Origin of the sequence: Streptomyces sp. CT34, from assembly GCF_000805335.1 — a bacterium.
Lineage (GTDB): Bacteria > Actinomycetota > Actinomycetes > Streptomycetales > Streptomycetaceae > Streptomyces.
Map to the genome: position 1 here is coordinate 6,266,442 of NZ_KN708638.1, position 46,060 is coordinate 6,312,501.

Below are 46,060 nucleotides of genomic sequence, written 5' to 3' on the forward strand. Positions count from 1 at the left end.
GGCCTGCCGCGACGGCGACATCGCCGGCTTGCTGGCGGTCCTGGACCCCGACGCGGTACGCCGGGCGGACCGTGCCGCGCTGCCCGCGGGCGTCCCCGCCGAGGTCCGCGGGGCGGCGGCCGTGGTGGAGCAGACCGCGGTCCTCGGCAAGCGGGCGCGGTGCGCGGCGCCGGCGCTGGTGAACGGTGCCGTGGGAGCCGTCGTGGCGCCGGGCGGCCGGCTGCGGATCGTGCTCACCTTCACCATCGGGGCAACCGCCGACGGCCCCCGGATCACCGGGTACGAGGTGATCGCCGACCCGGCACGGCTGCGCGGGCTCGACCTGGCCGTCCTCGACGCGTAGGGCGGGGCCGGCCGAGGTCCTGCCCACGGGCCGGCCGGGCCGGGCCGCGGCGCCCCGTACGGTCAGCGCGCGACCGTACCGCCGCGGGCGCGGGCGATCAGCACCTGCTGCTGGGCCAGCAGCACGATGCCGAAGTACAGCAGGACGGTGACGGTGCCGAGCCCGGCCGCGACCGTGGTGTCGATCAGGAAGTGCTGCCCGAGGCCGGCGATCCACAGTGCCGCGGTGGCCAGGTTGCCCTGCCGCATCACCGTGCCGCCCTTCAGGGACAGCCGCACGGTGAACGCGCGCACCGTGGCGAGCAGTACACCGACCACGAGGCTCGCGGCGAGCATCCCGGCGTCGCGGCCGGACAGCGGACGGGAGGTGAGGTACGCGGCGGTCTCGACGGCGCCGATGACGACCAGGACCAGGCCGATCGGCGACTTCTCCCGCAGCGGGCGCTCGGTGAGCTGACGGGACAGCAGCCATACCAGCACGGCGGCGGTGATGACGAGGTTGGCGTTGGTGGTGTGGTCCATGACCCCTGGGCCTTCTCTGCGAGGTGGGTGTGCGCGGGCTGCGCCGCGTGCCTTCCACGGTGCGGCCAAGCGCGGGCGGAGGGATCAGCCGCCGGGGTGGAGAAAGGGGTGGAGATCGCGCCGGCCGGGTGCGGGACCGGCGGGTCGTGCCGCCATCATGGACCGGTGCGGAACGAGGGGACACGGGAGATACAGGGGACGCCGGGGGCGCAGGGGATACGGCCGATACGGCGGCTGCGGCCCGGCCGGTTCCGGGACGGCCTGGACGCGTCCCGGCTGCGCCGGATCGCCCTGAACGCGCTGGCCATCGCCGTCGCGGTCGTCCTGCCGCGGGACACCCCTCAACTGCCGGTCGTCACCGTGCTGTTCCACGCGCTGATCGTGCTGTGGGCGGTGACCACGGTGATCCGGCACCTGCTGGCGCCGCCCTGGCCGGGCGCGGTGTGGAGCGTACTGCTGGTCGGCGGCGCGGTCTGCGCCGGTATGAGCCCGCAGCCGTCCGGCCCGGCGTTCGTGGCGGCGGCGGGCCTGTTCCTGCTGACCTCGGCCGTCGAGAACGGCGTCCGGTGGATCGCCGCCGCCACCGCGGCCGGGATCGCCGGCTTCGCGCTGGCCCACGCCGCCGCCGGCGGGAACCCGGAGGCGGCCGTCCCGTCGCTGATCTCGGCCGTCACGGGCGGCGGCTTCGGCCTCCTGGCCCGGCTGAACGGCCTCGACCGCCGTACCGAGCGCAGCGCGGCCGAGCGGCGCGCGGAGAAGGCGGTGCTGGAGGAGCGCGCCAGGATCGCCCGGGACATCCATGACGTGCTGGCCCATTCGCTCGGCGGCCTGGTGCTCCAACTCGACGCGCTGGAGGCGGTCTCGGCGGCGCGCGGCGCGGACGAGGAGGTGCTCGTCCGGGTGCGCGGGGCGCGGGAGATGGCGGCGGACGGCCTGGTGGCGGCGAAGCGCGCGGTCGATGCGCTGCGCCGGCTGCCCGCCGGCATCGACGCCGCGCTCGGCGAGATCGTCGCCGGTGCCCGTGCGCTCGGCATGACCGTGGACGTCGAGCTGCGCGGCGAACCGGGCCGGGTGCCCGCGCCGGTCGCCGAGGTCGCCGCGTCCGTCACCGTCGAGGCGCTGACCAACGCCCGCAAGCACGCGCCGGGTGCGCCGGTCGCGGTGACGCTGGAGACCGGCCGGGACGCCGTGCTGCTCCGGGTCGCCAACCCGCTCGCGGCGCCGGGCGGCCCGGCGGTGCCGCTGCCCTCGGGCGGGCACGGTGTGGCCGGCATGCGGGAGCGGGCGCAGATCGTCGGTGGCACACTCGACGCGGGTGGGAAGGACGGGGTGTGGACGGTGGAATGCCGGGTTCCGTATGAGTGACGGCAGTGGCCCGGGCTGCGGCAGGGGCCCGAGTGGTGGCGGCGGTCGGAGTGGCGGCGGTCCGAGCGACGGCAGCGGTCGTGGTGACCGTGACCGCGGTGGCCGAAGTGACCGGCCGGTGCGGGTGGTTGTCGCCGACGACCAGGCCGCGGTGCGCGACGGCCTGGTGACCATCCTCGACCACGAGCCGGAGATCGAGGTGGTGGGGACCGCCGCGGACGGCGCCGAGGCCGTCGAGCTGACCCGGTGCCTGACCCCGGACGTGGTGCTGATGGACCTCCGGATGCCCGGGGTCGACGGCGTCGCGGCGACCCGTGCCATCACCGCGCCCGGCCCGGGCCCCTCGGTACTGGTGCTGACCACCTACGCGGACGACGAGTCGGTGGTCCGGGCGCTCCAGGCGGGCGCGGCCGGCTATCTCACCAAGAGCGCGGGGCGCGCCCAGATCGTCTCCGCGATCACCGCGACCGCCGACGGGCACCGCACCTTCGCCCCGGAGGTCGCCTCGGTGATGGTGCGCGGCCTGACCCACCGGACGGCGCTGGAGCGGATCGCGGCGGCGCACGCGCTGACCGTCCAGGAGACCCGGGTCCTCCAGCTGCTCACCGAACGGCGGAGCAACCGGGCCATCGCGGAGGAGCTGTTCGTCTCGGTCGCCACCGTGAAGACGCACATCAACAACCTCTTCGGCAAGCTCCGGGTCGGCAACCGGACGCAGGCGGCGGAGCTGGTCGAGCGGGTGCGCGGCGAGCGGGCGTGAGGCGCCGCCGGTGCGGACCGCCGTGCCGGGCCACCCGCGCGGAAGAGCGTGCCGGATCACGCGGGCAGGGCATGACCCCGCGGCGGCGATGTACTAGAGTTATCTCGACATCGAGATATCTGGCGAGAGGCGTACCGCTGCCGCGCTAGTTAGGGGTGCCTAACTAAGGCATACCTTAGCGGATCGGCCAGGACCTGTGACGGCAGGATGCGGTGGTACGCGCGAATTCATGCATGAAGGAGACTGTCGTGTCGGCGAACAGCTTCGACGCCCGCAGCACCCTGCAGGTGGGCGACGAGTCGTACGAGATCTTCCGGCTGGACAAGGTCGAGGGCGCAGCCCGCCTCCCGTACAGCCTGAAGGTGCTGCTGGAGAACCTGCTCCGCACCGAGGACGGCGCGAACATCACCGCCGACCACATCCGCGCGCTCGGCAACTGGGACTCCCAGGCGCAGCCGAGCCAGGAGATCCAGTTCACGCCGGCCCGCGTGATCATGCAGGACTTCACCGGTGTGCCGTGCGTCGTGGACCTCGCGACCATGCGTGAGGCCGTCAAGGAGCTGGGCGGCGACCCGGCGAAGATCAACCCGCTGGCGCCGGCCGAGCTGGTCATCGACCACTCCGTCATCGCCGACAAGTTCGGCACCAACGACGCGTTCAAGGAGAACGTGGAGCTGGAGTACGGGCGCAACAAGGAGCGCTACCAGTTCCTGCGCTGGGGCCAGACCGCCTTCGACGAGTTCAAGGTCGTCCCGCCGGGCACCGGCATCGTCCACCAGGTCAACATCGAGCACCTGGCGCGCACGGTCATGGTCCGAGGCGGCCAGGCCTACCCGGACACCCTCGTCGGCACCGACTCGCACACCACCATGGTCAACGGCCTCGGTGTGCTGGGCTGGGGCGTCGGCGGCATCGAGGCCGAGGCCGCGATGCTCGGCCAGCCGGTCTCCATGCTCATCCCGCGCGTCGTCGGCTTCAAGCTGACCGGTGAGCTGAAGCCGGGCACCACCGCCACCGACCTGGTGCTGACCATCACCGAGATGCTCCGCAAGCACGGTGTCGTCGGCAAGTTCGTGGAGTTCTACGGCGAGGGCGTCGCCGCCACCTCGCTGGCCAACCGCGCCACCATCGGCAACATGTCGCCGGAGTTCGGCTCCACCGCCGCCATCTTCCCGATCGACGGCGAGACCCTCAACTACCTGCGCCTGACCGGCCGCAGCGACCAGCAGGTCGCGCTGGTCGAGGCGTACGCCAAGGAGCAGGGCCTCTGGCTCGACCCGGCCGCCGAGCCGGACTTCTCCGAGAAGCTGGAGCTGGACCTCGCGACGGTCGTCCCGTCGATCGCCGGCCCGAAGCGCCCGCAGGACCGCATCGTCCTCGCCGAGGCCGCCACCCGGTTCGAGCGCGACGTCCTCAACTACGTCTCCACCGCGGACGAGGCGGGCGAGGAGTCCTTCCCGGCCTCCGACGCCCCGGCCAGCGTCAACGGCGTCCCGGCGCGGCCGACCACGGTCACCGCCCCCGACGGCTCGACCTACGAGATCGACCACGGTGCGGTGACGGTCGCGGCCATCACCTCCTGCACCAACACCTCCAACCCCTACGTCATGGTCGCCGCCGCGCTGGTCGCGAAGAAGGCCGTGGAGAAGGGCCTGACCCGCAAGCCGTGGGTCAAGACCACCCTGGCGCCCGGCTCCAAGGTCGTCACCGACTACTTCGACAAGGCGGGCCTGACCCCGTACCTGGACAAGGTCGGCTTCAACCTCGTCGGCTACGGCTGCACCACCTGCATCGGCAACTCCGGCCCGCTGCCGGAGGAGGTCTCCAAGGCCGTCAACGAGCACGACCTGGCGGTGACCTCGGTCCTGTCCGGCAACCGCAACTTCGAGGGCCGGATCAACCCCGACGTCAAGATGAACTACCTGGCGTCCCCGCCGCTGGTCGTCGCGTACGCCCTCGCCGGCTCCATGAAGGTGGACATCACCCGCGAGGCGCTGGGCACCGACACCGAGGGCAACCCGGTGTACCTCAAGGACATCTGGCCCTCCGAGGCCGAGGTCAACGACGTCGTGGCCAACGCCATCGGCGAGGACATGTTCAACAAGTCCTACAGCGACGTCTTCGCGGGCGACGCCCAGTGGCAGGCGCTGCCGATCCCGACCGGCAACACCTTCGAGTGGGACGCGGAGTCCACCTACGTCCGCAAGCCCCCGTACTTCGAGGGCATGCAGATGGAGCCGGCGCCGGTCGAGGACATCGCCGGTGCGCGGGTCCTGGCCAAGCTGGGCGACTCGGTCACCACCGACCACATCTCCCCGGCCGGTGCGATCAAGGCCGACACCCCGGCCGGCACGTACCTCACCGAGCACGGTGTCCAGCGCCGCGACTTCAACTCCTACGGCTCGCGCCGCGGCAACCACGAGGTCATGATCCGCGGCACCTTCGCCAACATCCGCCTGCGCAACCAGATCGCGCCGGGCACCGAGGGCGGCTTCACCCGCGACTTCACGAAGGACGGCGCTCCGGTGTCGTTCATCTACGACGCGTCGCAGAACTACCAGGCCGCCGGCATCCCGCTGGTCGTCCTGGCCGGCAAGGAGTACGGCTCCGGCTCGTCCCGCGACTGGGCCGCCAAGGGCACCGCGCTGCTCGGCGTCAAGGCAGTCATCGCCGAGTCCTACGAGCGCATCCACCGCTCGAACCTCATCGGCATGGGCGTCCTGCCGCTCCAGTTCCCGGAGGGCGCCTCGGCGGAGTCCCTCGGCCTGACCGGTGAGGAGACCTTCTCCTTCACCGGCGTGACCGAGCTGAACAACGGCAGCACGCCGCGCACGGTCAAGGTCACCACCGACACGGGCGTCGAGTTCGACGCGGTGGTCCGCATCGACACCCCCGGTGAGGCGGACTACTACCGCAACGGCGGCATCATGCAGTACGTGCTGCGGAGCCTGATCCGCAAGTAATCCGCGACGCGGCGGCGGCCGGGCCGCACCGCAGCGGTCAGGGCCGCACTCCCCGGAAGGGGGGTGCGGCCCCCGGCTTTCCGTGGCCCGGGACCCTCTCCCGGTCCGTTCCCGGCCGCCAACTACCCTTGCGGCGGCGCGAGCAGCTCGATTTCCGCCAGGTCCGCCCGGTGCGAGGAGACGAGGCGGTAGTGCCGGTAGGAGCCCGGCGCGGCGATCGAGAAGACCCGGGTCTGGCGGTCCCAGGCGAACGACTCGCCGGTCCGCCGGTCCAGTTCCGTCCAGGTCGTGCCGTCCGGTGACCCCTCCAGCACCCAGTCGCCGGGCGCCCGCGCACGGTCCGCCGAGGTGAGCGTGTACTGCACGGCCCGGACCGGCCGCGCCACCGGCAGCTCCACCGACGTGAACTCCTGTGACGTGGCCGAGGAGTTGTCGAAGAGCGGGCCCGAGGGGATCGTCACGTCCCGCGGCGGCGCCGGCACCCGGTCATCCCGGGTGATCGAGGCGGGCCCGGCGTCCGGACCGGTGGCCCAGCGGGAGGGGCGGGGGCCCATGGCGAAGTCCAGGGTGCCGCCGCGGGCCAGCAGCGCATGCGGCAGCGCGGTGGAGTCCCACGGCTTCCCGTTGACCCTCAGGCCCTGGACGTAGACGTTCCGGGCGCTGTTGCGGGGGGCGTTGACGGTCAGGTCGCGGCCGTTCTCCAGGTGGACGGTGGCCTTGGTGAAGAGCGGGGAGCCCACCGCGTACTCGCCCTGCCCCATCACCAGCGGATAGAAGCCGAGGGAACTGAAGACGTACCACGCGGACATCTCGCCGTTGTCCTCGTCGCCCGGATATCCCTGGCCGATCTCGCTGCCGAGATAGAGCCGGCCGAGCACCTCCCGGACCTTCTGCTGGGTCTTGTAGGGCTGCCCGGCCGCGTCGTAGAGATAGGCGATGTGGTGGGCGGGCTCGTTGCTGTGCCCGTACATGCCCATCCGGACGTCGCGGGCCTCGGTCATCTCGTGGATGACCTCGCCGTACGAGCCGGCGAACCGCCTTTCCGCGGTCTCCGGGGTGGCGAAGTACGCGTCCAGCTTCCTCGCCAGACCGGCCCGGCCGCCGTAGAGGTTGGCCAGCCCCCGGGTGTCCTGCGGTGCGGCGAAGGCGTAGGTCCAGGCGTTGGTCTCGGTGTAGTCGTAGCCCCAGACGCGCGGGTCGAACTTCTCCGGGGGCAGCCGCCAGTCGCCCTGCGCGTCCTTGCCCTGGAAGAAGCCGATCCGGCGGTCGAAGAGGTTGACGTAGTTGCGGGCCCGGCCCAGGAAGTAGTCGGACTCCTCCTTGTAGCGGAGGTTGTGGGTCTTCGCGTAGAGCGCCTGTCCCATCCGGGCGATGCCGAAGTCGTTGAGACAGTCCTCCAGCGCCCAGGACGCGCCCTCGCGGGTGTCGGTGCTGGTGTAGCCGAGGAACGGCGCGGTGGTCATGCCCTTGCGGCCGACGCCGGAGAACGGCGGGGCGACGGTGGCGTTCTTGACGGCCGCGTCGTAGGCCGCGGCGGCGTCGAACTTCACGCCCTTGACATAGGCGTCGGCGAAGGCGACATCGGAACTGGTGCCGGTCATCAGATCCGCATAGCCCGGTGACGACCAGCGCGAGATCCAGCCGCCGTCCTTGTACTGCCGGACGAAGCCGTCGGCCATCTTCCCGGCCCGGCCCGGGGTGAGCAGCGCGTAGGCGGGCCAGTTGGTGCGGTAGGTGTCCCAGAAGCCGTTGTTGACGTACACCGCACCGTCGACGATCTTCGAGCCGGTGCGGGTGGGGGTGTCCGGGCCGGCCGGCGGGGAGAACGGACTGGCGTAGCGGACCCGCGAACCGACCTGCTCCGAACCGGAGTTGGGGTAGAGGTAGAGCCGGTAGAGGCTGGAGTAGAGGGTGGTCAGCTGGTCGCGGGTGGCGCCCTGGACCTCGATGCGGCCGAGGAGGGAGTCCCACTGCGCCTGCGCACGGTCCCGGACGGCGGCGAACGTGGCGCCGGCGGGGATCTCCCGGGCGAGGTTCGCCTTCGCCTGGTCGACGCCGAGCAGCGAGGTGGCGATCCGCATCGTCACGGTGCGGTCCGCGCCGGGCGCGAAGCGGAGGTAGCCGGTGACGTCCTTGCCGCCGCCCCCGGCGAGCCGGCCGCCACCGGTCACCGGCCTGTCGAAGACGCCGTAGACGAACAGCCGGCCGGCGCCGATCGACAGCCCGCTCTTGACGTCCGAGTAGCCGCTGACGACACCGTGCGCGAGGTCCAGCTTCAGGCCGCCCTTGTCGTTGATGTTGTCGAAGATCAGGCCGGCGTGGTCGCCGGGGAAGGTGAAGCGCATCATCGCGGCGTGGTCGGCCGGGGCGATCTCCGCTTTCAGGCCGTTGTCGAAGGTCACGCCGTAGTAGTGCGGGCGGGCCGTCTCGTTGGCGTGGTGGAAGGGCAGCGCCCGGCCGGTGCGCGAGGCGTCCGGGGTCCCGGCGGCCACGGTCGGCATCACCTGGAAGGTCTGCCGGTCGCCCATCCAGGGGCTCGGCTCGTGGCTGGCGCTGAACGCCTGGAGGGTGGGCAGGTTGTCGGCGTTGTTCTTCCGCGCGTATTCGTAGAGCCAGTCGGCGGAGCCCGCGTTGGTCACCGGGGTCCAGAAGTTGAAGCCGTTGGGGACGGCGGTGGCCGGGAAGGTGTTGCCGCGCGAGAAGCTGCCGCTGGAGAGCGTGCCGCGGGTGGTGACGGCGTAGTCGGAGAGGTGCGCGAGCGGCTTCTCCGGGGCCTTGGGGCCGATGGTGATGTCGTCGACCCAGCCGCGGAAGGCCGGCGCGGTGCGCGGCGCGGTGGGCGCGTCGTAGGCGAGCAGGATCCGCGCGATGGTCTTGCCGGCGGCGACCGCGCCGATCCGCGACTCCCGGTTGTTCCACTGGTTGACGTAGAGCGTCCTGGCCGCGGCCTGGCCCTGCGGGGTCAGCGGTGCCCCGTACTGGTCGACGGGGTGCAGCTGGCTCAGATACGTCCCGTCGGTGAAGGCCAGATCGACGGCGACATGGGTCGCGGGGTAGTCCGGATCGGTGGTGGACATCTCCGGGAAGACCTTGTACGAGAGCGAAGTCGCCGCGGTGACCGGGGTGTTGACCCGGAAGATCTTGTTGTACGCGTACCCGCGGCCGGCGGCGGTGTGGGTGCCGGCGTACCGCAGCGCATGGCCGCCGGTGAAGCCGGCGTGCGCCTTGGCGGTGGGGGAGCCGGCCGGGCCGGTGTCGGTGCGGGTGCTCATACCGGGCGCCCCGGGGGTGTCCTCCGGGCTGACGCCGGAGGTCTTCGGCCTGCCGTCGGGGCCGGTCTCGACGGTGTCGGTCCAGTCCGGCTGCGGCTGGCCCGGTTCGAAGGAGGAGCTGAACTCCGTTGACCCCGGGGGTGGTTGAGACGGCGCCGCCTGCGCCGCGCCGGTCGCGCACGGTGCGCCGAGCAGGAGCAGGGCCGCCGCCGCGAGGGCGACGGGGCGGGCGATCCCCCGCGGTGGACTGTGCCGGTGTCTGTGCCGCACGCGAGCCCTCTCAACGAGATTGACATCGTTGTCAGTTGCGTATTGCAGAGATAAGTAAGGTGCGCGGGGACTTGTGGTGTCAAGGGTGCCGGGGTGATCCGCGGGTGCCCGTGTCGCGGAGAACGACGCGGCCGGTGCGCGCATACCGGTGAGGTCTCAACTAGGGAAAGAAGCCCGGCCGAAACGGTGTCCGATCTTGCCCCTTCGGCCGGAAGTGGACTATACCTATCGGCGTCCGAGCGGCCCTGCGACGAGAGGCCGTGGACGCCGGGGGAAACGGGGGGAAAGGGCGGACCGGAGGAATTCCCCGCATATCCCCAGTGAGCCCGGTGCACATCCCGTACCACTCAGCTTCATCTGACCTGCGGTGCCGGGGTGGCTCCGGTACACCGCCTGAGTCCTGAAGAAGGCGAGGACTTGAGCATGGGATCCACCTCTGAAGTCAACCGTCGCGATCTGGTCAAGCGGGCCGCGGCCCTGGGAATTCTCGCCGTACCGGCCATGGGCGCACTGTCGTCCTGTGCCACCGGCGGCGGTGGCGGCTCGGACGACGGTACCAAGAACAAGGGCGCCACCTCGGCAAGGAATCCCCTCGGCGTGAAGAACGGGGCACCGCTGGAGGCGTTCATCTTCAAGGGCGGACTCGGCGACCAGTACGCGAAGGACGCCGAGGCCGATTACCAGAAGGCGTACGGCAGCACCGTCAAGCACACCGGCACCCAGCAGGTCGGCCCCAAGCTCCAGCCGCGCTTCGCCGGCGGCAATCCGCCGGATCTGATCGACAACTCCGGGGCCGACCACCTCGATATGAACAAGCTGTCCGCACAAGGGCAGTTGCAGGATCTCACGCCGCTGCTCGACGCCCCGTCGATGGACGACCCGAAGAAGAAGGTCCGGGACACGCTCTACCCCAGCACCATCGAAAAGGGCAAGCACAAGGACACCTTCGACGTCTTCTACTACGCCTTCACGGTCTACGGCACCTGGTACTCCCGCAAACTGCTGAAGGACAAGGGCTGGACCTATCCCGCGTCCTTCGATGACATGATCAAGCTCTGCGCCGAGATCAAGAAGGCGGGGATCGCGCCCTGGACGTATCCGGGGAAGTACCCCTACTACGTCCACTTCAACATCTTCGCCCAGATAGCCAAGATCGGCGGACTCGACAAGTGGATCGCCATCGACAACCTGGAGCCGCATGCCTGGACCTCGAACGACGCGGTCAAGCAGGTCATCGGGCACTACGAGGAACTCGCCGCCAAGGGCTTTTTCCTGGAGGGCAGCCAGGGCCTGACGCACATTCAGGCGCAGACCGCCTGGACCCGCGGCAAGGCGGCCTTCATCCCGAACGGCTCATGGGTGGAGAACGAGGCCGCGCCGACCACCCCGGCCGACTTCGGTATGGCCGTCGGCCCGCTCTTCGACGGCGGCGGCGGCGACAAGATGCCGCACGGCACGCTGCGTGCCGAGCCCAGTGAGCCGTTCATCGTGGCCAAGGGCGGCAAGAACCCCATCGGCGGCATGGAACTGCTGAGAATCATGCTGTCCAGGAAGCACGCGCAGAATTTCGCCACCAAGGTCAAGTCGCTGACCTCCGTCCAGGGCGCGACCGACGGAATGCAGCTCTCCCCGGGCCTTTCCTCCGCGGCGAAGGCCGTCAAGGAGGGCGGAAAGAACCTGCTGATGATCCAGCTTCAGGAGTGGTACCCGAAGCTGACCGACGAGAAGCTGGGCGGGCTCACGAGCCAGCTGTTGACCGGCGACCTGAAGGCCGCCGACTGGATCAAGAAGGCCCAGCAGTACGCGGACGAGACCGCCCGGGACAGCTCCGTCACCAAGTTCCACCGCGGCGCCTGACCAGGGAACCGACCACGTACCACCGCTGACGAGGGAGGGCCGGGGAGCGCCATGCGACACGGCAAGTACCGATTCATCGTGGGGTTCCTGGCCCTGCCTCTGCTGCTCTACGGGGTATTTGTGATCTCCCCGTTCGTCCAGGCGTTCCAGATATCGACGACGGAGTGGAGCGGACTGCGCGGTACCGCGAAGAGCGTCGGGCTGGACAACTACACCAAGCTGCTGCGCAGCGACGAATTCTGGAACGCGCTCCGGCACAACGTCGTCATGCTGGTGCTGGTGCCGATCGCGACGCTGACGCTGGGGCTGTTCTTCGCCTTCATGCTGAACGTCGGCGGCAGAGCCCGCCGCGGGGCGGTCGTCACCGGCGTCCGCGGGGCGTCGTTCTACAAATTCGTCTACTTCTTCCCGCAGGTCATCTCGATCACCATCATCTCGGTGATCTGGTTCAACATCTACAATCCGGATCCGCACGACGGCATGCTCAACTCGCTGCTGGGCGCGGTCGGTCTGCACTCCCTCCAGAGTTCCTGGCTGGGGGCCGGCAGCATCGCACTGGCCTGCATCATGGTGGTGATGGTCTGGGCGAATGTCGGCTTCTACGTCGTACTGTTCTCCGCCGCCATGGCCACCATTCCGCGGGAGATCTACGAAGCCGCGCTGCTGGACGGCGCCAACCGCTTCCACACCTTCTTCCGGATCACCCTGCCGCTGCTGTGGGACACCGTGCAGACCGGCTGGGTCTATATGGGCATCATCGCGATGGACGCCTTCGCGCTGGTGCAGATCATGTCGGTCAACATGGGCGGTCCGGACGGCGCGACGGATGTCGTACCGCTCCGGCTGTACCAAACCGCCTTCCGCGACAGTCAGTTCGGCTATGCGGCGGCGATGGGTGTGGCCATGCTCGTCGTGACGCTGTTGTTCGCCGTCCTCACGATGCGTTTCGCGCGCCGTGACCGGATCGAGTTCTAGGGGCAGGGCGCATGGCGACGGAAACCAACACGGCACAAGAGCGTCCGGTGGCCGGCGGTCGGCGACCCCGTGGCCGGAATGGCGCCCGGACCGGGCGCCGTAGCTCCGAGGGCGGCACGCTCAATGTCTTCTCGCACGGCATCCTGTTCGTCTGGGCGCTGATGGTGGGCATGCCGCTGCTGTGGGTGCTCTGGAGTTCCTTCAAGAGCAGCGGTGCCATTCTCACCACCCCCTGGTCGCTCCCGGGAAAGCTGCACTTCGAGAACTGGGTCAACGCCTGGGACAAGGCGAACATCGGTAAGATGTTCCTCAACACCCTTATCGTGGTGGGCGGTTCGGTCACCGGCACGATGGTGCTCGGTTCCATGGCCGGCTATGTCCTGGCGCGTTTTCAGTTCCCCGGGAACCGGATCATCTACTACCTCTTCGTCGCCGGTATGTCCTTCCCGGTCTTCATGCTGGTCATCCCGCTGTTCTTCGTGATGCGGGACTTTCCCGGGATCCCGCTGCTGGCGACGTACCAGGGCCTGATCGCCGTCTATATCGCCTACTCGCTGCCGTTCACCGTCTTCTTCATGACGTCGTTCTTCCGCACCCTGCCGACCTCCGTGGCGGAGGCGGCGATGATCGACGGTGCCTCGCACGCCCGGACGTTCTTCCAGGTCATGCTCCCGATGGCCAAACCCGGTCTGATCAGTATCGGGATCTTCAACTTCCTCGGGCAGTGGAACCAGTATCTGCTGCCGATGGTCCTCAACCAGGACGAGGGCAAATACGTGCTGACCCAGGGCCTCGCCAATATCGCGCTCCAGCAGGGCTACGAGGGCGACTGGGGCGGTCTGATGGCCGGCATGATGATCGCGATGCTGCCGGTGCTCCTCGTCTACTTCATCTTCCAGCGCCAGGTGCAGGCCGGTCTGACGGCGGGGGCGCTCAAGTAGCCCTCCGGCAGGGCGGGGCGCCCGCATCCCACGGCGCATGTTTCGCGCCACACCGGGCGGTTCCGCGGCGGCGGGGCCGCCCGTGCGGTACCGGCGCGGTGGCGCTCCTGTCCCGTTGATCACTCAGGGCTCAACGCCTTGACGAGACTTCCCCGTCGGCGTTCTGCTTAGAGTTCACATGTTGAAATCGGAAGCCGCCCCCCGATGGTGTGGGCGCGGCCGGCGGGCAGTCGTCGCACTGCCCGCCCCAGGCGGGAGTGGATGAGTCGATGGAGACTCCGGGGTCGCAGTCCTCGCTGCACCGGGCCAATCTGGAGCGGGTGGTGCGCGCGGTGCGCATGGCGGGCTCGCTCACGCAGGCGGAGATCGCCCGGTCCACGGGGCTGTCGGCGGCCACCGTCTCGAACATCGTTCGCGAGCTGAAGGACGGCGGGACCGTCGAGGTGACGCCCACCTCCGCGGGCGGCCGGCGGGCCCGCAGCGTCTCGCTCTCCGGGGACGCGGGCATCGTCGTCGGCGTCGACTTCGGCCACTCCCATCTGCGGGTCGCGGTCGGCAACCTGGCCCACGAGGTGCTGGCCGAGGAGGCCGAGCCGATCGATGTGGACGCCTCGGCGGCGGAGGGCTTCGACCGGGCCGAGCAACTGGTCAGCCGGCTGATCGCGGAGACCGGCGTCGGCGCCGGCAAGGTCATCGGGGTCGGCCTCGGTGTGCCCGGCCCCATCGACGTGGAATCCGGCACGCTGGGGTCGACGGCGATCCTGCCCGGCTGGTCCGGCACGAATCCCGGCGAGGAGCTGTCCGGGCGCCTCGGCGTGCCCGTATACGTGGACAACGACGCCAACCTGGGGGCGCTGGGCGAGCTGGTGTGGGGCGGCGGTCGCGGCGCCGCGGACCTGGCGTACATCAAGGTGGCCAGCGGCGTCGGCGCCGGGCTGGTGATCAGCGGGCAGATCTACCGCGGGCCGGGCGGCACGGCCGGCGAGATCGGGCACATCACCCTGGACGAGTCCGGGCCGGTCTGCCGCTGCGGCAACCGCGGCTGCCTGGAGACCTTCACCGCCGCCCGCTACGTCCTCCCGCTGCTCCAGCCCAGCCACGGCCCCGATCTGACCATGGCGCGGATGGTGCAGCTGGCGCGCGAGGGCGACCCGGGCTGCCGCCGGGTCATCGCGGACGTGGGTCGCCATATCGGCAGTGGCGTGGCGAATCTGTGCAATCTGCTCAATCCCAGCCGGGTGGTGCTCGGCGGCGATCTCGCGGAGGCCGGTGAGCTGGTGCTCGCGCCGATCCGGGAGTCGGTGTCGCGGTATGCGATCCCCAGCGCGGCGCGCCAGTTGGGCGTCGTGCCGGGCACCCTCGGCGGCCGGGCCGAGGTCCTGGGCGCGCTGGCCCTCGTGCTGAGCGAGATGGGCGATTCGAGCCTGCTCGACGGGACGCAGGGTGCGGACGCGCCCGCTATAGCGTGAGCGGCTTACGTTCACCCCCCAAACACATGGCACCGTTGTCATCTCGTTAAGGATTTACTCCTTGACGGTCCGGCGGCGGCCGAGTTGACTTCCAGCCACCTCGGCCGCAACGACGCGGCCATGTCAGGGAGGTAATCCCCATGAACGTTTGGACGCGCCGCGTCGTCATAGGCACCGCCGCCGTCTCGATGGCCCTCTCCGTGGCCGCCTGCGGCAAGGCCGGCGACGGCGGCAAGGGCGGTGGCGGCGACAACAAGAACATCGGCCTGTTGCTGCCGGAGAACAAGACCACGCGTTACGAGACCTTCGACCGCCCGCTGATCGAGGCGAAGATCCAGGCGTTGTGCGCCGACTGCAAGGTCAAGTACAACAACGCCGACCAGGACACCCAGAACCAGAAGAAGCAGTTCGACGCCCTGATCACGCAGGGCGTGAAGGTGATCATCCTGGACTCGGTCGACTACAAGGCCACCAAGTCCTGGGTGGACCAGGCCGCCAAGAAGGGCGTCAAGGTCGTCGCGTACGACCGGCTGGCCGAGGGCAACATCTCCGCCTATGTCTCCTACGACAACGAGAAGATCGGCCGCCTCCAGGGCCAGGCGCTGGTCAAGGCACTCGGCGACAAGGCCAAGGACAGCAATGTCGTCATGATCAACGGCTCGCCGACCGACCCCAACGCGCCGTTCTTCAAGAAGGGCGCGCACAGCGTCCTCGACAAGCAGGTCAAGAAGATCGTGTACGAGCAGGACATCCCGGACTGGTCGCCGGACGAGGCCAACAAGAAGATGGGCGCGGCCATCGACTCGCTCGGCAAGGACGGCTTCCAGGGCGTCTACTCCGCCAACGACGGCATGGCCGGCGGCATCATCACCGCCCTCAAGCAGCAGGGCATCCAGGTCCCGGTCGGCGGCCAGGACTCCGAACTCGCGGGCCTCCAGCGGATCCTCAAGGGCGACCAGGCGTTCACGATCTACAAGCAGATCAAGCCGCAGGCCGACTCCACCGCCGAGATCGCGGTCAACCTGCTCAAGGGCGAGAAGATCGACTCCCTGACGCCCACCAAGGTCGACAGCCTCAGCGGCGAGGTCAAGGGCATCCCGGCGAAGCTCTACGACGCGCAGATCGTGACCAAGGACAACATCGAGGACACGATCATCAAGGACAAGGTCTACCAGGCGAGCCAGATCTGCACCGGCGACGTCAAGGCGGCCTGCGAGGCAGCGGGCATCAAGTAACGCGCCACGCCCCCGGCCCTCGGCCCCGCCCCTGGCCGGGGGCCCGTACCCCCGCTCTTCGCACCACCATTCCCGCCGCTGCGACGGCGGTGAAGGAGATGATTCACGTGTCCGCTACGCCTGTGCTGGCGTTGCGCGGAGTCTCCAAGCGGTTCGGCGCCGTCCAAGCCCTCACGGACGTCACCCTGGAGATCCGCCCCGGTGAGGTGGTCGCCCTCGTGGGCGACAACGGCGCCGGCAAGTCCACCCTCGTCAAGACCATCTCGGGCGTGCACCCGGTCGACGACGGCGTCATCGAGTGGGAGGGCAAGGCGGTCCGCATCGGCAAGCCGCACGACGCCCAGGAACTCGGCGTCGCGACCGTCTACCAGGACCTCGCGCTCTGCGACAACCTCGATGTCGTCGCCAACCTCTACCTCGGCAGCGAACTCCGCTCCGCCGGCATCCTCGACGAGATCGCCATGGAGAAGCGCGCCAAGGAACTCCTGGACACCCTGTCCATCCGCATCCCCAGCGTCCGCATCCCGGTCGCCGCGCTCTCCGGCGGCCAGCGGCAGGTCGTCGCCATCGCCCGCGCGCTGATCGGCGAGCCGAAGGTCGTCATCCTCGACGAGCCGACCGCCGCCCTGGGCGTCGAGCAGACCGCGCAGGTCCTCGACCTCGTCGAGCGGCTGCGCGAACGCGACCTCGGCGTCATCCTCATCAGCCACAACATGGCCGACGTGCAGGCCGTCGCGGACCGCGTCGCGGTGCTGCGGCTGGGCCGCAACAACGGTGTCTTCGACGTCGCGGACACCTCCCACGAAGAGATCATCGCCGCCATCACCGGCGCCTCGGACAACGCCGTCACCCGCCGCAAGGCGCGTACGGACCAGCTGAAGAAGGAGGCCGGGGCATGAGTGAGCAGACCACCGAAGCGGCGCCGGAGACCCCGCAGCCGGCCGCCGTCGACCCCCGGCTGCTGGTCCGGGAGAAGGGCTTCGCCGGCTACCTCGAAGAGTTCGCGCGCCGGGTGCGCGGCGGTGAGCTGGGCTCGCTGCCGGTCATCGTCGGCCTGCTCGTCATCGCCGTCGTCTTCCAGCTCAAGAACAGCAGCTTCCTGTCCGCGGACAGCCTCGCCAACATCGGTGTCTACACCTCCGGCATGGGCATCATGGCCGTCGGCATCGTGTTCGTGCTGCTGCTCGGCGAGATCGACCTGTCGGTCGGCTCGGTGGCCGGCGTCGGCGCGGCCGTCTGGGCCGTGCTGAGCGTCACGCACGGCGTCGACGACTGGCTCGCGGTCGTGCTGGCCATCGTCGCGGGCACCGCCATCGGCGCCCTGCACGGGTTCTTTTTCGCCAAGGTCGGGGTGCCCGCCTTCGTCGTCACCCTGGCCGGGTTCCTGGGCTGGAGCGGCCTCCAGATCTGGCTGATGGGCAAGGAAGGCTCCATCAACACGCCCAGCGGCAGCCTGGTGGAGAACCTCACCGGCTACTACTTCGAGGACAAGGCCGCCGCCTACGGCCTCGCCGCGATCGCGGTCCTCGCCTACGCCGGCTCGCTCCTCCTGGACAGCAGGCGCCGCCGGGCCGCCGCCCTGCCGTCCCGGCCGCTGAGCGAGATCCTGCTGCGCACCGGCGTCGTCACGGTGATCGCCTTCGCCGTCGCCTACGTCCTGAACGAGCCGAGCGGCGCCCGCGGGCTGCCGCTGGCCCTGGTGCTGTTCCTCGCCGTCCTGGTCGTCGCCGACTTCGTGGTGCGCCGCACCTCCTACGGCCGGCAGATCTTCGCGGTCGGCGGCAACGCGGAGGCGGCCCGCCGGGCCGGTATCAACGTCAACCGGGTCCGGATCAGCGTCTTCGCCGTCTCCGGCATGCTGGCCGCCTTCGGCGGACTGTTCATCGCCAGCCTCTCCGGCGGCGCCACCAAGAACCTGGGCGCCGGCAACACGCTGATGAACGTCATCGCGGCGGCGGTCATCGGCGGTACCAGCCTCTTCGGCGGGCGCGGCAAGATCTGGTCCGCGCTGCTGGGCATGCTGGTCATCCAGTCGATCCAGCAGGGGCTGAACCTGCTCGGCATGGCCAGCGAGATCCAGTACATGATCACCGGCGCGGTGCTGCTGGCCGCCGTCGTGATCGACTCGGTGTCGCGGCGGACGCAGAAGACCGCCGGCCGGACCTGATCCGCCCCGGTTACGCAACGATAGAAACCGGCCTCTACCGGGCACGTCCCGGTGGGGGCCGGTTTCCGTGCGGTGACCCGCGCCACGGGCGGCCGAAAAGCGCCGTTTCGGGCCGCTGTCACCCGAGTGACATACATCGCCGCACCCGGCCGCGCCCGCGGCGGACGCAACATTAGACTCATCTGATCGGCAAGCTCGACCACGGCAGCAAGGAGGCATGGGGTGGCATTGCTGACCCGTATCAAGGGGCCGCGCGACCTGGACCGCCTGAGTCCGGACCAGCTGGCGCAGCTGGCGGGGGAGATCCGTAGCTTCCTCGTCGACGCGGTCTCCAAGACCGGCGGACACCTCGGCCCGAACCTCGGCGTGGTCGAGCTGACCATCGCCCTGCACCGCGTCTTCCACTCCCCGAAGGACAAGGTCCTCTTCGACACGGGACACCAGTCCTACGTCCACAAGATGCTGACCGGCCGCCAGGACTTCTCCAGGCTCAAGGCCAAGGGCGGGCTCTCCGGCTACCCCTCCCGGGCCGAGTCCCCGCACGACATCATCGAGAACAGCCACGCCTCCACGGTCCTGGGCTGGGCCGAGGGCCTCGCCAAGGCCAACGAGGTCCGCGGCACGGACGACCGGGTCGTGGCCGTCATCGGCGACGGCGCGCTGACCGGCGGTATGGCCTGGGAGGCGCTCAACAACATCGCCGCCGCCAAGGACCGCCCGCTCGTCATCGTCGTCAACGACAACGAGCGCTCCTACGCGCCCACCATCGGCGGCCTCGCCAACCACCTCGCCACGCTGCGCACCACCGACGGTTACGAGCGCTTCCTGGCCCGCGGCAAGGACATCCTGGAGCGCACCCCAGTTGTCGGCAAGCCGCTCTACGAGACCCTGCACGGCGCCAAGAAGGGTCTGAAGGACTTCATCGCGCCGCAGGGCATGTTCGAGGACCTGGGCCTGAAGTACGTCGGCCCGATCGACGGCCACGACATCGAGGCGCTGGAGTCCGCGCTGGCCCGCGCCAAGCGCTTCGGCGGCCCGGTGATCGTCCACTGCCTCACCGAGAAGGGCCGCGGCTACCAGCCCGCCCTCCAGGACGAGGCGGACCGCTTCCACGCCGTCGGCAAGATCCACCCCGACACCGGCCTGCCCATCTCCTCCGGCGGCAAGGACTGGACCTCCGTCTTCGGCGACGAGATGGTCGCGCTCGGCAAGGAGCGCGAGGACATCGTCGCCATCACGGCGGCCATGCTCCAGCCGGTCGGCCTGGAGAAGTTCGCCAAGCGGTTCCCGGACCGGGTCTACGACGTCGGGATCGCCGAGCAGCACGCCGCGGTCTCCGCCGCCGGCATGGCCACCGGCGGCCTGCACCCGGTCTTCGCGGTCTACGCCACCTTCCTCAACCGCGCCTTCGACCAGGTCCTGATGGACGTCGCGCTGCACAAGTGCGGCGTCACCTTCGTGCTGGACCGCGCCGGCATCACCGGCACCGACGGCGCCTCGCACAACGGCATGTGGGACATGTCGATCCTCCAGGTCGTCCCCGGACTGCGGCTCGCCGCCCCGCGCGACGCCGACCAGGTACGCGCCCAGCTGCGCGAGGCCGTCGAGGTCGACGACGCACCGACCGTGGTGCGCTACTCCAAGGGCGCGGTCGGTCCGGCCGTCGAGGCGGTCGGACGGGTCGGCGGCATGGACGTGCTCCGCGAGCCCGGCGCCGGGCGCCCCGATGTTCTGCTGGTCTCGGTCGGCGCGCTCGCCCCCATGTGCCTGGAGGTCGCCGACCTCCTCGACAAGCAGGGCATCTCCACCACCGTCGTCGACCCGCGCTGGGTCAAGCCGGTCGACGAGGCGCTGCCGGGCCTGGCCGCGCGGCACCGCGTGGTGGTCACCGTCGAGGACAACATCCGCTCCGGGGGCGTCGGTTCGGCCATCGCCCAGGCGCTGCGGGACGCCGGGGTGGACATCCCGCTGCGCGACTTCGGCATCCCCGAGCGGTTCCTGGACCACGCCTCCCGCAAGGAGGTGCTGGCGGAGATCGGGCTCACCGCGCCGGACATCGCGCGCCAGGTGACCGGCCTGGTCGCCAAGATCGACAACCGCGACGACGCCGCCGCGGACGCCCCGGCCGCGGACGGCGAGCCGGCCCCGGAGGCCGCGGACACCGGGAAGGCGGCCGAGCCCGCCGAGGCGGCCCGCGACTGAGGCGGCGCCCGCAGCCGTCACCCCTGATGGGCCGGCCGGACATCCGTAAGGGTGTTCCGGTCGGCCCATCGGCATGACCGCGGTCGCACCCCATCGGGTGAATCCCCGCATCCGAAAGGCCCGCCGAAGCTCCCTGTTTCCGGACATTACGGACACTCGGTCAGTTCAGGACAGTTGCGTCAGGGCCATCCAGGCGGAGGTTCGCCCATGAGCACACAGCACGGACCGCAAGGTCACCGGCCACCGGGACCGCATGGGGACTCCCGCCGCGATCGCGGCATGTTCCGCACGAAGACCGTCGAGGAGTCGATCCGGGACACCGAGGAGCCGGAGCACTCGCTCAAGAAGTCCCTCTCGGCGCTCGACCTCACCGTCTTCGGCGTCGGTGTCGTCATCGGCACCGGCATCTTCGTCCTCACCGGAAAGATCGCCAAGGAGCAGGCCGGGCCCGCCGTCGCGGTGTCCTTCGTCGTCGCGGGCGTGGTCTGCGCGCTGGCGGCGCTGTGCTACGCGGAGTTCGCCTCCACCGTCCCGGTCGCCGGATCGGCCTACACCTTCTCGTACGCGTCACTGGGCGAGCTGCCCGCCTGGATCATCGGCTGGGACCTGATCCTCGAACTCGCCCTGGGCTGCGCGGTGGTGGCCGTCGGCTGGTCCGGCTATGTGCGCTCGCTGCTGGACACCGCCGGGCTGCACCTGCCGCCCGCGCTGTCCGGCACCCACGGCGGGCGGTTCGGCTTCGACCTGCTCGCCTGCCTCCTCGTCCTGGTGCTGACCGCCGTCCTGGTGCTCGGCATGAAACTGTCCTCCCGGGTGACGACGGTGGTCGTCGGAATCAAGGTCACCGTCGTCCTGCTGGTCGTCATCGCCGGTGCGTTCTTCATCTCCGGCGCCAACTACCAGCCGTTCATCCCGCCGAGCCGGCCCGCCGCGGGCGGCGGCGGACTGGCCGCGCCGCTCTCCCAGCTGATGTTCGGCTTCACCCCGTCCCACTTCGGCACCATGGGCATCTTCGCCGCCGCCGCGGTGGTCTTCTTCGCCTTCATCGGCTTCGACATCGTGGCCACCGCCGCCGAGGAGACCCGGATCCCGCAGCGCGACGTACCGCGCGGCATCCTCGGCTCGCTGGCCATCTGCACGCTGCTCTACGTCGCCGTGTCCGTCGTCGTCACCGGCATGGAGAAGTACGACCTGCTCTCCGTGGACGCCCCGCTCGCCGACGCCTTCAAGCACGTCGGGTACCCCTTCTTCGCGGACGTGATCAGCTTCGGCGCCGCCGTCGGCCTGACCTCGGTCTGCATGATCCTGCTGCTCGGCCAGAGCCGGGTGTTCTTCGCGATGAGCCGCGACGGGCTGCTGCCCCAGGTCTTCTCGCGCGTGCACCCGAAATTCGGCACCCCGCACCGCTCCACCATCGTGCTCGGCACCGTCGTCGCGGTCGTCTCCGGCTTCACCTCCATCGACGTGCTGGCCGAACTCGTCAACATCGGCACGCTCTTCGCCTTCGTGGTCGTCGCCGTCGGCGTGATCCTGCTCCGGCGCTCCCGCCCCGACCTGCCGCGCGCCTTCCGCACCCCCCTGGTCCCCCTGATCCCGGCCCTCTCCGTCCTCGCCTCGCTCTGGCTGATGCTCAACCTGCCCGCCGAGACCTGGATCCGGTTCGCGATCTGGATGGTGATCGGCTTCGCCGTCTACTTCGTGTACGGCCGCGGCCACAGCCGCCTCGGCGTCCGCACCGAGGACCGGGGCCCGGCCGACGCCCGCGTGTAGCGGACCGCCCGCCAACGACCTTGGCGCGTACGGCCGTTGCGGGGGTGCGGGCCGACCGCGCGGCCGGACGGGACGGTGCCGCGGGGCCGCGCACCGCCCTGAGCGCCGGTCCGGGGCGCTATGGGGACCAGGTCCCGTCGTCACACTCGCGTCGTCCGCCCGAAGGGCGGGCCGGGCGGCGTCCGGTGCGTGCTCTCGGCGTGTCGGCGACGGCCCCTGTACTGGAGTGGAGTACCGGGGTCGTTGCCCGATGCGGCGAAGGGGTCCGCCGCCCGAGCCGTGCGAAGCCGGTTCGAAGGTGGAGGCGCGTGCCGGGCGCCGGCAGACAGGCGGGAGTTCGACGACAGGACCTAGCCGCGACCGCGTCCACCCCACACCGTCCGGGGACCCGTCACATCGGCGCCCAGCGCCTGTACGCGCTCCCGCAGCGCGCGGTCCGCGGTGACCACGAGGCAGTCCCGCCCCCGGCCCTCCTCGGCCACCAGCTGCACGATGCGGTCGTCGCCGCTGCCGTACGCGGACTCCACCCGCACACCCCCGGCGGACGCCACCCCGCGCGCCGCGCCCTCCACCACGAGGACGATCTCCAGCGGCGGCGCCACCAGCCCCGGCAGCCCCGTGCCGGTGTACTGCGTCAGCGCGTCCCGCAGCCGCTGGGCCGCCCCGCGCCGGTCCCGCCACCAGCCGTCGGGCACCGAGCCGACCACATTCGCGGCATCGACAATGAGCAAGGAATCCATACGGCCACCCTGCCACGGCCGGCGGCCCGGCAGGGGGCGCGCCCGGGAGGCGGAGCCCGGGAATGCGACGGCGCGCGGACCGGCTCCACCGAACCGGTCCGCGCGCCCGACCATCCCCGCGCGAGGTCCCTCAGACGGGAACGCTCGCGATGCCCGGGGACAGGAACTTCTTGCCGGTCACCCGCTCGGAGACGCCCTGCCGGTCCAGGTACGGCGTGATGCCGCCCAGGTGGAAGGGCCAGCCGGCGCCGGTGATCAGACACAGGTCGATGTCCTGGGCCTCGGCGACCACGCCCTCGTCCAGCATCAGGCCGATCTCCTGCGCCACGGCGTCCAGCACGCGGTCGCGGACCTGCTCCTCGGTCAGCACCGAGTCGCCCTGCTTCAGCAGCGCGGCGACCTCCGGGTCCAGCTCCGGCTTCCCGCTGTCGTAGACGTAGAAGCCGCGCTTGCCGGCCTCGACGACCGCCTTCAGGTTGGGGGAGACCGTGAAGCGCTCCGGGAAGGCGCCGTGCAGCGTCTCGGAGACGTGCAGGCCGATCGCCGGGCCGACCAGCTCCAGGAGGACCAGCGGCGACATCGGCAGGCCGAGCGGCTCGACCGCCTTCTCGGCGACGGCGACCGGGGTGCCCTCGTCGATGACGTTCTGGATCTCGCCCATGAAGCGGGTCAGGATGCGGTTGACGACGAACGCCGGGGCGTCCTTCACCAACACGGCCGTCTTCTTCAGCGACTTGGCGACCGCGAAGGCGGTGGCCAGCGACGCGTCGTCGGTCTTCTCGGCCCGGACGATCTCCAGCAGCGGCAGGATCGCGACCGGGTTGAAGAAGTGGAAGCCCACGACCCGCTCGGGGTGCTTGAGCTTCGACGCCATCTCGGTGACCGAGAGGGAGGAGGTGTTGGTGGCGAGCACGGCGTGCTCCGGCACCACGGCCTCGACCTCCGCGAACACCTGCTGCTTGACGCCCATCTCCTCGAAGACGGCCTCGATGACGAAGTCCGCGTCGCCGAAGGCGGCGGCCTTGTCGAGGTGGCCGGTGACCAGGCCCTTGAGGCGGTTCGCCTTGTCCTGGTTGACCCGGCCCTTGAGCAGCAGCTTGTCGATCTCGCCGTGGACGTACTCGACGCCCTTGTCGATCCGGGCCTGGTCGATGTCCGTGAGGACGACCGGGACCTCCAGCCGGCGGGCGAACAGCAGCGCCAGTTGGGAGGCCATCAGGCCCGCGCCGACCACGCCGACCTTGGTGACGGGACGGGCCAGCGACTTGTCCGGCGCACCGGCGGGCCGCTTGGCGCGCTTCTGCACCAGGTTGAACGCGTAGATACCGGACCGCAGTTCGCCGCCCATGATCAGGTCGGCGAGCGCCTGGTCCTCGGCGTCGAAGCCCTGCCGCAGGTCGCCGTTCTTGGCCGCCGCGATGATGTCCAGCGCCCGGTAGGCGGCCGGGGCCGCACCGTGCACCTTGCCGTCCGCGATCGCCTTGCCGCGCGCCACGGCCGCGTCCCACGCCTCACCGCGGTCGACGTCGGGACGTACGACCTCGGTGTCGCCCTTGAGGACCGCGGCGGTCCAGTGCAGCGACTGCTCCAGGAAGTCCGCGCCCTCGAAGAGCGCGTCCGCGATGCCGAGTTCGAAGACCTGCTGGCCCTTGAGCTGCTTGTTCTGGTTGAGCGAGTTCTCGATGATCACGCTCACCGCGCGGTCCGCGCCGATCAGGTTCGGCAGCAGCGCGCAGCCGCCCCAGCCGGGCACCAGGCCGAGGAAGACCTCGGGGAGCGAGAAGGCGGGCAGCGCCTTGGAGACGGTGCGGTACGTGCAGTGCAGACCGACCTCGACACCGCCGCCCATCGCCGCACCGTTGTAGTACGCGAAGGTGGGCACGGCCAGCGACGACAGCCGCTTGAAGACGTCGTGGCCGCCCTTGCCGATGGCCAGCGCGTCCTCGTGGCGCTTGAGCAGCTCGACGCCCTTGAGGTCGGCGCCCACGGCGAAGATGAACGGCTTGCCGGTGATGCCGACGCCGACGATCGCGCCGTCCGCGGCCTCCTTCTCGACCTGGTCGATGGCGGTGTTGAGGTTCGCCAGCGACTGCGGGCCGAAGGTGGTCGGCTTGGTGTGGTCCAGGCCGTTGTCCAGCGTGATCAGTGCGAACCGGCCGGCGCCCCGGGGGAGGTCGAGGTGGCGCACGTGCGCCTGCGTGACGACCTCGTCCGGGAACAGCTCTGCCGCACCCTTCAACAGCTCAGCGGTGGTGCTCACTTGCCCTCCCAGTGCGGGTTCTCCCAGATGACCGTGCCGCCCATACCGAAGCCGACGCACATGGTGGTGATGCCGTAGCGGACCTCCGGCTGCTCCTCGAACTGCCGCGCCAGCTGTGTCATCAGACGCACGCCGGACGACGCCAGCGGGTGGCCGAAGGCGATGGCGCCGCCGTACTGGTTGACGCGCGGGTCGTCGTCGGCGATGCCGTAGTGGTTGAGCAGCGAGAGCACCTGGACGGCGAACGCCTCGTTGATCTCGAACAGGCCGATGTCGTCGATCGTCAGACCGGCCTTGGCCAGCGCCTTCTGGGTCGCCGGGACCGGGCCGATGCCCATGACCTCGGGCTCGACACCCGCGAAGGCGTAGTCGACGAGGCGCATCTTGACCGGCAGCCCCAGTTCGCGCGCCACGTCCTCGGCGGCGATCAGCGAGGCGGTCGCGCCGTCGTTGAGGCCGGCGGCGTTGCCCGCGGTCACCCGGCCGTGCGGCCGGAACGGGGTCTTCAGGCCGGCCAGGTTCTCCAGCGTCGTACCCGGGCGCATCGGCTCGTCGGCGGTGGCCAGGCCCCAACCGGTCTCGCCGCCCTCGGCGTTGGTCCGGCGCACCGAGATCGGCACCAGGTCGGCCTGGATCTTGCCGTTGGCGTACGCCTTGGCGGCCTTCTCCTGGCTGCGCACCGCGTACTCGTCGGCGCGCTGCTTGGTGATGTGCGGCAGCCGGTCGTGCAGGTTCTCCGCCGTCATGCCCATGAAGAGCGCGGACTGGTCGACCAGCTTCTCCGACACGAAGCGCGGGTTGGGGTCCACGCCCTCACCCATGGGGTGGCGGCCCATGTGCTCGACACCGCCGGCGACGGCGACGTCGTACGCGCCGAAGGACACTCCGCCGGCGATGCTGGTCACCGCGGTCATCGCACCGGCGCACATCCGGTCGATGGAGAAGCCGGGCACGGACTGCGGCAGGCCCGCCAGGATGGCGGCGGTACGGCCCAGGGTCAGGCCCTGGTCGCCGATCTGGGTGGTGGCGGCGAGGGCGACCTCGTCGATCCGGGCCGGGTCCAGGTCCGGGTTGCGGCGCAGCAGCTCCCGGATGCACTTGACGACCAGGTCGTCGGCGCGGGTCTCGTGGTAAATGCCCTTCGGGCCCGCCTTGCCGAACGGGGTGCGGACGCCGTCGACGAAGACGACGTCCCTAGCGGTACGAGGCACGTTGGCTCTCCTCCAGGTGCGGGGTGGCACTGCTGCGGGGCACGCCCCGAAGGACGCGTCACACCCCACATGCTACTTACGGGTAACCAAGCTGCACACCCCCCTCGCCCGGAGCGGTGAACGTCACACCGCACCACGGCCGCGACGGCCGCACGCACACGGCCCCGGCCGCGCGGTCTCGCGCGGCCGGGGCCGTGTGCCACCGGGAAAGAGGAGAGCCGGCTCACTCGCCGTTCGTCAGCAGCGCCTCGGTGAGGATCGGTGCGACCTGCTCGATCTGCCAGGGACGGGCGCCGTGCCCGGCCAGGATCCCGGCGACCGACTCCTCGGTGGGGCCGGCCGGCGGCTCCCAGCACAGTCGGCGCACCGTGTCCGGGGTGATCAGGTTCTCCTGCGGCAGGCCCAGGCGCTCGGCGAGCGCCGTCACCGCGGCCCGCGCGGCCGACAGCCGGGCCGCCGCCGCGGGGTCCTTGTCGGCCCACGAGCGGGGCGGCGGTGGGCCGTTGAGCGGCTGGCCGGGCTGTGGCAGCTCGCTGTCCGGCAGTGCCCGGGCGCGGTCGACGGCGGCCTGCCACTGCTCCAGCTGGCGCCGGCCCATCCGGTGCCCGAAGCCGGGCAGCGCGGCCAGCGCGTGGGTGTTCGGCGGCAGGTGCAGCGCCGCCTCCACGATCGCGCCGTCGCCGAGCACCTTGCCCGGCGACACGTCGCGCCGCTGGGCGACCTGGTCGCGGGTGGTCCACAGCTCCCGTACCACCGCCATCTGCCGGCGCCGGCGCACCTTGTGCATCCCGGACGTGCGGCGCCAGGGGTCCTTGCGGGGCGGCGCCGGGGGAGCGGCGGCGATGGCGGCGAACTCCTGCCGGGCCCACTCCAGCTTCCCCTGCTGCTCCAGCTCCTCCTCCAGCGCGTCGCGCAGGTCCACCAGCAGCTCGACGTCGAGCGCGGCGTAGCGCAGCCAGGGATCGGGCAGCGGGCGGGTGGACCAGTCGACGGCGGAGTGGCCCTTCTCCAGGGCGTAGCCGAGGACGTTCTCGACCATGGCGCCGAGGCCCACCCGGGCGAAGCCGGCCAGCCGTCCGGCCAGCTCGGTGTCGAAGAGCCGGGTGGGGACCATCCCTATATCGCGCAGGCAGGGCAGGTCCTGGGTGGCGGCGTGCAGCACCCACTCGGCGCCGGCGACCGCCTCGCCGAGCGAGGAGAGATCGGGGCAGCCGACCGGGTCGATCAGCACGCTGCCGGCCCCCTCGCGGCGCAGCTGGACGAGGTAGGCGCGCTGACCGTAGCGGTATCCCGAGGCACGCTCGGCATCGACGGCCACAGGGCCGCGGCCGGCGGCGAAGGCGGCCACGACCTCGGCGAGCGCCTCGGGCGTGGCGGTCACCGGGGGGATGCCTTCGCGGGGTTCCAGTAGGGGTACCGGCGCCGGTCGGGAATCCGGAGGCGAGTCTCCGGGTGCTCGCAGTGTCGTGTCTGCTGCGGTCTTTTGGGCGTCGGTCACCAGTCAAGGGTATCTGTGTATGCACGTCGCCCGTCGGGGGAATGTTCCCTCGACGGGCGAGACGGGTCGGAAGCGGGGGTTCAGTGGATGATGCCGGTGCGCAGGGCCACCGCGACCATTCCGGCCCGGTCGCCGGTTCCGAGCTTGCGCGCGATGCGGGCGAGGTGGCTCTTGACCGTCAGCGCCGACAGCCCCATCGAGACACCGATGGCCTTGTTGGACTGGCCCTCCGCAACCAGCCGCAACACCTCGACCTCGCGCCCCGACAGCTCGCGGTAGCCGCCGGGGTGCCCGGGCGCGCCCGGAGGGCGGCGCTGCATCCGGGCGGCGTTGGCGCCGATGGGCGCGGCGCCCGGCCGTCCCGGCAGGCCGAGGTTGGTGCGGGTACCGGTCACGACATAGCCCTTGACGCCGCCGGCGAGGGCGTTGCGTACGGCGCCGATGTCGTCCGCGGCGGACAGCGCGAGACCGTTGGGCCAGCCGGCCGCACGCGTCTCGGACAGCAGCGTGAGGCCGGAGCCGTCGGGAAGGTGGACGTCGGCAACGCAGATGTCGCGCGGGTTGCCGACGCGGGGACGGGCCTCCGCGATGGACGACGCCTCGATCACGTCACGTACTCCGAGGGCCCACAGGTGGCGGGTGACGGTGGAGCGGACACGAGGGTCGGCCACGACGACCATGGCGGTCGGCTTGTTCGGGCGGTAGGCGACCAGGCTCGAAGGTTGCTCAAGGAGAACTGACACCGGGCCTCCTGGGGGAGTGGCGGGGACGGAAGCCGGCTGGGGAGAGCCGGAATGATCCGTGTTTGAAGGGTCACTGACCTCTTCGGCAGCAAACCGGCGGGACTTTAGACTTTGATCACGATTTAGTTAGGGGCAATTCGGGCAAATCGGACGCCTGAGCGATCAAGGTGAGCATGGAGTGCATATCGAGGTGATCACAGGCGTACGCGATGCCGCCCGGACCCTTCACCGGTCGGCGCCGAGATGATCACGGGACCGGCCGGGCCAGGGGGAGAAGCGGCGCGGTGGCTCGGCGGCGCCCGGCGGCCCGCCGCCAGCGGGCCGCCGCAGCGGCAGGCGTCGCAGCTCAGCGGGGCTGCGGACCGCGCCGCTGGGGCAGCGGTACGACACCGCCGCGCGGCGCCGGTTCGAGCGGGGCCGGCGGCAGCCCGGCCACCTGGCACAGCAGATCACACCACGCGGACAGGTGAGCCGCCAGATCCGGCACCCCGTCCGTCCCCTCGGCCGGCGTCCAGGACGCCCGGATCTCGATCTGGGTCGCCGGCTCCCGCGCCGCCAGCCCGCCGAAGTAGTACGACCCGGCCCGGGTGACGGTCCCGCTGGGCGCCCCGTAACGCACGCCGCGCGCTTCCAGCGCGCCGGTGAGCCAGGACCACGACACCTCCGGCAGCAGCGGATCGGCGCCCATCTCCGGCTCCAGTTCCGCGCGCGCCAGCGTCACCACCCGGAACGTGCCCTGCCAGGTGTCGTCGCCGGCCGGCTGGTGCAGTACCACCAGCCGCCCGTCCGCCAGGTCCTTGTCCTCCCCGCCCGGTCCCGCCCCGCGCTCGACCACCGCGGCCTCCAGCGCGTACGCGAAGGGGGCGAGCCGTTTCGGCGCGGGGGTCGGGTCGATCTCGATCTCCGGCCGCAGTCGTGCCGCCCGGAGTGCCTCGACCGCCTGACGGAAGGGGATCGGGGTCTCGTCCGCGCTGTCCGCGAGGTGTTCGTGAGCCGCAGCCATGCCCGGAAGATTAGGCGGAAGACGACGCTCATACGGGGAGGACACCCGGTGCGCGCGTCGCCCGTTCGGAGGTGTCGCCGGGCGCATGCGAAGATTCGGGTCGTGAGCGCCAACGACCGCCCTGTGGGCCAGCAGCAGACCGCTACGTACGACTCGGCATTCCTCAGGGCGTGCCGACGTGAGCCGGTGCCGCACACGCCGGTGTGGTTCATGCGCCAGGCCGGGCGCTCGCTGCCGGAGTACCGCAAGGTCCGCGAGGGCATCGCGATGCTCGACTCCTGCATGCGGCCGGAGCTCGTCACCGAGATCACGCTCCAACCGGTGCGCCGGCACGGTGTCGACGCCGCCATCTACTTCAGCGACATCGTCGTCCCCCTCAAGGCCATCGGCGTCGACCTCGACATCAAGCCCGGCATCGGCCCGGTCGTCGAGAACCCGATCCGCTCCCGCGCCGACCTGGAGCGGCTGCGCGCCCTGGAGCCCGGCGACGTCCCCTACGTCACCGAGGCCATCGGCATGCTCACCCGCGAACTGGGCGGCACCCCGCTGATCGGCTTCGCGGGCGCGCCGTTCACGCTCGCCAGCTACCTCGTCGAGGGCGGCCCGTCCCGCAACCACGAGCACACCAAGGCCCTGATGTACGGCGACCCGCAGCTGTGGGCCGACCTGCTCGACCGGCTCGCGGACATCACCGCGGCCTTCCTGAAGGTCCAGATCGAGGCCGGCGCGAGCGCCGTGCAGCTCTTCGACTCCTGGGTCGGCGCGCTCGCCCCCGCCGACTATCGGCGCTCCGTCATGCCCGCCTCCCGCAAGGTCTTCGACGCGGTCGCCTCCTACGGCGTCCCCCGGATCCACTTCGGCGTCGGCACCGGCGAACTCCTCGGACTGCTGGGCGAGGCGGGCGCCGATGTGGTCGGCGTCGACTGGCGGGTCCCGCTGGACGAGGCGGCCCGCCGGGTCGGCCCCGGCAAGGCGCTCCAGGGCAACCTCGACCCGGCCGTCCTCTTCGCCCCGGGCGAGGCCGTCGAGGCCAAGGCCCGCGAGGTCCTGGACGCGGCGGCGGGCCTGGAGGGCCATATCTTCAACCTCGGCCACGGCGTGCTGCCGAACACCGAACCGGAGGCGCTGACCCGGCTCGTCGAGTACGTCCACGCGCAGACCGCGCGCTGACCGGACCGCGATCAGCGCGTCCGGGCCGGCCATCTGACCGCCCGCCCAGTACGGGATGCCGCAGGCCGAGTACGAGGTGAAGTGGCTGCGCTCGAACGCGGTGATGGCCACTTCGTCCGGACCCTTGGGCCGGCGGGCCCGCGATGCGGCGGCCATCCCCGCCGCATCGCCGCCGCCGACGACCACCGGCCGCTCCGCCGCCTTGCCGCGCGTCCTCTCGCTCGGTTCGCCCGCCGGCGGTCGGCGGCGAGCGGTGCCGCCACGGTACGGCCAAGTGCCGGCCGGCACCGAGGGCTTCGGTGCGTCCACAGGGCCGCCGGCTCAGAACGGGTACCCGGCGGGCGTGGCGCGCACGGTGGTCCAGCGGGTCTCGGTGAACGCGTCGAGGTTGGCCTCGCCGCCGAAGCGGGAGCCGGTGCCGGAGTCGGCCAGCCCGCCGAAGGCCGCGACCGGCTCGTCGTTGACGGTCTGGTCGTTGATGTGGAGCAGGCCGGTCGGGATGCGGTCGGCGAGGTCCAGGGCGCTGGCCGCGTCGCGGGTGACGATGCCCAGCGCGAGTCCGTAGGAGGACTCGTTGGCCAGCGCCACCGCCTCGTCGAGGGTACGGAAGGCGCGGACCGGGGCCACCGGACCGAAGACCTCCTGGGTGTAGGCGCGGCAGGCGCCCACCGAGCCCGGCCCGCCGCCGGCGCCCGGGTCCGTGTCGGCGAGGACCGTCGGGCGGTAGAAGAGGTCGCGGTGGGTGCCGCCGGCCGCGATCCGCACCCCGGCCGCCGCGCTCTCGCGGACCAGCGCGTCGATCTTGTCGAGCTGGCCGCGGTCGATCACCGGGCCGAGGTGGACCTGCTCGCGGAACGGATCGCCGACGACCAGTGCGTCCGCCTTCGCCGCCAGCCGCTCGACGTACGCGTCGTAGAGCGAGGCGTGGACGAGATGCCGCCCGGCCGTCATGCACACCTGGCCCTGGTGGAAGAACGACGCCCAGGCGGCGGTGGGCATCACGGCGTCCAGATCGGCGTCCGCCAGGACCAGGAAGGCGCTGTTGCCGCCCAGCTCCAGATGGGCGCGCTTGAGGTGCTGGGCGGCCAGGGCGCCGACGCTGCGGCCGGCGGCGGTCGAGCCGGTGAACGAGACGACCCGCACCCGCGGGTCCTCGACGAGCGCCCGCCCGGTGTCCGCACCGCCGGGGAGGACGTGCAGCAGCCCCTCGGGGAGCCCGGCCTCGGCGAACACCGCCGCGAGCACCTGCCCGCCGCAGACCGCGGTGCGCGGATCGGGCTTGAGGACCACGGCGTTGCCGAGGGCCAGGGCGGGCGCCACGGAACGGGTGGCCAGAATCAGCGGGGCGTTGAACGGCGCGATCACGCCGACGACCCCGGCCGGCACCCGCGTGGTGTACGAGAGCCGGGGCGCACCGGAGGGCAGCACCTGGCCGAGCGGGCGGTGGGCGAGCGCGGCGGCCTCGTAGCACTCCTCGGCCGCGGTGCCGATCTCGAAGTCGGCCTTGCCCTGGATGCTGCCGGCCTCCCGGACGATCCACTCGCCGATCTCCGCCGCGTGCCGGTGGATCAGGTCGCCGGCGCGGCGCAGCACCGCGGCCCGTTCCGCGTACGGTCTGCGGGCCCAGTCGGGCTGCGCGCCGGCGGCGGTGGCCGTGGCCTCCGCGACGTCCGGGCCGGCGGCGAGCGTCAGCGCGGCCAGGACCTCGCCCGTCGCGGGCTCCACCGCCTCGGCCGCGCCGCCGTGCAGGGAGAGCCAGTCCTTGGGATCGAGCAGGGGCATCGCGTCAACCTCCGGGAGACGGGAGACAGTTGATTGCTGCACGAGTGTGCCCCACGGGGCCAGTGTGCCCCACAGAGGCCGCACGCGCCCCCGGAGCGGGCGTCGCCCGGCCCGCGGACTGCCCCGCCCGGCCGCCTTCACTTATCCACGGGACGGGGTCGAGCGCGCTCCAGCTCCTGTCGTCAAACTCGCGTCGTCCGCCCGAAGGGCGGGCCGGGCGGCATCCGGTGCGCGCTCTCGGCCGGGCCGGGCGACGGCCCCTTGGAGTACTGGGGTCGTCGTCCGGTGCGGCGAAGGGGGTCCCCAGCCCGAGCCGCGCGAAGCCGGTTCGAGGGTGGGGGCGCGTGCAGGGCGTCGGCAGGCAGGCGGGAGTCCGACGGCCGGGCCTAGCGCTCCAGCACCAGCGCGAGTCCCTGCCCCACGCCGATGCACAGCGCGGCCAGCCCGGTGCCCGAGCCCGCCGCGGCCAGCTGATGGGCCACCGCGCCCGCGAGCCGGGCGCCGGACGCGCCCAGCGGGTGGCCGATGGCGATCGCGCCGCCGCGCGGATTCACCACCGTGGGGTCCAGTTCCGGCCACTCGCCGAGGCAGCCCAACGCCTGGGCCGCGAACGCCTCGTTGAGCTCGCACGTCGCCAGATCACCGAAGCCGCGCCCGGCCCGCGCCAGCGCCCGCCGCACCGCCTCGACGGGGCCGAGCCCGAACAGCTGCGGCTCGACACCGGTCACCGCGCTCGCCCGGATACGGGCCAGCGGCTCCCGCCCGGTGGCCCGCAGCCCCTCCTCGCCGACCAGCAGCAGCGCCGCCGCGCCGTCGTTCAGCGGCGAGGAGTTCCCGGCGGTCACCGTGCCGCCGTCGGTACGGAACACCGGCTTCAGCCTGGACAGCGACTTCAGCGAGGAGTTCTCCCGCACCGTCTCGTCCCGGGCCAGCTCCACGTCCGGCAGCGGCACCACCTCCGCGTCGTACGCGCCGGCCTGCCAGGCCCGTACCGCCTTCTGATGGCTGGCCAGCGCGAACACGTCCTGCTGCTCGCGGGTGATGCCGTGCTTCTCGGCGATCAGCTCGGCGCCCTCGCCCAGCGCCACCGTCCACTCCGGCGCCATCCGCGGGTTGACCATCCGCCAGCCCAGCGTCGAGGAGAACAGCTCCTGATGGCCCGCGGGGAAGGCCCGTTCCGGTTTGCGCAGCACGTAGGGCGCCCGGCTCATCGACTCCACCCCGCCCGCCACCGCGATCTGCGCATCGCCGTGCGCGATGGCGCGGGCGGCCTGGATGACCGCCTCCAGGCCGGAACCGCAGAGCCGGTTGACGGTCACCCCGGGCACCGTCACCGGCAGTCCCGCGAGCAGGACGGCCATCCGCGCCACATTGCGGTTGTCCTCGCCGGCGCCGTTCGCGTCGCCGAAGTACACATCGTCGATCCGCGCCGGATCGAGCCGCGGGGTGCGGTCCACCAGGGCGCGGACCACGTGGGCCGCGAGGTCGTCGGGGCGGACCGGGGCCAGCGCGCCGCCGTATTTGCCGACGGGGGTGCGGACCGCATCGACGATGTAGACATCCCGTACGCGTGGGTCGGTCATCAGGCTCTGTCCTCGCTGCACTCGCGGTCCCGGCTCGGCGGCCGGCGGGCGGTACGAAGATCGCCGCTCGCCGACCCGAGTCTTTGCCCGGCACCGCCCGCTGTCAACGGGGCGCTCGGCCACCTTCACCGGAGGCGCCGGGCGCACCGCTCCCGCCCGGTCCGCCCGGGCGCATGCCCCCGGGCGCCGCCGGGGCACCCCGTCGCCCGCCCCGTGGCCACGCGCCCCGTCCCCATGATCGCCGCATGGCGCCGTCCCCTTCCGGTCGGCTGGGCCAACTGGCTTGATACGGGCGCCGGTTCGACGGCGGGCTCCGGAGGCGGGTTGCCGTCCGCGCGCCTCGCCGAGGCCACGGTCCGGGCCCCGGAGGGGACTCTGAGAGAGTGGAGGCATGAGCGAGCGCAGCATGGGGGTCTCCCCGGCCGGAGGCCGGGGGAGAATCGTCGAAAGGTGCGCGCCGCGCGAATGCGGGGCCGAGCGAAGCGAGGTTTCGGCATGAGCGCAGCGCACACCAGCAGGGGCCGGGCGCCCGGTCATGTCGTGGTCATCGGCGGGGGCATCTCGGGGCTGGCCGCCGCGCACCGCCTGCTGGAGGGCGGTGCCCGGGTGACCCTCCTGGAGGCGTCGGGCCGGCTCGGCGGCAAGCTGCTCGCCGGCGAGATCGCGGGCGTACCGGTCGACCTCGGCGCCGAGTCGATGCTGGCCAGGCGGCCGGAGGCGGTCGACCTGGCGCGGGCCGTCGGGCTCGGCGAGCGACTCCAGCCGCCCGGCACCGCCACCGCGTCGCTGTGGACCCGAGGGGCGCTGCGCCCGATGCCCAAAGGCCACGTCATGGGCGTCCCCGGCGACCTGGCGCCGCTCGCCGCCTCCGGTGTGATCTCCCCGGAGGGCATGGCGCGGATCGCCGAGGACGAGACGCTGCCGCGGACCGAGGCCGGGGCGGATGTCGCGGTCGGCGAGTACGTCGCGGCCCGGCTCGGCCGGGAGGTCGTCGACCGGCTCGTCGAGCCGCTGCTCGGCGGCGTGTACGCGGGCGACGCGTACCGCATCTCGATGCGCGCCGCCGTCCCGCAGCTCTTCGAGGCGGCCCGCACCGAGCGCTCGCTGATCGAGGGCGTACGCGCCGTCCAGGCGCGCGCCGCGGCCCAGGCGCTCCCCGGCGGCCCCGTCTTCATGGGCATCGACGGCGGCATCGGGACCCTGCCGGGCGCCGTCGCCGACGCGGTACGCCGCGCCGGTGGCGAGATCCTGCTCCGTACGGAAGTGCGGGAACTGCGCCGGACGGCCGCGGACGGCTGGCAGATCGCGGCCGGCGGCCGGCTGATCGCGGCGGACGCGGTGATCGTCGCCGCGCCCGCGGGCGCCGCCGCGCGGCTGCTCCGCGACGGCTGCCCGGCCGCCGCCGACGAACTGGACACCGTCGACCACGCCTCGATGGCGCTGGTCACCATGGCCTTCCGCCGCTCCGACCTGGGCACCGTGCCCAGCGGCAGCGGCTTCCTCGTACCGCCCGTCGACGGCCACCGGATCAAGGCGTCGACGTTCGCCAGCCACAAGTGGGACTGGATCGCCCGCGCCGATCCGGACCTCTTCGTGCTGCGCACCTCCCTCGGCCGGTACGGCGACGACGCCGACCTCAAGCGGGACGACGCCGAGCTGGTCGAGCTCTCGCTCGCCGACCTCGGCGCGGCGGTCGGCCTGGCCGCCCGGCCGGTGGCCACCACGGTCACCCGCTGGGACGGCGGACTGCCGCAGTACGCCGTCGGGCACGTCGGGCGGGTGGACCGGATCCGCGCCGCGGTCGCCGGCGTGTCCGGCCCGCTGCGGGTGTGCGGCGCGCTCTACGACGGCGTCGGCATCCCGGCCTGCATCGGCTCGGGACAGCGCGCCGCCGACGAGATCCTCGGGACCCTGGCGGCGGGCCCCGCCACAGGAGAGTGAGAATGGACCACATGACAGACGCTTCCACCGCCCCCGAAAAGATCCCCCACGCCGGCAAGAAGGCCAAGGACCTCAACGAGGTCATCCGCTACACCCTCTGGTCGGTCTTCAAGCTGCGCGACGTCCTCCCCGAGGACCGCGGCGGTTACGCCGACGAGGTCGAGGAGCTGTTCGCCCAGCTCGCCGCCAAGGACGTGGTGGTCCGCGGCACGTACGACGTCTCCGGCCTGCGCGCCGACGCCGACCTCATGATCTGGTGGCACTCGGAGAGCTCGGACGCCCTCCAGGAGGCGTACAACCTCTTCCGCCGGACCCGTCTGGGCCGCGCCCTGGAGCCGGTGTGGTCGAACATGGCGCTGCACCGCCCCGCCGAGTTCAACAAGTCGCACATCCCGGCCTTCCTCGCCGATGAGGAACCCCGCGCCTACGTGAGCGTCTACCCCTTCGTGCGCTCCTACGAGTGGTACCTGCTCCCCGACGAGGACCGCCGCCGGATGCTCGCCGACCACGGCAAGATGGCCCGCGGCTTCCCGGACGTCCGCGCCAACACCGTGCCGTCGTTCTCGCTCGGCGACTACGAGTGGGTGCTGGCCTTCGAGGCCGACGAGCTCTACCGCATCGTCGACCTGATGCGCCACCTGCGCGGCTCCGAGGCCCGGATGCACGTCCGCGAGGAGATCCCGTTCTACACCGGCCGCCGGAAGCCGGTCGCCGAGCTGGTCGCCGGCCTGGCCTGATCCGCCGGCCGGCCCCGAACCGCCGGCACCCGCGCCACGGGCCGCCCCCTCGGGGACGGCCCGTGTGTCGTTCGCCGTGCGCGGTGCGCCGGGGGACCCCGGCCGCTACTTGCCCTGCGCCTGCTGCACCAGCTGCCGCGCCCGCAGCAGCGGCTGGCCCGGCGACGGCTCGGCGCGCGGGCCGCAGTACACCCGGTGCCCGGGGACCCTGCCGCGCACCAGATACGCCTCGACGTAGGCGTTCACACAGGCGTTGCCGCCGAGCGCGATGCCGTGGGTGCCCGCCTTCCGCTCGGTGACCAGCGAGGAGCCCGGCAGCCGCCGCTGGAGCTCCAGCGCACCCGGGTACGGCGTGGCCGCGTCCCGCTCGGCCGCCAGCAGCAGCACCGGGGGCAGCGCGCCGGGCTCGGTCCGGATGTCGAGCGGGCGGCGCCGGCCGTGCAGCGTGTCGTCCAGGTCGGTCGCGGCGGCGTGCAGCGAGGCGTCCGCCAGCTCGCCGACGCCCAGTTCGCCCTGCGCCGCGCGGTCGGCCGTGCCGCGCAGCGCCTCGTCGACCCCCGCCCGTGCCGACTGCCCCCGCTCCGGCCAGAACGCGCAGGGCAGGTTCATCCAGACGTTGTCCCAGGTCTCGAACGGCGCGGTCCGGGCGATCTGGGTGTTGTCCCGGTCCCAGACGCGAAAGTCGTGCGGCCAGGCCGCGTCGTTGCACTCGACCGCCGTGTAGACCGCGTTGGAGTTCTCCTCGTCCTTGCCGTCGCCCGAGGGCATGGCCTGGGTGATCAGCTGCTTGGGGTCGCCGTGCAGATACTTCGACAGCGCGTAGGCGCGCATCGGCCAGAAGAGGTCGTTGTAGCCGGTCTTGAGGAACGCGGCCTGCAACTGCCCCGGCCCGATCTTGCCGTTGACCGGCTTCCGGCGCACCTGCTCGATGGCGGTGTCGTACGCGCGCTGGACGGACGCCTTGCTGCTGCCCAGGTGGTAGGTGTCGTTGTGCTTGGCGACCCAGCGCAGCCAGTCGTTCCAGCGGTGCTCGAAGGCGGCGCTCTGGTCGAGGTTGTTGCGGTACCAGATCTGCTGCGGCTGCGGATTGACGACGCTGTCGAAGATCATCCGGCGGACATGGCCCGGGAACAGCGTCGCGTAGACGGCCCCGAAGTACGTCCCGTAGGACGCGCCCATGAACGTCAGCTTCCGCTCGCCGAGCGCGGCCCGCAGCATGTCCAGGTCGCGGGCGTTGTTCACGGAGTTGTAGTAGGGCAGTTCGGCCCCGGCCCGCTGCGCGCAGCCGCGCGCATACGCCTTCGCCTCCGCCACCTTCTGGCGTTTGAAGGCGTCGCTGGGGTACTTCTGACTGTCCGTCGGCGCCTTGGCGAACTCCTTCGGGTCCTGGCAGGACAGCGGCGCCGAACGCCCCACCCCGCGCGGTGCGTAGCCGACGAAGTCATAGGAGCGGGCGATCCGCCGCCAGGTGGGCAGCGCGCCGTAGAGCGGGAACTGCATGCTGGACGCGCCGGGCCCGCCGGGGTTGAAGACCAGCGCGCCCTGCCGCGCGCCCGGCACGGTGGCCCGGGCCCGGCTGACGGTGAGCCGGATCTTCTTGCCGTTGGGGCGCGCGTAGTCGAGCGGCACGGCGAGGGTGCCGCATTCGACGCCGGCCGGCAGATGCTCCACGGCCGCACACCGGTGGAAGGTGATCGGGTGGACGGGGGCGGGCGGCGCGGCGGGGTCCCGGACCGCACCACCCGCCGGTGCGGTGGCGAGGGGGGTCAGGACCAGCGACCCGAGGGCGCCGTACAACGCAAGTGCTCTCACGAGCCGTCCCTTCGTATGGTGCGTGGCGCGCGGTGCGGGGCGGGGCTCCCGGAGGGGCCGCTGCACTAGGCCGCACGGTGTGCATACAAAAGGGATAGTTGGGCCAGATGGTAACGAAGTAAAGCACCATGCTCCGGTGTCGGACGCTATACCCCGGAAGAGTGGAGCACCGTGCGCAAGGCCGGATCGCCGAACGCGGCGGGCACGGGGAAGGTTACCCCCGGAAGGATGGCGAGGCCGGCCGCAACCAGGCGCCGGCCGCCCTCCCGTAGGCCCGCCCGCGCCCGCGCCGCTTCGTTGGCCGGGGCGGCCCGTATGGCCGGTATGCGGCGCCGGCCCCGGGGCGCTGAGGTGCTGGCGGCGAGCATCGCCGCCAGCACAACGGGTTCGGGGCGGACCGGCCTGACAGCTGCGGCGCGCGGCCGTGGTGGGCGAGCGGGGGCAACCGGGCGCGGGCCTCTGGGCGGTCGCGCCTGGGTGGTCGTGCCTGGCGAAAGGCTCTACGTGGTAAATGGGCCTGCGTGGTGTATGGGCCTACGCGACCAACGGACCTGCGCGGCGAAGGCGTGGCGGGAGCTTGGCAGGGGCGTCCTCACTGCCGGTGCAGTGCGCGCCGCACGGCGCGCGCGAGCCGGGCCATCGGGCGCGCGGACGGCGGACGGGGGCCCGCGCGGTCGCGCCACCAGCGCGTCAACTGCTGCCGCGCGGCCGGGTCTTCGGGGCGGCCCTGGGCCAGCAGATACGCGGCGAAGTCCAGCGCGTCCTGGCGGTAGCCACCGCGCAGGGGCCGGTACCGGGCATAGCCGAGGAAGGCGGGACGGTAGGCGTCGCCGAGGATCTCCGGGAGTTCGGGGGCGACCTTGGCGACGACCGCGGCCCGCTTCGCGGTCAGTACCCGACTCTGCACCCGCAGCCGGCCGCGGTCGAAGCCCTCCGGCGCGGGCGTCCCCGCCACCAGTGCCGACAGCAGCGCGGTCTGCGCCAGCGCCAGCCGCTCCCGCGCCGCGTCCGTCGAGGGGGATGCGGACGCGGACGCCGGGCGCCGCTCGGCTCCGCCGGCACCGCACGACGGCTGCGGGCGGGGCGTATCCGGGGCTGGCGATGCAGGAGCCACCTCGTCGCCGCCCTGGGTGGCGCGGCAGGAGTCACTGGTGTTCACGGTGTTCCCCGTATTCCGGATTTCCTTGGGTTCCCTGGTTTCCCCGGTTTCCTTGGCTTCCCTGGATTCCCGGGTGTCCCGCTGGTTCCTCTCGTTCCTCTCCTCCCTCTCGTCCCTTTCCGGCCACTCGTTCGTTGGGGTGGTGCCTTCGCCGGCCCGTCCCGGAGGCTGGGCCTCCCGTACCGTGTCCTCGCTCCCCCGTACCGGCTCAAGCCGCCTGGGCATGACGGACGCCCCCCTTCACCACCGCGCGGATCGCGTCGAGTTCACCGGCCAGCTCGCCGCCCTCGGGGAAGTCGTCGTCGCGCTCCAGCAGCACACCGGGCGGGGCGATCCGGGCGCAGAGCTCGGCGAGCACGTCCAGCACCGGCTGGGTGACCGGGTGGGCGTGGCTGTCGTGCCACAACCCGTCGCGCTCGACGCCGCCCGCGACATGCACATACGCGATCGCCTCGACCGGAAGTCCGTCGAGCGCCACGGCCGGGTCCTCGCCCCGGTTGATGTGGTTCGTATGGAGGTTGGCGACGTCGATGAGCAGCCGTACGCCGGTCCGCTCGACCAGCTCGGACAGGAACTGGCCCTCGGTCATCTCCTCACCGGGCCAGTTGATGAGCGCGGCGATGTTCTCCAGCGCCAGCGGCACCGGGAGCGCGTCCTGGGCGATCCGGACGTTCTCGCAGAGCACAGCGAGCGCGTCGCGGGTGCGCGGTACGGGCAGCAGATGCCCGGCCTCCATGGCCGGGGACGCGGTCAGTGGACCGCCGGCCCGGACGAACGCGATGTGCTCGCTGACCAGCGGGGAGCCCAGGGCCGTGGCGCGTTCGGCGAGCGCGGCCAGCCGCCCGGCGTCCGGACGGTCGGCGCCGCCGAGGCCGAGCGAGACCCCGTGCGGTACGACGGTCGTGCCGCGCTCGCGCAACACCTGCAAGGCGGACGGCAGATGACCGGGGCAGACGTTCTCGGCCACCACCTCGACCCAGTCCACACCGGGCAGTGCGGCGATCTCCGCGGCGATCTCCGGCCGCCAGCCGATGCCCGTACCAAGCCGCTCCATCGCTCCCCCTCTTGCTCCTCTTGTTCCTCTTGTTCCGTGATCCCTTGTTCCGTGGTCGGGGTACTCATGACCTCGTCAAGGCGGGCTAATCATGCCTCCGCGCGCTTCAGAGCTCGATTTGAGCTTCGGAGTGGGCGTCGGCCGCCGGGTGGGGCGGTTGCCGGGTGGGTCGGTCGTCGGCTCGACGGGCGTCGACTGCTCAGCGGACCGGCGACAGCGGGGGGCCCTGAAGTGCCGGATGGTCCGCTGCCTCGGGCCCGAGGCCCTGTCGACCGACGAGATGGCACGGATCGTCTCCGAGGTCCTCGACACCGAGATCAGCTACCGGCAGATTCCTGGCGCGGTGTCCGGTTCTGGCGGGCCCCGGCCCACGCACCGATCCGCAACGGAGGCATGTCCCCGCCATGTGGCGGAGGCGCTCTCGTCGGCCGCGATGAGCTGCGGTCTCCCCTCACTCCGTCGGGTGCCACCGGGTGCGCGGGGAGGCGCATCTGCTGATGATGTCGACATGGGGCTTCCAACACGTACCGGACACGGGCCAGTGGGCGGAAGCCGTGATGCCGCGGGGCCTGAGGCGTTGGAGGGAACCGCCCCGTCGTCGGTGCAGTGTGTTCGGCGAGCCGCCGAGTGTGAGAGGTCCCGTCCGCCAACGGTCGGCACGGTCTTCATCAGCGGTATGCACAGTGACACGAATCCGTCACCAGGCTTGGGCGTGGCCCGCTCCTTGCGTCTTGCCTGGCCCGGTCTCCGAATCGTCGGACTGGACTATTCGCCGGAGAGCTCGGGATTGCACTCGGACGTCCTGGACGATCTGGTGTGTCTCCCGTCGTGGAGACGGGCGCATCTCGCGACCTGGGTAGAGCAGATGTGCCGCCTTCTGGAGCCCGACGACGCGCTCTTGATCCCCTGCCTGGACTTGGAAGTCCGGCTGCTCGCCGCGGAGTTGGGCTCCCATGACCGGATCCTGGCCCCGTCGAAGGCCGCACTGGACCTGGTGTGCAAGCCTCCTCTCGACGCCGCCGAACGGCTTGGCATCCAGGTTGCGGAGCATGAGACCGACACCAGCTGGCCTGCGATCGACCGGTTCGTCCGCCGATCTCCTCATGGCGTATGGGTGAAGGGCCAGTACTACGACGCGCATCGGGCCTACACCGCCCGGGACGTGCTGGCCCTGGGCGACGACGTCGAGCAGGCGTGGGGCGGTGGATGGCATCTGGAGGCGCACGTGGCCGGCCAGGAATTCAGCATCGCGTTCTGCGCCCTGAACGGGCGGCTCCTCGACGCGGTTTTCGTGACGAAGGCATCGGTCACGCGCGAAGGCAAGACGTGGGCCGGCGAAGTCGCGGAAGTGGACGAACGGCTGCACGACCGCCTGGCGGATCTGGTCGCCGACGCCCAGTGGACCGGCGGTGGCGAGCTGGAACTCATCCGGAGCTGGCACGGCGAGCTCACACTCATGGAGATCAACCCACGCTTCCCCGCCTGGATCCACGGAGCTTCGGTGTGCGGCGCCAACCTGCCCGCCGCTCTGGCCGCGGGACGAGCCGCCAACCGTGACAGGCGGCTCGCACCGGGCTTCACCCGCGTGGTCCAGGAGATCCCGGTCAACCCCACTTTGGGCATCACCCCATTCGGCTGGGTTGCCGACGGGCTGCCCCGCCCGCCGGACAAACACCCTTCAGGGATGAGTTCCCTGGGCCAACGACGCCTGCTCCCGCCCGAACGCCCCGCGGTGACCGAGGAGCCGATCCGGCCCCCTGTGGCGACAGCCGCACGGACGGGCGGATTCGAGAAACTGCTCGAACCTCCCGGGCGCGAGGCCACCCCGCGCAGACATCTCCTCCTCCCGCTGTTCGCCGAACAGTTCCAGGCACTGGAGCAGCAGGTCGAAGGGCTCGGCCGGGTACTTCTCGCACACAGCGTGAAGACGTGCCCGCAGCCGGACGTGCTGCGCGAGGCCGCACGGCTCGGCATGGTCGCCGAAGCGATCAGCCTGGCCGAGCTCGCAGCGGCCGACCGGCTCGGCCTGGCAGCCGAGCGGGCGATCCTCAACGGGCCGGCGAAGTGGTGGCCCGCCGCCGACCGCGTACGCTGCTGGGCCTTCTTCGCCGACTCCGTAGCCGAACTGCGCAGGCTTCGTGCGCTGTTGGACGACGGATTCCAGCTGGAAGCCGCCGTCGTGGGAATCCGCGCCGCCCCCGTCCACGTCGCCAGCCGCTTCGGCATTCCCCTGCACGAGCCGGAAGTCATGGTCGAGGCCGCCGAGTTGCTCGGTGCTCTCGCCCGCCGGCTCGGAGCCACGTGGGGGCTGCACTTCCACTACGCCCAGAGCGTCCTGGGCGCGGCGCGCTGGCAGCGCGAATGCGCGGCGGCGCTGAGTGCCGCCGATCCGCTGGCGGACCAACTCGGTCAGGCCCCGGCTGTGCTGGACGTCGGCGGCGGCTGGCACGTCGACGACATGCCGTATGTGCGCAGGTCGCTGGAGTACGTACGTGAGCACGGCCCGTCCGCCGCGCGCGAGGCGGATCCGCTGATGGTGCTGGAGCCGGGCAAGATCCTCACACAGCCGACGGCCGCTGTCGTGACCGAGGTCATGGTGCGCCGGGAGTCCCGCCGGAGCTGCGACATCGTCGTCGACGCGTCCGAGGGCGACATGCCCGAGGCGCCGCATCAGCCGCACCCTTTGGCGCGGTTCGACGGATCCCGCTGGGTCCCGTTGTGCCCCGGTCGGGACAAGATCCTGGGCCGATCCTGTATGGAGCACGACGTGCTCGGACGCCGTCTCGACCTGGGCGACGTCCGGGAAGGCGACCACCTCGCGTTCGGCATGTGCGGCGCGTACGACACCTCGATGGCCTACGACTTCGGGTGTGGGGGCGCGCCGCGGGAACTGGGGCAACCATGACCGGCCTGGTCGCGGAGCTGAAGCGGTTCGACCTGATCGGCCTGTCCCGTGTGGCCAGTCATGGGACAGGGTGCTGCACGGCGGTCCGGCACGGCGTGTTCGCCAGGCTCAGGCAGTACACGGATGTGGGAGGCGCGCTCGCCGCCGTCCCAGAGCTCATCCGATGGGGGCCCGTACAGTGGCCGGCGCACTGGTGCGACCTGCCGGACCAGGATGAACTCAGCGGCGACTGCGGGGTACATGCCGACGTGGCGGCAGTGGTACTCGCGCAGGAAGCCGTACCCCACTCGCGTGGCCGCGCGGTACTCCAGCCGGCGCCGCTGGCTCCCGCACACTGGCGAGCCAGTTGGCACGAGGCACAGGTCGTCGATGCCTGGATCGGCGGGGACGTCGTCTACCACGAGGTGCTCCGGGTTGGCGACAGCTGGTGGGACCCGAGCGAAGCCCGCTGGTTCACGGGGGCGGGGGCGCACCTGGGGAGCGGTCGAGTCCTCGCCGTCCGCGAGGAAGACGGGCCGTGGCACATCGCCCCTGACACATCGGCGACGCACGTCCTGCCGTGAGGCCGAACCCGGTCGAGCGCCGCGAGGGGGGACGCTCCCACCCTCCGGGTGCACCAGCAGCGCACCCGGATCGTCTTGGAGGCGCCCATGTCTACTCCGGATACCCGGAACACAGCCGCACCGGACACCGTCGAGGTCGCCACTCCTCCTGGCCCGGTGCGCCTGGCGACGCAGCTGGGCCGGGGCTTCGCGCAGCTCAGCCTCCAGATGAACGCGTGGGTCGGGGCCGTCTTCCTGCTCGCGTTCTTCGTGGGCAGCTGGCAGGCGGGCGTCTTCGGGCTGCTCGGCACCGCGGTCTCCACCGCGACCGCGTACGCCCTGGGCATCGACAAGGGCAACATCGACCTCGGGCTGCAAGGCTTCAGTGGCTGTCTCACCGGCATAGCCTTCCTCGCCTTCCTCGGCGATTCCCCCTCGACCTACGTGCTGACGGCAGGCGGAGCCGTCCTCTGCGTGCTGCTCCACTCGGCACTCACCACCATGCTGGCGCCCTGGCATCTGCCGGTACTGACCGCGCCGTTCTGCATCGTCTGCGGGGCAATGGTGAGCGCGGCCCCGGCCTTCACCCAGGTCTGGCACGGCGGAAGCCCGGCCGCGCTGCCCGTCGCGACTGCCACCGGCAGCGGTTACACCTGGACCGACCTGTGGCACGGGTTCTTCACCAACATCTCCCAGGTCGGTCTCTCGACCCACTGGTACGTCGGCCTGATCATGCTGGTGGGGCTGTTCGTGGCCGGGCTTCGCCAAGGACTTGCCGCCGTCCTGGGCAGTGCCGTCGCGGTGCTCGTCGCCTGGGCCCTGGGCGTCCCGCCGGGCGCGGTCGCCGCGGGTGCCTACGGCTACAACGCAGTCCTGGTGACCATCGCCCTGGGCACCCTCTACCTGGCCGGAACGGTAGCGAGTGCCGTCTACACCCTGATGGGCGCGGTCACCACCACCGTGCTCACCGCCTCCCTGAACGCGTACTTCGCGCCCTTCAGCGGACGCACACTCACCTGGCCCTTCATCACCACCACCTGGCTGTTCCTCGCCGCGGTCCCCGCCTTCCCGCGGCTCCGGCGCGCCCTTTGACCCGTTCGTCAGCCTCATGCGGACAGCCATAGGGCTATGCGTTGCCGGTCAACGTGCCTTGATGGGAGTACAACCGTCACCCCGCCGCCGCTCCCGAGCGTAAGACGTCGACTGCGTCCGGTATCCGGTGTCTGCGCTGGGACTGGCACGAAAACACCTGTGGTCGGGCAGGTCGGGCTGTGGTGATGGGGTTCCGAGGGGCCCGTTGGCGGGTCCGGCTATCGTCGACGGCGTAACGAGGCCGGAGCGCCCGCCGGTGAGACCGTCGCCGCGCCGGGAACGCCCTGCCGGCCGGCACGATCCACAACGGACCAGCGGGCGGCGCAACGGCCCCACGGCCTCACATGTCGCCGTGGTCATGAGGGCGGGGGAGGGGAAGCGGTGTCGCAGCGGATGAGGCTGGACGGGGTCGGGCGGCGATACGGGGTGCGCGGGCCATGGGTGTTGCGCGAGGTGCAACTCGACGTTCCCGTAGGTGCGTTGCTGCGTATCGAAGGAACCAACGGGAGCGGCAAGTCCACGCTGTTGCGGCTGCTCGCCGGTATCGACCGACCCACCGCCGGGCGGATCACCGGACGCCCGCGTACCGCCTACGTTCCCGAACGGTTCCCGGTCGCGCTGCCGTTCACGGCCGCCGGCTACCTCACCCACCTCGGCCGCATCCACGGCCTGCGCACCCCGCAGGCCGCCCGCCGTGCCGCCGAGTGGCTCCCACCGG

30 protein-coding genes and 2 pseudogenes are annotated in these 46,060 nt (G+C 71.6%); 20 read left to right on the forward strand and 12 right to left on the reverse strand.

Features of this window, described 5'->3' with window-relative positions; translation table 11 throughout:
* Nucleotides 1-343: pseudogene (locus tag RZ84_RS41780) on the forward strand (RNA polymerase subunit sigma-70); the annotation flags it as partial.
* A gap of 62 nt (nucleotides 344-405) precedes the next feature.
* Here RZ84_RS41780 and RZ84_RS27350 read toward each other — a convergent pair.
* Nucleotides 406-864 carry a DUF1453 family protein gene (locus RZ84_RS27350; protein ID WP_043266664.1) on the reverse strand — a complete coding sequence of 153 codons (459 nt, stop codon included), beginning with the start codon at nucleotides 862-864 and terminating at the stop codon, nucleotides 406-408.
* Between the two features lie 165 nt (nucleotides 865-1,029).
* Between RZ84_RS27350 and RZ84_RS35210 the strand changes: the two genes are divergently transcribed.
* The 3 genes from RZ84_RS35210 to acnA all read left to right on the forward strand — a co-directional run bounded on the left by RZ84_RS35210 (nucleotide 1,030) and on the right by acnA (nucleotide 5,952).
* Nucleotides 1,030-2,229: a sensor histidine kinase gene (locus tag RZ84_RS35210; RefSeq protein WP_157878902.1), complete on the forward strand. Its 1,200-nt coding sequence runs from the start codon at nucleotides 1,030-1,032 to the stop codon at nucleotides 2,227-2,229.
* Nucleotides 2,230-2,347: 118 nt separating this feature from the next.
* A complete protein-coding gene (locus tag RZ84_RS27360) occupies nucleotides 2,348-2,989 on the forward strand; it encodes a response regulator transcription factor (RefSeq protein WP_043266666.1) in 642 nt (213 codons plus the stop codon).
* A 248-nt stretch (nucleotides 2,990-3,237) separates the two neighbouring features.
* Nucleotides 3,238-5,952, forward strand: a complete 2,715-nt coding sequence (gene acnA, locus RZ84_RS27365) for an aconitate hydratase AcnA (RefSeq protein WP_043266668.1) — start codon at nucleotides 3,238-3,240, stop codon at nucleotides 5,950-5,952.
* A gap of 122 nt (nucleotides 5,953-6,074) precedes the next feature.
* Here acnA and RZ84_RS27370 read toward each other — a convergent pair whose 3' ends face one another.
* Nucleotides 6,075-9,494: a GH92 family glycosyl hydrolase gene (locus RZ84_RS27370; RefSeq protein ID WP_043266670.1), complete on the reverse strand. Its 3,420-nt coding sequence runs from the start codon at nucleotides 9,492-9,494 to the stop codon at nucleotides 6,075-6,077.
* Nucleotides 9,495-9,917: 423 nt separating this feature from the next.
* Between RZ84_RS27370 and ngcE the strand changes: the two genes are divergently transcribed.
* From ngcE to RZ84_RS27415, 9 genes are all read left to right on the forward strand, one after another.
* Nucleotides 9,918-11,351 (forward strand): N-acetylglucosamine/diacetylchitobiose ABC transporter substrate-binding protein, encoded by a 1,434-nt coding sequence (gene ngcE, locus RZ84_RS27375; RefSeq protein ID WP_043266672.1) that lies wholly within the window; start codon nucleotides 9,918-9,920, stop codon nucleotides 11,349-11,351.
* A gap of 51 nt (nucleotides 11,352-11,402) precedes the next feature.
* A complete protein-coding gene (locus RZ84_RS27380) occupies nucleotides 11,403-12,326 on the forward strand; it encodes a carbohydrate ABC transporter permease (RefSeq protein WP_043266674.1) in 924 nt (307 codons plus the stop codon).
* 11 nt (nucleotides 12,327-12,337) lie between these two features.
* Nucleotides 12,338-13,267, forward strand: coding sequence for a carbohydrate ABC transporter permease (locus RZ84_RS27385; protein ID WP_043266676.1), 930 nt, complete (start codon nucleotides 12,338-12,340; stop codon nucleotides 13,265-13,267).
* Nucleotides 13,268-13,536: 269 nt separating this feature from the next.
* Nucleotides 13,537-14,736 (forward strand): ROK family transcriptional regulator, encoded by a 1,200-nt coding sequence (locus RZ84_RS27390; protein WP_043266678.1) that lies wholly within the window; start codon nucleotides 13,537-13,539, stop codon nucleotides 14,734-14,736.
* A 140-nt stretch (nucleotides 14,737-14,876) separates the two neighbouring features.
* A complete protein-coding gene (locus RZ84_RS27395) occupies nucleotides 14,877-15,971 on the forward strand; it encodes a sugar ABC transporter substrate-binding protein (RefSeq protein ID WP_043266680.1) in 1,095 nt (364 codons plus the stop codon).
* 98 nt (nucleotides 15,972-16,069) lie between these two features.
* Nucleotides 16,070-16,870, forward strand: coding sequence for an ATP-binding cassette domain-containing protein (locus RZ84_RS27400; RefSeq protein ID WP_078894236.1), 801 nt, complete (start codon nucleotides 16,070-16,072; stop codon nucleotides 16,868-16,870).
* A complete protein-coding gene (locus RZ84_RS27405; RefSeq protein ID WP_043266685.1) occupies nucleotides 16,867-18,138 on the forward strand; it encodes a sugar ABC transporter permease in 1,272 nt (423 codons plus the stop codon). Before RZ84_RS27400 ends, RZ84_RS27405 begins: the two co-directional genes overlap by 4 nt.
* A gap of 222 nt (nucleotides 18,139-18,360) precedes the next feature.
* Entirely contained in the window at nucleotides 18,361-20,340 is a 1,980-nt protein-coding gene (gene dxs / locus RZ84_RS27410) for a 1-deoxy-D-xylulose-5-phosphate synthase (RefSeq protein ID WP_043266687.1), read from the forward strand.
* A 279-nt stretch (nucleotides 20,341-20,619) separates the two neighbouring features.
* On the forward strand, nucleotides 20,620-22,110 hold the full coding sequence (locus RZ84_RS27415; protein WP_043266689.1) for an amino acid permease: 1,491 nt from the start codon (nucleotides 20,620-20,622) through the stop codon (nucleotides 22,108-22,110).
* A gap of 350 nt (nucleotides 22,111-22,460) precedes the next feature.
* On the opposite strand, the gene RZ84_RS27420 is transcribed toward RZ84_RS27415, so the two are convergent.
* The 6 genes from RZ84_RS27420 to RZ84_RS27445 form a co-directional block, all read right to left on the reverse strand.
* Nucleotides 22,461-22,850, reverse strand: coding sequence for an NYN domain-containing protein (locus tag RZ84_RS27420; protein ID WP_043270958.1), 390 nt, complete (start codon nucleotides 22,848-22,850; stop codon nucleotides 22,461-22,463).
* A gap of 130 nt (nucleotides 22,851-22,980) precedes the next feature.
* A complete protein-coding gene (locus tag RZ84_RS27425; RefSeq protein ID WP_043266691.1) occupies nucleotides 22,981-25,110 on the reverse strand; it encodes a 3-hydroxyacyl-CoA dehydrogenase NAD-binding domain-containing protein in 2,130 nt (709 codons plus the stop codon).
* Nucleotides 25,107-26,321: a thiolase family protein gene (locus RZ84_RS27430; RefSeq protein ID WP_043266693.1), complete on the reverse strand. Its 1,215-nt coding sequence runs from the start codon at nucleotides 26,319-26,321 to the stop codon at nucleotides 25,107-25,109. Before RZ84_RS27430 ends, RZ84_RS27425 begins: the two co-directional genes overlap by 4 nt.
* 223 nt (nucleotides 26,322-26,544) lie before the next feature.
* Complete coding sequence (locus RZ84_RS27435; protein ID WP_078894240.1) at nucleotides 26,545-27,819, reverse strand: ribonuclease D; 1,275 nt, start codon at nucleotides 27,817-27,819, stop codon at nucleotides 26,545-26,547.
* An 80-nt stretch (nucleotides 27,820-27,899) separates the two neighbouring features.
* A complete protein-coding gene (locus RZ84_RS27440; protein ID WP_016573641.1) occupies nucleotides 27,900-28,562 on the reverse strand; it encodes a response regulator transcription factor in 663 nt (220 codons plus the stop codon).
* A gap of 346 nt (nucleotides 28,563-28,908) precedes the next feature.
* Complete coding sequence (locus RZ84_RS27445) at nucleotides 28,909-29,565, reverse strand: DUF3000 domain-containing protein (RefSeq protein ID WP_043266699.1); 657 nt, start codon at nucleotides 29,563-29,565, stop codon at nucleotides 28,909-28,911.
* Nucleotides 29,566-29,667: 102 nt separating this feature from the next.
* Here RZ84_RS27445 and hemE point away from each other — a divergent pair, with 102 nt between their 5' ends.
* Nucleotides 29,668-30,735 carry a uroporphyrinogen decarboxylase gene (gene hemE, locus RZ84_RS27450; RefSeq protein WP_043266701.1) on the forward strand — a complete coding sequence of 356 codons (1,068 nt, stop codon included), beginning with the start codon at nucleotides 29,668-29,670 and terminating at the stop codon, nucleotides 30,733-30,735.
* Between the two features lie 321 nt (nucleotides 30,736-31,056).
* Here the strand turns inward: hemE and RZ84_RS27455 are convergent, their stop codons facing one another.
* Entirely contained in the window at nucleotides 31,057-32,517 is a 1,461-nt protein-coding gene (locus tag RZ84_RS27455) for an aldehyde dehydrogenase family protein (protein WP_043266703.1), read from the reverse strand.
* Between the two features lie 386 nt (nucleotides 32,518-32,903).
* A complete protein-coding gene (locus RZ84_RS27460) occupies nucleotides 32,904-34,100 on the reverse strand; it encodes a thiolase family protein (protein WP_043266706.1) in 1,197 nt (398 codons plus the stop codon).
* Between the two features lie 465 nt (nucleotides 34,101-34,565).
* Here RZ84_RS27460 and hemG point away from each other — a divergent pair, with 465 nt between their 5' ends.
* Both hemG and hemQ read left to right on the forward strand, forming a co-directional pair.
* Nucleotides 34,566-36,041 carry a protoporphyrinogen oxidase gene (hemG, locus tag RZ84_RS27465; RefSeq protein ID WP_107068172.1) on the forward strand — a complete coding sequence of 492 codons (1,476 nt, stop codon included), beginning with the start codon at nucleotides 34,566-34,568 and terminating at the stop codon, nucleotides 36,039-36,041.
* Nucleotides 36,042-36,043: 2 nt separating this feature from the next.
* The gene (hemQ, locus tag RZ84_RS27470) at nucleotides 36,044-36,778 is read left to right on the forward strand and encodes a hydrogen peroxide-dependent heme synthase (protein WP_043266712.1); all 735 of its coding nucleotides are present in this window, start codon (nucleotides 36,044-36,046) and stop codon (nucleotides 36,776-36,778) included.
* A 105-nt stretch (nucleotides 36,779-36,883) separates the two neighbouring features.
* Here hemQ and RZ84_RS27475 read toward each other — a convergent pair whose 3' ends face one another.
* Nucleotides 36,884-38,590, reverse strand: coding sequence for an alpha/beta hydrolase (locus RZ84_RS27475; protein WP_241777874.1), 1,707 nt, complete (start codon nucleotides 38,588-38,590; stop codon nucleotides 36,884-36,886).
* A 592-nt stretch (nucleotides 38,591-39,182) separates the two neighbouring features.
* Nucleotides 39,183-40,803, reverse strand: a pseudogene (locus tag RZ84_RS35625) (DUF692 family multinuclear iron-containing protein).
* Between the two features lie 865 nt (nucleotides 40,804-41,668).
* Between RZ84_RS35625 and RZ84_RS27490 the strand changes: the two are divergent.
* The 4 genes from RZ84_RS27490 to RZ84_RS41785 form a co-directional block, all read left to right on the forward strand.
* The gene (locus tag RZ84_RS27490) at nucleotides 41,669-43,708 is read left to right on the forward strand and encodes an ATP-grasp domain-containing protein (protein WP_043266718.1); all 2,040 of its coding nucleotides are present in this window, start codon (nucleotides 41,669-41,671) and stop codon (nucleotides 43,706-43,708) included.
* Entirely contained in the window at nucleotides 43,705-44,271 is a 567-nt protein-coding gene (locus RZ84_RS27495; protein ID WP_043266721.1) for a hypothetical protein, read from the forward strand. The genes RZ84_RS27490 and RZ84_RS27495 overlap by 4 nt, the downstream gene beginning before the upstream one ends.
* Before the next feature lie 87 nt (nucleotides 44,272-44,358).
* Nucleotides 44,359-45,342: an urea transporter gene (locus RZ84_RS27500; protein ID WP_078894767.1), complete on the forward strand. Its 984-nt coding sequence runs from the start codon at nucleotides 44,359-44,361 to the stop codon at nucleotides 45,340-45,342.
* Between the two features lie 393 nt (nucleotides 45,343-45,735).
* On the forward strand, nucleotides 45,736-46,060 hold a 325-nt coding region (locus tag RZ84_RS41785), incomplete at its 3' end, for an ATP-binding cassette domain-containing protein (RefSeq protein WP_241778097.1).

Coding starts and splice junctions, on each gene's coding strand:
- RZ84_RS27490 (WP_043266718.1), top strand. CDS start 41,669: ATGTGCCGCCTTCTGGAGCCCGACGACGCGCTCTTGATCCCCTGCCTG.
- RZ84_RS27350 (WP_043266664.1), bottom strand. CDS start 864: ATGGACCACACCACCAACGCCAACCTCGTCATCACCGCCGCCGTGCTG.
- RZ84_RS27460 (WP_043266706.1), bottom strand. CDS start 34,100: ATGACCGACCCACGCGTACGGGATGTCTACATCGTCGATGCGGTCCGC.
- hemG (WP_107068172.1), top strand. CDS start 34,566: ATGCGGGGCCGAGCGAAGCGAGGTTTCGGCATGAGCGCAGCGCACACC.
- RZ84_RS27415 (WP_043266689.1), top strand. CDS start 20,620: ATGTTCCGCACGAAGACCGTCGAGGAGTCGATCCGGGACACCGAGGAG.
- RZ84_RS27400 (WP_078894236.1), top strand. CDS start 16,070: ATGATTCACGTGTCCGCTACGCCTGTGCTGGCGTTGCGCGGAGTCTCC.
- hemQ (WP_043266712.1), top strand. CDS start 36,044: ATGGACCACATGACAGACGCTTCCACCGCCCCCGAAAAGATCCCCCAC.
- RZ84_RS27390 (WP_043266678.1), top strand. CDS start 13,537: ATGGAGACTCCGGGGTCGCAGTCCTCGCTGCACCGGGCCAATCTGGAG.
- RZ84_RS27445 (WP_043266699.1), bottom strand. CDS start 29,565: ATGGCTGCGGCTCACGAACACCTCGCGGACAGCGCGGACGAGACCCCG.
- RZ84_RS27455 (WP_043266703.1), bottom strand. CDS start 32,517: ATGCCCCTGCTCGATCCCAAGGACTGGCTCTCCCTGCACGGCGGCGCG.
- RZ84_RS27395 (WP_043266680.1), top strand. CDS start 14,877: ATGAACGTTTGGACGCGCCGCGTCGTCATAGGCACCGCCGCCGTCTCG.
- RZ84_RS27385 (WP_043266676.1), top strand. CDS start 12,338: ATGGCGACGGAAACCAACACGGCACAAGAGCGTCCGGTGGCCGGCGGT.
- RZ84_RS27380 (WP_043266674.1), top strand. CDS start 11,403: ATGCGACACGGCAAGTACCGATTCATCGTGGGGTTCCTGGCCCTGCCT.
- RZ84_RS27500 (WP_078894767.1), top strand. CDS start 44,359: ATGTCTACTCCGGATACCCGGAACACAGCCGCACCGGACACCGTCGAG.
- RZ84_RS27405 (WP_043266685.1), top strand. CDS start 16,867: ATGAGTGAGCAGACCACCGAAGCGGCGCCGGAGACCCCGCAGCCGGCC.
- RZ84_RS27420 (WP_043270958.1), bottom strand. CDS start 22,850: ATGGATTCCTTGCTCATTGTCGATGCCGCGAATGTGGTCGGCTCGGTG.
- ngcE (WP_043266672.1), top strand. CDS start 9,918: ATGGGATCCACCTCTGAAGTCAACCGTCGCGATCTGGTCAAGCGGGCC.
- RZ84_RS27495 (WP_043266721.1), top strand. CDS start 43,705: ATGACCGGCCTGGTCGCGGAGCTGAAGCGGTTCGACCTGATCGGCCTG.